Origin of the sequence: Microvirga lenta (assembly GCF_020532555.1) — a bacterium.
GTDB lineage: Bacteria > Pseudomonadota > Alphaproteobacteria > Rhizobiales > Beijerinckiaceae > Microvirga > Microvirga lenta.
The window spans coordinates 217,222-271,349 of sequence record NZ_JAJBBR010000001.1 but is presented as its reverse complement, the minus strand read 5'-3'; the positions used below and the strand labels follow the sequence as shown (position 1 = coordinate 271,349).

At 66.4% G+C, this 54,128-nt stretch carries 59 protein-coding genes (2 of these 59 only partly in view); 34 read left to right on the top strand and 25 right to left on the bottom strand.

Translation table 11 applies throughout. The features are described from left to right. Positions 1-880, bottom strand: the 5' portion of a protein-coding gene (mbfA, locus tag LGR44_RS01475; protein WP_226736464.1) for an iron exporter MbfA. Its footprint begins 92 nt before the window's first position; the window shows 880 of its 972 coding nt (coding positions 1-880); it begins with the start codon at positions 878-880; its stop codon lies beyond the left edge, outside the window. 321 nt (positions 881-1,201) lie between these two features. On the opposite strand from mbfA, the gene LGR44_RS01470 reads away from it, so the two are divergent. Together LGR44_RS01470 and LGR44_RS01465 are read left to right on the top strand one after the other, a co-directional pair. Then, complete coding sequence (locus LGR44_RS01470) at positions 1,202-1,684, top strand: NUDIX domain-containing protein (protein WP_226736462.1); 483 nt, start codon at positions 1,202-1,204, stop codon at positions 1,682-1,684. A 151-nt stretch (positions 1,685-1,835) separates the two neighbouring features. Further along, positions 1,836-2,345, top strand: a complete 510-nt coding sequence (locus LGR44_RS01465; RefSeq protein WP_226736460.1) for a GNAT family N-acetyltransferase — start codon at positions 1,836-1,838, stop codon at positions 2,343-2,345. A 2-nt stretch (positions 2,346-2,347) separates the two neighbouring features. Here the strand turns inward: LGR44_RS01465 and LGR44_RS01460 are convergent, their stop codons facing one another. From LGR44_RS01460 to LGR44_RS01445, 4 genes are read right to left on the bottom strand one after another with little or no spacing between them, the layout of a single operon-like run. Further along, positions 2,348-4,420, bottom strand: coding sequence for a hypothetical protein (locus LGR44_RS01460; RefSeq protein ID WP_226736458.1), 2,073 nt, complete (start codon positions 4,418-4,420; stop codon positions 2,348-2,350). Positions 4,421-4,435: 15 nt separating this feature from the next. Beyond that, on the bottom strand, positions 4,436-7,240 hold the full coding sequence (locus LGR44_RS01455) for a DUF4159 domain-containing protein (protein WP_226736456.1): 2,805 nt from the start codon (positions 7,238-7,240) through the stop codon (positions 4,436-4,438). Positions 7,241-7,243: 3 nt separating this feature from the next. Further along, positions 7,244-8,170, bottom strand: a complete 927-nt coding sequence (locus LGR44_RS01450) for a DUF58 domain-containing protein (RefSeq protein ID WP_226736454.1) — start codon at positions 8,168-8,170, stop codon at positions 7,244-7,246. A gap of 11 nt (positions 8,171-8,181) precedes the next feature. Further along, positions 8,182-9,198, bottom strand: a complete 1,017-nt coding sequence (locus LGR44_RS01445; protein ID WP_226736452.1) for an AAA family ATPase — start codon at positions 9,196-9,198, stop codon at positions 8,182-8,184. Between the two features lie 200 nt (positions 9,199-9,398). Between LGR44_RS01445 and LGR44_RS01440 the strand changes: the two genes are divergently transcribed. The 4 genes from LGR44_RS01440 to LGR44_RS01425 are packed head-to-tail and all read left to right on the top strand — an operon-like array spanning position 9,399 to position 12,146. Then, on the top strand, positions 9,399-9,998 hold the full coding sequence (locus tag LGR44_RS01440) for a DUF1285 domain-containing protein (protein WP_226736450.1): 600 nt from the start codon (positions 9,399-9,401) through the stop codon (positions 9,996-9,998). Next, a complete protein-coding gene (locus tag LGR44_RS01435; protein WP_226736448.1) occupies positions 9,998-10,636 on the top strand; it encodes a CoA pyrophosphatase in 639 nt (212 codons plus the stop codon). Before LGR44_RS01440 ends, LGR44_RS01435 begins: the two co-directional genes overlap by 1 nt. Further along, complete coding sequence (locus LGR44_RS01430; protein ID WP_226736446.1) at positions 10,633-10,890, top strand: DUF6111 family protein; 258 nt, start codon at positions 10,633-10,635, stop codon at positions 10,888-10,890. Before LGR44_RS01435 ends, LGR44_RS01430 begins: the two co-directional genes overlap by 4 nt. After that, the gene (locus LGR44_RS01425) at positions 10,887-12,146 is read left to right on the top strand and encodes a CCA tRNA nucleotidyltransferase (RefSeq protein ID WP_226736444.1); all 1,260 of its coding nucleotides are present in this window, start codon (positions 10,887-10,889) and stop codon (positions 12,144-12,146) included. The genes LGR44_RS01430 and LGR44_RS01425 overlap by 4 nt, the downstream gene beginning before the upstream one ends. A 3-nt stretch (positions 12,147-12,149) precedes the next feature. Here the strand turns inward: LGR44_RS01425 and hemF are convergent, their stop codons facing one another. Next, a complete protein-coding gene (gene hemF / locus LGR44_RS01420; RefSeq protein ID WP_226736442.1) occupies positions 12,150-13,046 on the bottom strand; it encodes an oxygen-dependent coproporphyrinogen oxidase in 897 nt (298 codons plus the stop codon). Then, positions 13,043-13,537 (bottom strand): tRNA (cytidine(34)-2'-O)-methyltransferase, encoded by a 495-nt coding sequence (locus tag LGR44_RS01415; RefSeq protein ID WP_226736440.1) that lies wholly within the window; start codon positions 13,535-13,537, stop codon positions 13,043-13,045. The genes hemF and LGR44_RS01415 overlap by 4 nt, the downstream gene beginning before the upstream one ends. Before the next feature lie 97 nt (positions 13,538-13,634). On the opposite strand from LGR44_RS01415, the gene LGR44_RS01410 reads away from it, so the two are divergent. From LGR44_RS01410 to LGR44_RS01380, 7 genes are all read left to right on the top strand, one after another. Next, the gene (locus LGR44_RS01410; RefSeq protein ID WP_226736438.1) at positions 13,635-15,482 is read left to right on the top strand and encodes an ABC transporter ATP-binding protein; all 1,848 of its coding nucleotides are present in this window, start codon (positions 13,635-13,637) and stop codon (positions 15,480-15,482) included. A 187-nt stretch (positions 15,483-15,669) separates the two neighbouring features. Continuing rightward, positions 15,670-16,236, top strand: a complete 567-nt coding sequence (gene petA / locus LGR44_RS01405; RefSeq protein WP_377033288.1) for a ubiquinol-cytochrome c reductase iron-sulfur subunit — start codon at positions 15,670-15,672, stop codon at positions 16,234-16,236. A gap of 36 nt (positions 16,237-16,272) precedes the next feature. Further along, complete coding sequence (locus LGR44_RS01400) at positions 16,273-17,553, top strand: cytochrome b (RefSeq protein ID WP_226736434.1); 1,281 nt, start codon at positions 16,273-16,275, stop codon at positions 17,551-17,553. A gap of 23 nt (positions 17,554-17,576) precedes the next feature. After that, positions 17,577-18,461, top strand: a complete 885-nt coding sequence (locus LGR44_RS01395) for a cytochrome c1 (protein WP_226736432.1) — start codon at positions 17,577-17,579, stop codon at positions 18,459-18,461. Between the two features lie 101 nt (positions 18,462-18,562). Continuing rightward, on the top strand, positions 18,563-19,177 hold the full coding sequence (locus LGR44_RS01390) for an enolase-like domain-containing protein (RefSeq protein WP_226736431.1): 615 nt from the start codon (positions 18,563-18,565) through the stop codon (positions 19,175-19,177). Positions 19,178-19,244: 67 nt separating this feature from the next. Further along, positions 19,245-20,120, top strand: a complete 876-nt coding sequence (locus LGR44_RS01385; RefSeq protein ID WP_226736429.1) for an S-methyl-5'-thioadenosine phosphorylase — start codon at positions 19,245-19,247, stop codon at positions 20,118-20,120. Between the two features lie 65 nt (positions 20,121-20,185). Continuing rightward, positions 20,186-20,731 carry an adenine phosphoribosyltransferase gene (locus LGR44_RS01380; protein ID WP_226736427.1) on the top strand — a complete coding sequence of 182 codons (546 nt, stop codon included), beginning with the start codon at positions 20,186-20,188 and terminating at the stop codon, positions 20,729-20,731. Positions 20,732-20,756: 25 nt separating this feature from the next. Here the strand turns inward: LGR44_RS01380 and LGR44_RS01375 are convergent, their stop codons facing one another. The 3 genes from LGR44_RS01375 to nfi form a co-directional block, all read right to left on the bottom strand. Then, positions 20,757-21,785 carry a LysR family transcriptional regulator gene (locus LGR44_RS01375; protein ID WP_226736425.1) on the bottom strand — a complete coding sequence of 343 codons (1,029 nt, stop codon included), beginning with the start codon at positions 21,783-21,785 and terminating at the stop codon, positions 20,757-20,759. 174 nt (positions 21,786-21,959) lie between these two features. Next, on the bottom strand, positions 21,960-22,979 hold the full coding sequence (locus LGR44_RS01370) for a MaoC family dehydratase (RefSeq protein ID WP_226736423.1): 1,020 nt from the start codon (positions 22,977-22,979) through the stop codon (positions 21,960-21,962). A gap of 47 nt (positions 22,980-23,026) precedes the next feature. Then, entirely contained in the window at positions 23,027-23,695 is a 669-nt protein-coding gene (gene nfi / locus LGR44_RS01365; RefSeq protein ID WP_226736421.1) for a deoxyribonuclease V, read from the bottom strand. Positions 23,696-23,892: 197 nt separating this feature from the next. On the opposite strand from nfi, the gene LGR44_RS01360 reads away from it, so the two are divergent. Then, positions 23,893-25,113 (top strand): hypothetical protein, encoded by a 1,221-nt coding sequence (locus tag LGR44_RS01360; RefSeq protein ID WP_226736418.1) that lies wholly within the window; start codon positions 23,893-23,895, stop codon positions 25,111-25,113. An 81-nt stretch (positions 25,114-25,194) separates the two neighbouring features. Further along, complete coding sequence (locus LGR44_RS01355; protein WP_226736415.1) at positions 25,195-25,632, top strand: group III truncated hemoglobin; 438 nt, start codon at positions 25,195-25,197, stop codon at positions 25,630-25,632. An 18-nt stretch (positions 25,633-25,650) separates the two neighbouring features. On the opposite strand, the gene LGR44_RS01350 is transcribed toward LGR44_RS01355, so the two are convergent. The 7 genes from LGR44_RS01350 to LGR44_RS01320 form a co-directional block, all read right to left on the bottom strand. After that, a complete protein-coding gene (locus LGR44_RS01350; RefSeq protein WP_226736413.1) occupies positions 25,651-25,824 on the bottom strand; it encodes a hypothetical protein in 174 nt (57 codons plus the stop codon). Positions 25,825-25,897: 73 nt separating this feature from the next. Beyond that, positions 25,898-26,995, bottom strand: a complete 1,098-nt coding sequence (ychF, locus tag LGR44_RS01345) for a redox-regulated ATPase YchF (RefSeq protein ID WP_226736411.1) — start codon at positions 26,993-26,995, stop codon at positions 25,898-25,900. Positions 26,996-27,020: 25 nt separating this feature from the next. Beyond that, a complete protein-coding gene (gene pth, locus LGR44_RS01340) occupies positions 27,021-27,653 on the bottom strand; it encodes an aminoacyl-tRNA hydrolase (RefSeq protein ID WP_226736408.1) in 633 nt (210 codons plus the stop codon). A gap of 98 nt (positions 27,654-27,751) precedes the next feature. Next, a complete protein-coding gene (locus tag LGR44_RS01335; RefSeq protein ID WP_226736406.1) occupies positions 27,752-28,369 on the bottom strand; it encodes a 50S ribosomal protein L25/general stress protein Ctc in 618 nt (205 codons plus the stop codon). Positions 28,370-28,571: 202 nt separating this feature from the next. After that, positions 28,572-29,504, bottom strand: a complete 933-nt coding sequence (locus tag LGR44_RS01330) for a ribose-phosphate pyrophosphokinase (RefSeq protein WP_226736404.1) — start codon at positions 29,502-29,504, stop codon at positions 28,572-28,574. Positions 29,505-29,658: 154 nt separating this feature from the next. Continuing rightward, the gene (locus tag LGR44_RS01325) at positions 29,659-30,171 is read right to left on the bottom strand and encodes a hypothetical protein (RefSeq protein WP_226736402.1); all 513 of its coding nucleotides are present in this window, start codon (positions 30,169-30,171) and stop codon (positions 29,659-29,661) included. 73 nt (positions 30,172-30,244) lie between these two features. Further along, positions 30,245-31,402 (bottom strand): benzoate/H(+) symporter BenE family transporter, encoded by a 1,158-nt coding sequence (locus LGR44_RS01320; protein ID WP_226736400.1) that lies wholly within the window; start codon positions 31,400-31,402, stop codon positions 30,245-30,247. 167 nt (positions 31,403-31,569) lie between these two features. Between LGR44_RS01320 and LGR44_RS01315 the strand changes: the two genes are divergently transcribed. The 12 genes from LGR44_RS01315 (at position 31,570) to LGR44_RS01260 (ending at position 42,142) form a co-directional block, all read left to right on the top strand. After that, positions 31,570-33,459 (top strand): calcium-binding protein, encoded by a 1,890-nt coding sequence (locus LGR44_RS01315; RefSeq protein ID WP_226736398.1) that lies wholly within the window; start codon positions 31,570-31,572, stop codon positions 33,457-33,459. 115 nt (positions 33,460-33,574) lie between these two features. After that, positions 33,575-35,587: an excinuclease ABC subunit UvrC gene (uvrC, locus tag LGR44_RS01310; protein ID WP_226736396.1), complete on the top strand. Its 2,013-nt coding sequence runs from the start codon at positions 33,575-33,577 to the stop codon at positions 35,585-35,587. Between the two features lie 134 nt (positions 35,588-35,721). Then, positions 35,722-36,336 (top strand): CDP-diacylglycerol--glycerol-3-phosphate 3-phosphatidyltransferase, encoded by a 615-nt coding sequence (pgsA, locus tag LGR44_RS01305; RefSeq protein ID WP_226736393.1) that lies wholly within the window; start codon positions 35,722-35,724, stop codon positions 36,334-36,336. 4 nt (positions 36,337-36,340) lie between these two features. After that, positions 36,341-36,592: a molybdopterin converting factor subunit 1 gene (moaD, locus tag LGR44_RS01300; protein WP_226736391.1), complete on the top strand. Its 252-nt coding sequence runs from the start codon at positions 36,341-36,343 to the stop codon at positions 36,590-36,592. 25 nt (positions 36,593-36,617) lie between these two features. Further along, a complete protein-coding gene (locus LGR44_RS01295; protein ID WP_226736389.1) occupies positions 36,618-37,073 on the top strand; it encodes a molybdenum cofactor biosynthesis protein MoaE in 456 nt (151 codons plus the stop codon). A 66-nt stretch (positions 37,074-37,139) separates the two neighbouring features. Further along, complete coding sequence (locus tag LGR44_RS01290) at positions 37,140-37,394, top strand: hypothetical protein (protein ID WP_226736387.1); 255 nt, start codon at positions 37,140-37,142, stop codon at positions 37,392-37,394. 559 nt (positions 37,395-37,953) lie between these two features. Then, complete coding sequence (locus tag LGR44_RS01285; protein ID WP_226736385.1) at positions 37,954-38,430, top strand: MgtC/SapB family protein; 477 nt, start codon at positions 37,954-37,956, stop codon at positions 38,428-38,430. 122 nt (positions 38,431-38,552) lie between these two features. Continuing rightward, on the top strand, positions 38,553-39,434 hold the full coding sequence (locus LGR44_RS01280) for an extensin-like domain-containing protein (protein WP_226736383.1): 882 nt from the start codon (positions 38,553-38,555) through the stop codon (positions 39,432-39,434). Between the two features lie 82 nt (positions 39,435-39,516). Further along, a complete protein-coding gene (locus LGR44_RS01275) occupies positions 39,517-39,948 on the top strand; it encodes a hypothetical protein (RefSeq protein WP_377033346.1) in 432 nt (143 codons plus the stop codon). Continuing rightward, complete coding sequence (locus LGR44_RS01270) at positions 39,945-40,613, top strand: ribonuclease T2 (protein WP_226736379.1); 669 nt, start codon at positions 39,945-39,947, stop codon at positions 40,611-40,613. The genes LGR44_RS01275 and LGR44_RS01270 overlap by 4 nt, the downstream gene beginning before the upstream one ends. Before the next feature lie 10 nt (positions 40,614-40,623). Next, the gene (locus tag LGR44_RS01265; RefSeq protein ID WP_226736377.1) at positions 40,624-41,472 is read left to right on the top strand and encodes a 23S rRNA (adenine(2030)-N(6))-methyltransferase RlmJ; all 849 of its coding nucleotides are present in this window, start codon (positions 40,624-40,626) and stop codon (positions 41,470-41,472) included. A 64-nt stretch (positions 41,473-41,536) separates the two neighbouring features. Further along, complete coding sequence (locus LGR44_RS01260) at positions 41,537-42,142, top strand: glutathione S-transferase family protein (RefSeq protein ID WP_226736374.1); 606 nt, start codon at positions 41,537-41,539, stop codon at positions 42,140-42,142. A gap of 58 nt (positions 42,143-42,200) precedes the next feature. On the opposite strand, the gene LGR44_RS01255 is transcribed toward LGR44_RS01260, so the two are convergent. Then, positions 42,201-43,022 carry an outer membrane protein gene (locus tag LGR44_RS01255; protein WP_226736372.1) on the bottom strand — a complete coding sequence of 274 codons (822 nt, stop codon included), beginning with the start codon at positions 43,020-43,022 and terminating at the stop codon, positions 42,201-42,203. Between the two features lie 296 nt (positions 43,023-43,318). Here LGR44_RS01255 and LGR44_RS01250 point away from each other — a divergent pair, with 296 nt between their 5' ends. Further along, positions 43,319-44,074: an SDR family oxidoreductase gene (locus LGR44_RS01250; RefSeq protein WP_226736370.1), complete on the top strand. Its 756-nt coding sequence runs from the start codon at positions 43,319-43,321 to the stop codon at positions 44,072-44,074. On the opposite strand, the gene pgeF is transcribed toward LGR44_RS01250, so the two are convergent. The 3 genes from pgeF to lgt are packed head-to-tail and all read right to left on the bottom strand — an operon-like array spanning position 44,064 to position 46,784. Next, the gene (gene pgeF, locus LGR44_RS01245) at positions 44,064-44,831 is read right to left on the bottom strand and encodes a peptidoglycan editing factor PgeF (protein ID WP_226736368.1); all 768 of its coding nucleotides are present in this window, start codon (positions 44,829-44,831) and stop codon (positions 44,064-44,066) included. The genes LGR44_RS01250 and pgeF overlap by 11 nt on opposite strands. Before the next feature lie 10 nt (positions 44,832-44,841). After that, positions 44,842-45,921: a class I SAM-dependent methyltransferase gene (locus LGR44_RS01240; RefSeq protein ID WP_319004795.1), complete on the bottom strand. Its 1,080-nt coding sequence runs from the start codon at positions 45,919-45,921 to the stop codon at positions 44,842-44,844. Further along, positions 45,918-46,784 (bottom strand): prolipoprotein diacylglyceryl transferase, encoded by an 867-nt coding sequence (lgt, locus tag LGR44_RS01235; RefSeq protein WP_264196269.1) that lies wholly within the window; start codon positions 46,782-46,784, stop codon positions 45,918-45,920. The genes LGR44_RS01240 and lgt overlap by 4 nt, the downstream gene beginning before the upstream one ends. A 136-nt stretch (positions 46,785-46,920) precedes the next feature. On the opposite strand from lgt, the gene LGR44_RS01230 reads away from it, so the two are divergent. The 5 genes from LGR44_RS01230 to LGR44_RS01210 all read left to right on the top strand — a co-directional run bounded on the left by LGR44_RS01230 (position 46,921) and on the right by LGR44_RS01210 (position 49,992). After that, a complete protein-coding gene (locus LGR44_RS01230) occupies positions 46,921-47,199 on the top strand; it encodes an accessory factor UbiK family protein (RefSeq protein WP_226736366.1) in 279 nt (92 codons plus the stop codon). A 243-nt stretch (positions 47,200-47,442) separates the two neighbouring features. Beyond that, positions 47,443-47,943 carry a type III secretion system chaperone family protein gene (locus LGR44_RS01225; RefSeq protein WP_226736364.1) on the top strand — a complete coding sequence of 167 codons (501 nt, stop codon included), beginning with the start codon at positions 47,443-47,445 and terminating at the stop codon, positions 47,941-47,943. A 71-nt stretch (positions 47,944-48,014) separates the two neighbouring features. Beyond that, the gene (gene proC / locus LGR44_RS01220) at positions 48,015-48,845 is read left to right on the top strand and encodes a pyrroline-5-carboxylate reductase (RefSeq protein WP_226736362.1); all 831 of its coding nucleotides are present in this window, start codon (positions 48,015-48,017) and stop codon (positions 48,843-48,845) included. A gap of 64 nt (positions 48,846-48,909) precedes the next feature. Next, positions 48,910-49,611 carry a TetR/AcrR family transcriptional regulator gene (locus LGR44_RS01215; RefSeq protein ID WP_226736360.1) on the top strand — a complete coding sequence of 234 codons (702 nt, stop codon included), beginning with the start codon at positions 48,910-48,912 and terminating at the stop codon, positions 49,609-49,611. Between the two features lie 21 nt (positions 49,612-49,632). Further along, positions 49,633-49,992, top strand: coding sequence for a tRNA-binding protein (locus LGR44_RS01210; RefSeq protein WP_226737079.1), 360 nt, complete (start codon positions 49,633-49,635; stop codon positions 49,990-49,992). Here LGR44_RS01210 and LGR44_RS01205 read toward each other — a convergent pair whose 3' ends face one another. The 3 genes from LGR44_RS01205 to LGR44_RS01195 are packed head-to-tail and all read right to left on the bottom strand — an operon-like array spanning position 49,993 to position 52,620. After that, positions 49,993-51,351, bottom strand: coding sequence for an ATP-binding protein (locus LGR44_RS01205; RefSeq protein ID WP_226736358.1), 1,359 nt, complete (start codon positions 51,349-51,351; stop codon positions 49,993-49,995). After that, complete coding sequence (locus tag LGR44_RS01200) at positions 51,348-52,067, bottom strand: response regulator (protein WP_226736356.1); 720 nt, start codon at positions 52,065-52,067, stop codon at positions 51,348-51,350. Before LGR44_RS01200 ends, LGR44_RS01205 begins: the two co-directional genes overlap by 4 nt. Before the next feature lie 34 nt (positions 52,068-52,101). After that, positions 52,102-52,620, bottom strand: coding sequence for a MarR family winged helix-turn-helix transcriptional regulator (locus LGR44_RS01195; protein WP_404809896.1), 519 nt, complete (start codon positions 52,618-52,620; stop codon positions 52,102-52,104). Positions 52,621-52,780: 160 nt separating this feature from the next. On the opposite strand from LGR44_RS01195, the gene LGR44_RS01190 reads away from it, so the two are divergent. Next, the gene (locus LGR44_RS01190; protein WP_226736353.1) at positions 52,781-53,671 is read left to right on the top strand and encodes a branched-chain amino acid aminotransferase; all 891 of its coding nucleotides are present in this window, start codon (positions 52,781-52,783) and stop codon (positions 53,669-53,671) included. Between the two features lie 24 nt (positions 53,672-53,695). Here LGR44_RS01190 and LGR44_RS01185 read toward each other — a convergent pair whose 3' ends face one another. Next, positions 53,696-54,128, bottom strand: the 3' portion of a protein-coding gene (locus LGR44_RS01185) for a Y-family DNA polymerase (protein ID WP_226736351.1). The gene runs 818 nt beyond the window's last position; 433 of the gene's 1,251 nt are visible here — the last part of the coding sequence; its start codon lies beyond the right edge, outside the window; it ends in the stop codon at positions 53,696-53,698.

The window sequence follows — 54,128 nt, the reverse complement described above, 5'->3', positions numbered from 1 at the left end:
ATTTCGTGCGGATCCACGAGATTGCGACGAGTTCCGCCGCCACGACGACGGCCGCGATGCTCGTCGCCAGCAGGAACGCATTCGGCCAGGAATCGGGCACGAGATAGGGCAGGGTGTGGCCGATGCCGCCGGCCGCGGTCATGAAGCCGCAGACGAGCCCCCGCAGCCACGGCGAACCTCGTCCGGTGATCTGGCCGTCGTCGGAGAGCGCTTCGGTCAGGCCCATGCTGATTCCCGCTCCGACGGATGCGGCGAGGCCGACCAGGAAGGTCTCCTTGTTGTTCTGCGTGGCGAAGGCTGCGGCGAAGAGCGGCGCGAGAGTCGAAACGGACCCGTCGATCAGGCCCGCCAGCCCCGGCTGCACGTATTGCAGCACGAAGAGCCGTTTGCGGGCGGCCTCTTCCGCCGCCTCTGCATTCTCGGTGAGGTGGGCCTCATGAAGCTGGCTCGCCTTGCGCTCGTGGCCGCGCTCGACCTCGGCCAGGCGGGTGAAGAGTTCGCGCACGCCCACATCGAGGGTCTGCCCGGCAGCCGTCTCGTAGAATCGGGCGGCCTGGAGCTCCATGAGCTCCGCCTCCCGGCGCATCTTTGCGAGGTCGAGATGAGGGCTCCACCACACGGTGCGGCGCTTCAGGAAGCCGCGCACATCCTCCCGTCGGATCGGGGGCAGGTGCTCGCCGAAGCGGGAGCGATAGAAGCCGTAGAGAGAGTTGCGGTGGTCCCGCTCCTCCTCCGCCATGGCGTCGAAGACGCTGGCGGAGGCAGGGAAGTCGGAGCGAAGACGATCTGCGAAACTCTGATAGATTCGCGAGTCCTCCTCTTCGCTGGCAATTGCGAGGGCGACGACCTCGCGCTCCGTCAGCTCGGAAAGGGCCTTCATGGAGACCTCCTGTTTAGAATTATTCTAAACAGATGATCGTCCTACAGCCAAGTCCCTGGAAGGGGGCGTCAGTACTGGGCGCCGGGGATCAGGGTCGAATAGATCGAGCGATCCTCCAGGCTCAGAGCCGGAGACCACGTGAAGCGGGAGGAGCGATTGAGAAGAGAGAGGACGAGGGAGAGAAACATTGGAACACCTTTTGTTGGCGCAGTCTTAGTCCTGCGCATCGCGCGGGTCACGCGCCAATTCGGCGCGACAGCCATGCAAATATTGCGGGGCTCCGTTCAGATTTCTGTAATCTTGTTGTGATTCGCTGGTCCAATGTCCGAATCCCACAAACCGAGCCGGTTCCAGCGTGTTCTCCAATGGGGATTGCACAGTTACTGGCGCGTCTCGCGCGGCCTGACCCTCGGCGTGCGCGGTGCCGTGCTCGACTCGCAAGGCAGGGTGTTTCTCATTCGGCATACCTATGTCGCGGGATGGCACCTGCCCGGCGGCGGCGTCGAGACGGGCGAGACGCCGCTCCAGGCGTTGAAGCGCGAGCTGCATGAGGAAGCCCGCATCGACATTGCTGCGCCCCCGCAGCTCTTCGGCGTGTTCTTCAATGCCCGCGTGTCCCGGCGCGACCACGTCCTGGTCTACGTGATCCGGGACTTTACGGTGGTCGAGCCCAAGCAGCCGGACCGGGAGATTGCGGAGGCGGGATTCTTTCCGCTCGACGCGCTGCCCGAAGGCACGACGGCCGCGACGCGCCGCCGCCTGGCCGAGATCGTCTCGGGCGAGCCTCTGGCGGAGACATGGTGAGAACCGTTTGCGCAGCGTCGCCGACGCTGCTATGGCCAAGAACCTCCAGGGACAACCCATCCTCATGACACCGATCCGGATCCAGCGACGACGACAGGGCTGACTTCCGTCACGCCGCCACTGTCCTCACCGCCATCTTCCGGGTCCGTCCATGACCGAACTCTCCCTGATCATCCGCTCCGAGCAACCGATCGACGCCGAGGCCATCGAGCGCCTGCACGAGCGCGCCTTCGGGCCCGGGCGTTTCGCCCGCACGGCCTCGCGCCTGCGCGAAGGGGCGCCGCACCTGCTCGACCTCTCCTTCACGGCCCTGGTCGGAACCCTCCTCGTCGGCTCCGTCCGCATGACGCCGGTCCTCGCCGGACAGGAGCGGGCCCTGATGCTCGGGCCCCTGACGGTGGAGCCGGCCTTCGAAAGCAGGGGAATCGGCGCCGCGCTCATGAAGCGCTCTCTTCAGGCGGCGAAGGAGAGGGGGCACACCCTGGTGCTTCTGGTCGGGGACGAGCCCTACTATGCCCGCTTCGGGTTCAAGCGCGTCCCGCCTCGTCACCTCCAGCTTCCCGGCCCGGTCAATCCCGACCGGTTCCTTGCCCTGGAACTGGAGGAGGGGGCTCTGTCCCGCGCCGCCGGACTGGTGGCTCCGCTGCCCGCGACCTCCTGATCTCAGGCCCGGCGGCGGCCCTCGGTGAGCCACGCCGCCAGGGTCGCTCCGATGAGGAGCACGAGTCCGAGGAAGCCGAGCGCCACGGGGAAGACCGACACGCCTCGAACGATGGCGCTTTCGCTCGGTCTGATCCCGATCCAGTCTCCGCCGGAGAAGCGCGAGCCCGAGCGCACCGCGAGGATGCGGGGCACGGTGATACCCTGATCGCCTGCCATGGCCACGCGCCGGACCGACCCGCCCGTGGCGTCCGTGATGGGCTGCAGCGCCTCCACGTTGCTGAACACGTCGGTCAGCTCGCGCGGATTGGCGGGCCCGACGCTGACGAAGGCGATGAGATCGCCGGAGCGGACGGTGTGAAGTCCGAGCTCGCGGCCTTCCACCTGTGCCGTAAAGAGGCCCGGCCGCGATTCCGTGAGATCGATGCTGGTCTCCGCACCGCTCGGCGCGGTCAGGGTCACGGGATCCGCGCGCTCGCTCATGGTCTGCCGCTCGATATGGATCTCGCGGCCGGTGACGCTCGCACGCAGGGCCTCCTCTTCGAGGGCGGGCTCCTTCATCAGCCAGTGGGAGAGGCGGCGCAGCAGGTCGAGGTGAGGACCGCCGTCGTTGTAGCCGCGCGCCCAGAGCCAGGCATGGTCGGACAGGAGCAGGGCGACCCGGCCCTTCTCCTCCCGGCGCAGAACCAGGAGTGGAAGGTCGTCGGCGCCCGACATCACGGTCGAGCCGGACTGGACCTGAGAGCCGACGATGCGCAGCCATTCTCCCCAGGCGGGCGGGCTCGTCTCCGAGCCGGGCAGGTCCCGGGTCACGGGGTGCCGCTGGCCGGTCGTCGTGATGCTGGCCTTGTACGGCTCCTCGACGATGCGTCCGTCCGGGGTGCCGGGAATGATCGGAGCAAGGCGCGTCTGGGCGAGGCTGCCGTAGCTGGCGAATTCCGGGCCCGCCGCGACGAGAACCGCGCCGCCCTCGCGCACGTAGCGCACGATGTTCTCGAAATAGCTCGACGGCAGGACGCTCTGGTTGGCGTAGCGATCGAAGATGATCAGGTCGAAATCCTGGATCTTCTGCTGGAACAGCTCCCGCGTCGGGAAGGCGATGAGGGACAGCTCGTTGATCGGCGTTCCGTCCTGCTTCTCCGGGGGGCGCAGGATCGTGAAGTGGACCAGATCCACGTTGGCGTCGGACTTGAGAAGGTTGCGCCAGGTCCGCTCGCCGGCATGGGGTTCGCCCGAGACCAGGAGCACCCGGAGCTTCTCGCGAATGCCCTCGATGGGCACCACGGCACGGTTGTTGGCCTGGGTCAGCTCGCCGGGGAGGCCCTCGACCTCGAGCTCGACCACATTCGTGCCGCCATGCTCGATGAGCGCCTGGATGGAAAAGGGCGTATCGGCCCGCACCTGCTGGCGCGTCAGGACCTGCCCGTCGCGCCGCACGGTCACGAAGGCGGAGCCGGTGCCGCCTCGCTCCATCACCTGGGCGCGGATCGTCTGCTCCTTGCCGACGATGCCGAAGCGGGGAGCTTCGAGAAGCTTGATCTGCCGGTCGCGCTCGTCGGGCCGCCCCGTGATGAGGGCATGAAGCGGAGCCTTGAAGCCGAGCGCGTCGATAGAGGGAGGGATGTCGTGGACGACGCCGTCGGTGACGAAGATCACCCCCGCCAGACGGTCCGGCGGCACGTCGGCCAGGCCGTTGGAGAGAGCCGCGAAGAGGCGGGTGCCATCGTCGCCGCCGCCGTCATCGGCCTCGATATAGCGCGGCTCCACGTCGGCGACCGAGCCGAAGCGGCGCTCCAGTTCCGCCCGAACCTGATCCGTCATCTCGCGTCGGTCGCCGAGGGTCTGGGAGGTGGAGCGGTCGATGACCACCGCGACGATGTCCTTCACCTTCTCCCGCTCCTCCTGCACGAGGGCAGGGTTGGCGAGGGCGAGAAGGATCATGCCGAGAGCGATGGCCCTCAGGATCGCGACGGGACCCCGCGACAGCACGGCGACGAGCGCCAGCAATGCGGCGACCGCGCCCACGGCCCAGAGGGCATAGGTGGGAATGAGGGGAGAAAAGCTGATCGAGAGCAATGATTTCTCCTCGACCTACTGTCCAAGGCGTTCGAGCAGCGCCGGAACGTGGACCTGGTCGGCTTTGTAATTGCCGGTAAGCGCGTACATGACGATGTTGACGCCGCCGCGATACGCCATTTCCCGCTGGCGCGGGTCGCTTCCGACGACGGGATAGAGCGCCTCGCCGCGCGGACCGACGGCCCAGGCCGCGGCTAGGTCGTTGGATGTGATGATGATCGGCGAGACCCCGTCGCCGGATCGTGCCGGGCGGGTGCTCTCGTCCTCCGTCTCGGGCGGCAGCGCCTCGACCCATGTCTGGCCCGTGGCGTAGCGGCCCATGAAGTTGTCCAGGATGTAGAACGTCTTCGTCAGCACGTGATCGGCCGGCACGGGCTCCAGTTCCGGTATGTCGAGGGTGGCCAGCATCCGGCGCAGATGCTGCCCTTCGGGGCTCGTGGCGCCGCTGGAGGGGGCGGTAAAGGCGTCGCGCGTGTCGAAGATCACCGTGCCGCCGCCCTTCATGAAGGCATCGATGCGGCGGATGGCGGCCTCCGAGGGAATGGGCCTGCTGGCGACGATCGGCCAGTAGATCAGGGGATAGAAGGCGATCTCGTCCCGTGCCGGATCGATGCCGATCGGTTCGCCCGGCTGCAGGGCCGTGCGCTGGGCGAGGACCTGGGTCAGACCGGCCAGGCCGGCCCGGCTCGTCTCGTCCACCTGGGCATCGCCGGTAATCACATAGGCGAGCCTCGTCACGAGGGCCGCATCCGTGTTGGCGCGCACGGGCGGCCTCTGCTCCTGCGCCTCCACATTGGCGGCCGGGCCGGTGATCAGAAGCGCCGCCAGAACGAGCGCGGCTCCCGCGCCGGCGCGGCGCATCCGGCCGGTGAGGTTCGCAAGATGCCCGCCGAGCCAGAGCGAGGCGAGGGTGTCGATGAGCAGCAGGACCAGGGCGAGGGTGAAGAGCGGGGCGCGCAGGTCGATGGTCTGAGCGCCGACCAGCCCTGCCATGCGCGCATTGAGAGGGGCGTAGTTCAGCGGCGCCAGCCGGTCGCCGGCCACCAGGGCATTGACCGCGAGGCTCGAATCCACGGGGCCGTAGAAGCCCGGCGGATGCTCCGCCGTGGCTCTTTCGGCATAGTCCCGCGTCACCACCGCGCGGGCATTCGCCGGCGGCGACGTGAAGGTGCCGTAGCCGTCCAGGGTGAGGCGTGGCGCCACGGTCTGGTTCTCCGCGTTGCGGGCTTCCGCCCCGACATCGTTCGGCGCACCGGCCAGGGCGGTGATCCGGCGCAGCATGTCCACGAACAGGCCCGACAGAGGCAGGTTGGACCAGGTGGTGTCGCCGGTCACGTGGAAGAGGACCACGAGACCGTCCCCTTTCCTGTCCGCGGTCACGATGGGCGTGCCGTCGGCCAGAGAGGCCCAGGTCCTGCTGGCGAGATCGCCATCGGGCTCGGCGAGGATCTGGCGGCGGACGCCGATCTCGTCCGGCACGGCCAGGCCGAAGAACGGGCTTTCGCGCGTGAAGGGGGCGAAAGTCTTCGGCGTGTCCCAGGAGAGCGTGCCGCCGAGGTTGCGGCCGCCCCGGCGCAGGCGCACGGGAACGAGATCGTCGTTGCCCGCCGCAAGGCGGGAGCCCGCGAAGCGGAGAAGCAATCCGCCGTTCTCCACGAATTCGGTCACCCTGCCCAAGGTCTCGCGGTCGAGGCCGCCCACATCGGCCAGGACGAGAACCGAGACCTGTTCGTCGATGAGCTGGGACACCGCATCGGCCACGGCGCCGCGGCCGTGCCGGATCTCGCTGTACGGCGAGAGCGCCCGCTCGATGTAGTAGAGGGGCGACAGGAGCGGCTGCGCCTGGTCGGAGGTCCCGCCGAAGACGAGGCCGACCCGGCGGCGCTTGCCGCGCTCGTCGACGAGGCTGACCGCTCCGGCGGAGCCCTCTCCGAGCACCTCGATCCGCGCGATGGCGTTGCGGATCTCCGTCGGCACGTCGAAAGCGGCGGTCGTTTCGGTCGCGTTGCCTTCGAAGCTGAAGCGGGCATCGGCGAGGGGCAGGTTCTTCAGGTCCAGGGCCCGCACGATGCCGGCATCGCGCCCGTTCGGCTCGGCCCGGATGATGCGGGTCGTGAGCTGGCCGCCGGTGTTCTCGACTCCCGCGAGGGCGAGGGCGGAAGCCCGCTCAGCCTTCACCACCGTGATCCGCCGGTCTTCCGCCATCTGAGCCAAGCCTTCGATGAAGCCTTGTCCGTCAACGCCCGCGACCCCGTCGCTGATCCAAACGATTTCCGCGTCCGGGGACGCTTCCAGATAGCGCCGGATCGGTTCGAGATGGGGCTGGCGGTTCGGCAGGTGGGGCAGCGGCTGGAAGGAGCGCAGACGCTCCAGGGCGGCCGCCGGGCTCGTCGGCTCGATGGCGACGGGTTCGCCCGCCGCCGCGACGAGAGCCACGGTCCGGCCCTCGCGCCCGGCCGCCTCGATCCGCTCGGAGGCGAGGTTCATCCGCTCCCGCCAGTCGTGCGCGGCGGCAAAGCCGTTGTCGAGGACGAGCAGGAGCGGCGCGCGGCTGCTGTCGGCCGCCATCGGGTTCCAGATCGGTCCCGCGGCGGCGATGATGAGAAAGGCCGCGAGGGCGAGACGCAGCAGCAGGAGCCACCAGGGCGTCCGCGCGGGCGTCTCGCGCTCGGGGCGCAGGTCGGCGAGGATCTTCAGCGGCGGGAAATCGACCCGCTTGGGCTGCGGCGGGGTGATGCGCAGCAGCAGCCAGATGGCCGGCAGGGCCGCCAGCGCCGTCAGGACGAGGGGGACCGTGAAGGTGAGGGGTAGTCCCAGCATGAACTAGCGCCCTCCCATGGTGGCGCCGCGGGATGCGGATACGAGGGTCAGAATGCGCAGGGCGGCTTCGCTCGCTGGGCGGTCGGTCCGATGGATGGTCACGGTCCAGCCCCGGCGGCGGGCCATCTCCTCGAGTTCCGCCCGGTGGCGGGCGATGCGCTCCCGATAGGCGCGGCCCCAGGAAACGGCGTCGCCGATCCGCAGGGACACGCCGTCCTCCAGATCGTGCAGGATGGCCTGGCCCTGGAACGGGAAGGTCTCCTCCACGGGATCGACGACCATCACCAGATGCCCGCGTGCGCCCCGGCTGGAAATGCCTTCGACCACGGTCGCGATCTCGCGCGGAGGCGAAAGGAAGTCGCTGATCAGGACGGCCTCGTGAAGCGGCGCGATCGGTGCCTGCGGCGGCAGATCATCTTCAAGCGCGGTGCGGTCCGCGACCATGGTCTGCGCCATCACTTCCGTGATGCGGCGCGAGGCGCGAGGCGCCATCAGGCCGAGCATCCCCGCCCGTTCGCCGGCCTCGACGAAGCAGTTCGCCAGGGCGAGGCCGAGCACGATGCCGCGCTCGATCTTGGACGCCTGGGCGAGGTCCGACGAGAAGCCCATGGAGGCCGAGCGGTCGATCCAGAACCAGATGGTCTGGGCTGTTTCCCATTCCCGCTCGCGCACGTAGAGCCGGTCGTCGCGTCCGGAGCGGCGCCAGTCGATCCGGTGCGCGGCCTCCCCGGCCACGAAGGGCCGGAACTGCCAGAAGCTCTCTCCCACGCCCGCGCGGCGGCGGCCGTGGACGCCGTGCGACAGGCTGGCGGCGACGCGCCGCGCCTCCAGGACGAGGCGCGGCATCCGCTGCGCCAGGGTGAGGGCGTTTTCCGTCTCGGTGCGGCCGGGAAGGCGCGCGTCTTCGGAAAGGACCCGGACACGGGCCATGATGGGAATCCTCAGCCTGCCAGCCGCGCCGTGAGGCGGCCGATGACGCTCTTGATGGTCTCGCCGTCCGCGCGGGCGGAGAAGGTGAGGGCCATGCGGTGCTTGAGCACCGACTCGGCGAGGGCCACCACGTCGGCAACGGACGGCGCCACGCGCCCCTGGATCAGCGCCCTGGCGCGGACCGCCAGCATCAGCGACTGGCTGGCGCGCGGCCCCGGACCCCACAGAAGCTTGTCGGTCACGCCCTCCACGGTCTCACCTTCGGGACGGGCGGAGCGAACCAGATCGAGAATGGCCTCGACGACGCTCTCGCCCACGGGCAGGCGGCGCACGAGGCGCTGCGCGTTCATGAGGGCCTCTGCGTCCATGACGGCGACGGGCCTGTGCTCCTCGGCGCTGGTCGTCTCGATCAGGATGCGCCGCTCGGCGCCGCGGTCCGGGTAGCCGACGTCGATCTGCAGGAGGAAACGGTCGAGCTGAGCTTCGGGCAGGGGATAGGTGCCTTCCTGCTCGATGGGGTTCTGGGTCGCCAGCACGTGGAAGGGGCGCGGCAGGTCATGCCGCTCGCCGCCGACGGAGACATGGTATTCCTGCATGGCCTGAAGCAGGGCGGACTGGGTGCGCGGGCTTGCGCGGTTGATCTCGTCCGCCATGAGGAGCTGGGTGAAGACGGGTCCCTTCACGAACCGGAACGAGCGGCGCCGGTCGGCGCCCTCGTCGAGGATTTCGGATCCGAGAATGTCGGAGGGCATCAGGTCCGGCGTGAACTGGACGCGCCGCGCATCGAGGCCGAGGACGGTGCCGAGGGTTTCCACGAGCTTCGTCTTGGCGAGGCCGGGCACGCCCACGAGCAGGCCGTGTCCGCCCGCCAGAAGGGTGATCAGCGTCAGGTCGACCACGTCCTCCTGCCCGAAGATGACCGTATGAATGGCATCCCGGGCACGTCCGACGGTCTCAAGCGTCGTCTCCGCATTTCGAATGATCGCGTCGTCCAGAGCGGTGGGCGCTTGAGCGATGCTGGCCGTCATGAGGTTATCTCCACTCAATAGCATCCGCCCCCGCGGCTAGTGTGCCTTCGGTCGACATCCATATGCAAGCGGGTCGATGCGACGCAGCTTGAGGGAGTGGCGAGCTGGACGGTGTGTTTCGTGACACTATGCTCTAGGAAGTAGCGAATGACGGCCGTTCGTCGATCCTCGAAAACCTTTTTATTGTTCACGCTTATGTCATGACCGATCCCTCAGCCCCTCCTCCAGGAAGCGCCCTGGCCCGCCTCGTCGAGGCGCTCGGTCCCGATGCCGGCCGCAAGGGGCCTCCCCCGGTCGAGCGCTGGAACCCGGCCTATTGCGGCGAGATCGACATGCGCATCGCCGCCGACGGCACCTGGTTCTACATGGGCACCCCCATCAACCGCCCGGCTCTCGTGCGGCTGTTCTCGACCGTGCTCCGCAAGGATCCGGAGCGCTACGTCCTCGTCACCCCGGTGGAGCGGGTGGGGATCGTGGTGGAGGACGTGCCGTTCCTGGCGGTGGAAATGGCGGTCGAAGGGGAGGGGCGCGGCCGGCAGATCGCCTTCCGCACCAACGTGGACGACGTGGTGCAGGCGGGGCCCGATCACCCCCTGCGTTTCGAGCGGGATGCGGGCGGCGGCGTCAGGCCCTACGTGCTGATCCGAGGCGATCTGTGGGCGCGGGCGACGCGGGCGCTCGCCCTGGACCTGATCGCCCTGGGAGAGGAGGAGACGCGGGACGGCGAGGCGCTCTTCGGCGTGCACGTGAAGGACGCGTTCTTTCCCATCGCGCCCGCCTCCGAACTGAGCGCCTCCTGATGGCGGCCACGGAGCTCGATGCGGCGGATTTCCTCAGCCTGGCGGCCGAGCGCCTGCGGCCGGAGCCGCCCGACGCGACGGACGCGCTCGCCAATCCGAGGGGCGACCACTCGCTCGACGGCATTCCCCTGGTCCATCCTCTGAACCCCAAGGCGGCGGCCGTGCTCGTCCCTGTGGTGATGCGCCAGGAGCCGACGCTGCTGTTCACGGAAAGGGCCGCCAATCTGCGCCAGCACTCGGGACAGATCGCCTTTCCCGGGGGGCGTGTCGACCCGACGGACGCTTCCGTCGCAGCCGCGGCCTATCGCGAGGCCCAGGAGGAAATCGGCCTCGAGAGCCGCTTCATCGCTCCGCTGGGTTTCCTCGACCCCTATCTCTCCACCACGAACTATCTCGTCATGCCTCTCGTCGCGAAGGTGACGCCGTCCTACCGGCTCAGCCTCAATCCGCACGAGGTGGCCGATACCTTCGAGGTGCCTCTGGGCTTCCTGATGAATCCCGCCCATCACGAGCTCCATGCCCGGGAGTGGCAGGGGCGCCAGCGCCGCTACTATGCAATTCCCTACGAGGGGCGCTACATCTGGGGGGTAACGGCGGGGATCATCCGCAATCTGTACGAAAGGCTCTATACTTCATGACGCGAGCGATTCTTCAGGAACTGGTGCTGTTTCTCCTGCCTTTCGTCGCTTATGCCGTCTATCTCATGATCCGCCGCCGCAATCCGCTGGTATGGTCCTCCTGGAGCGACCAGTCGGTGTGGCTCATCATCGCCGGCTTGACCTTCGTGGTGATCTCCCTTTTCTCGGCAGGTCTGTTCGCCGATCGGCAGACGGGCGCCTATGTGCCGAGCCATGTCGAGAACGGGCGCATCGTTCCGGGGCAGTTCAAGTGATCCCATCGCTCCATCAGGATGCCCTGAAAGACCTTCTTCGGCGGGCCCCGCTGCGCCGCCTTCTCGAAGCCTTCAACACCGGCGAGGAGGAAACGCGCATCGTCGGCGGCGCCGTGCGCAACGCGCTTCTGGGGCGTCCCGTCACGGAAGTGGACTGCGCCACGACGGCGACGCCCGACCTCATGGCGAAGCTCGCCGCAGCGGCCGGCTTCAAGCCGGTGCCGACGGGGATCGAACACGGCACGATCACGGTGATCGTCGAGGGCGAGCCCTTCGAGGTGACGACCCTGCGGGAGGATGTGGAAACGGACGGGCGCCACGCGGTCGTTCGCTTCGGTCGCGATTTCGAGACCGACGCGAAGCGGCGGGACTTCACCATCAACGCCCTGTCGCTCGGCCTCGACGGGCGTCTGCACGATTATACGAACGGCGCCGCCGACCTCGCCGCCCGGCGCGTGCGCTTCATCGGCGATGCGCACAAGCGTATCCGCGAGGACTACCTGCGCATCCTGCGCTTCTTCCGCTTCCATGCGGAATACGCCCAGGGCGAGCCGGATGCGGAGGGGCTTGCGGCATCAGGGGCCGAGAGGCAGGGGCTGACGATCCTCTCCCGCGAGAGGATCAGGCACGAACTCATGAAGCTGCTGGCGGCGCGCCGGGCCGAGGACACGGTCCGCGTCCTCGCCGATCACGGCTTCCTGACCTGGATCCTGGCGGGAGTTGCGGAGTTCGGGCGCTTCGGCAGGATCGCGGCGACCGATGACGGCGGGCCGGTCTCCATCTGGCGCCTGGCGGCCCTGGCGGTCCTGACGGAGGAGGATGCCGACCGGCTGCGGGAGCGGCTGCGCCTTTCCAACGAGGAGCATCGCAGGCTCGCGAGCTACGGCAGACTCGTCGCCCTGCTGAAGACGAGGCCCCTGCCGCTGGACGCCGCGGCCATCCGCCGCCTCGTCGCGGAACATGGGACTGAGACCGTCGCGCCTGTGCTGATCGCGACCGCGGGGGAGCCCCTGCCCGTCGTGCAGCGGGATGCCTGGGAGGCGCTGAAGAGCTTCCGCAGCGGAGCCGAGCCGGTGCCGGTCTTTCCGCTGCGGGGTGCCGATCTCGTCGCGGGCGGCATCGAGAAGGGGCCGAGGGTGGGCGAACTGATGTCGCAAGCCCGCCAGGCGTGGCTGGCGGAGGGCTGCAGGACGGATGGGGCCTACGCCAAGGACCTGCTCCGGCGGATCCTGGAGCAGGCCGAGGCCCAGGGCTGAGCGTTACGGCCAGCGCACGGTCGGCGGCATGGACGAGAGGATCGACTCGATGTTGCCGCCGGTCTTCAGGCCGAAGATCGTGCCCCGGTCGTAGAGCAGGTTGAACTCCACGTAGCGTCCGCGCCGCACCTGCTGCTCGACCCTGTCGGCTTCCGTCCAGGGGGTGCCCGCGTTGCGCCGGACGATCTCCGGATAGATCTTCAGGAAGGCCTCGCCCACCTCCCGGGTGAAGGCGAGATCCGCGTCCGCGTCGCCGGTCCAGTGATAATCGTAGAAGATGCCGCCGATGCCGCGGGGCTCGTTGCGGTGCTTCAGGAAGAAGTACTCGTCGCACCAGGCCTTGTATTTCGCGTAATCCGCGGCCGGGCCGTGCCGGTCGCAGGCCTCCTTGAACGCTGCGTGGAAGGCCAGGGTGTCGGGATCGTCCTGGGTGCGGCGCCGGTCCAGGACGGGCGTGAGATCCGCGCCGCCGCCGAACCACGGCTTCGTGGTCACGACGAAGCGGGTGTTCATGTGTACGGTCGGCACGTTGGGGTTCCAGGGATGGGCGATGAGGGAGATGCCGGACGCCCAGAAGCGCGGGTCCTGGTCCGAGCCGGGGATTTGGCCGCGGAATTCCGGCGCGAACTCGCCGTGCACGGTCGAGACATGCACGCCCACCTTCTCGAAGACGCGCCCGCGCATCATCGACATGACGCCCCCGCCGCCGGGATTGCCGTTATGGTCCCTGCGCTCCCAGGGCTTGCGCTCGAAGCGCCCGGGCTCCGACGCCTCCGGCGGGAGGGGCGCCGACACCTCGTCCTCCAGCGCCTCGAAGGCGGCGCAGATCCGGTCCCGCAGGGACACGAACCAGGCGGGGGCTTCGGTTTGAAGGTGCTCGATGGCGGCTTTGTCGGTCATGTGGGGTCGCTTCGGTTGTCTGGAATGGCGGGATGGGGAAACGAATGGGTCTGACGCAAGGCTTCCCCGAGGATCATGGCGGCGGTGACGGCGACGTTCAGCGAGCGCAGGCCCGGCTGCATGGGAATCACGACCCGGGCATCGGCCGCGCCGTGCACCTCGTCGGGGACGCCGGCGGATTCCCGTCCGACGAGAATGATGTCTCCGGGCTCGTAGGCAAGGGCGGTATAGGGCACGGCGCCTTTCGTCGTGGCAAGGATCAGCCGGCCCCCGGCCTCCCGACGCCAGGCCTCGAAGGTCCGCCACGAGATGTGGCGCGTGATCGCGGCGCGCTCGAGATAATCCATGCCGGAGCGGCGCAGGTTCCGGTCCGACACGTCGAACCCGGCCGGCTCGATGATCTCGACCGGCACGCCGAGGCAGGCGGCCAGGCGCACCATGGTGCCGGTGTTCTGCGCGATGTCGGGCTGGTAGATGGCAAGGCGGGGCATGGAAGCGTCATCGGGGCAGGGCGCCCTCACGTCAAGTGAACGCTTCGCCGGCCGTCGTGTTAAAGCAAGGGCCGGGAGTCAGGAATCGGGGATCGGGATGTTTCACTGGTTTGAAAAGCAGATCGATCCTTTCGCCCCGTTCGACGAGAGCAGGACGCCTCCGAACACGGTCGGCCGGTTCGCCTGGTCCTACCTGAAGCCTGTCCGCTTCTGGTTCGTCCTGCTCTTCGTGATCGCCCTGCTCGTCGGGCTGTTCGAGGCGTCTCTCTATCTTTTGATCGGCTGGCTGGTCGACCTCCTGACCCGGTCGAGCCCCGAGCGGATCTGGTCCGACCACGGAAACACCCTCCTGCTGGTGGGCGCCGCGATCCTCCTGGTGAGGCCCGTCCTGCATTTCGTGCACGGCCTGGTGTCGAACCAGATCATCGTGCCGCAGACCACCAACATGATCCGCTGGCGGACCCACGTCTACACGCTCGGCCACGCCCTGGGCTATTTCCAGGCTGACTTCGCCGGACGGCTCTCCAACCGGATCATGCAGGCGGGCGGGGCGATCCGGTCCATCGCGGTCACGGTTCTCGACACCCTGCTCTACGTGGCGATCTTCGCCTTGACGGCTCTCGGTGTGTTTTCGAGCGTGAGCCCGTGGCTCGCCCTTCCCATGGGGCTCTGGATCCTCGGCTACATGGCTCTGCTGTATTATTTCGTGCCCCGCGCGAAAGTCCGCTCCCTGGCCGTGGCCAATACCCGCTCGGCCCTCGTGGGGCGGGTGGTCGACAGCTACACCAATATCCTTACCGTCAAGCTCTTCGCCCGCGCGGCGGAAGAGCGCTCGGCCGTCAGCGAGGCCCTGGCCTCCAACACCAAGGCCTTCCTCGATTCCCTGCGCCTCAACACGGGCGTGGCAGGCATTCTCGCCTTCATGAACAGCGCGCTGCTCGTGGCGACCGGGGGGCTGGCGGTTTCCCTCTGGAGCCGGGGGCTCATGACCAGCGGCGAGACGGCGGCCGGGCTTGCCCTCGTCATGCGCATCCTCGCCATGTCGGGCTGGGTCATGCACACGGTCCGCGATGTCTTCGAGAATATCGGGGTCGTTCAGGAGAGCATGGAGACCATCGCCCGCCCCCACGGCATCGTGGATGCGCCGGACGCGCCGCAGCTCGAAGTGACGCAGGGGGAGGTGCGCTTCGACCACGTGTCGTTCCATTACGGCCGGGAGGACGGGGTCATCGAGGACCTGAGCCTCACGATCCGCGCCGGGGAGAAGGTCGGCCTCGTGGGCACGAGCGGCGCCGGCAAGACCACGATCACCTCGCTCCTCCTGCGCCTCCACGATCTGGAGAGCGGGCGGATCCTGATCGACGGGCAGGACATCGCCCGGGTCAGACAGGATTCCCTGCGGGCCTCCATCGCCATGGTGACCCAGGACACCTCCCTGCTGCACCGGTCGATCCGCGACAACATCGCCTATGGCCGGCCCGATGCCCGGGAGCGGGAGATCGAGCAGGCGGCGCGGCTGGCCCATGCCCACGACTTCATCATGGAGCTGGAGGACCACCGGGGCCGGCGCGGATACGACGCCCATGTGGGCGAGCGGGGCGTGAAGCTCTCCGGCGGGCAGCGCCAGCGCATCGCCATCGCTCGGGTGATCCTGAAGGATGCCCCCATTCTCGTGCTGGACGAGGCCACCTCGGCCCTGGATTCCGAGGTGGAGGGCGCCATCCAGGAATCGCTCTCGACCCTCATGGCGGGCAAGACGGTCATCGCCATCGCCCACCGGCTGTCCACCATCGCGGCCCTGGACCGGCTCATCGTCATCGACCAGGGGCGCATCGTGGAGGAGGGCAGCCACGCGGAGCTCCTGCGGCGCGGCGGACTCTATGCACGGCTCTGGCGGCGCCAGTCCGGAGGCTTCCTCGGAGCCGAGAAAACGGCGGCAAACTGATCCCTTCAGGCTGGAACATCTCCAATCCGGCTATGGACAGGCGGGCTTGGCCGTGCCAAAGAGCCTGCGCGCGGCGACGCCCAGTCGCATTGCGCGCGCGTTGGCGCATATGCTTGTTCAATTCAAAGCATCGCGCCGGTGTCCGGGTTGCCGGCATCAGAGACGCGCGGTTCTCGTTTTTTGACGAATGCTGGAGAGCCAAGTGGCCGAGACCACCACTCACGTTGCTGAGCCGACACGACGCGATTTCCTTTTCATCGCAACGGGCGCAGCTGCTGCCGTCGGCGGCGCAACCCTGGTATGGCCTTTCATCCAGTCCCTGGCGCCCGATGCGGCGACGGTGGCTGCCGGCGCGCCGGTCGAGGTCGACCTGTCCCCCATCGCGGCCGGGCAGATCGTCAAGGTCTTCTGGCGCGGCAAGCTCATCTTCGTCCGGAACCGGACGCCTGAGGAGATCAAGGCCGCGGAGGACGTGAACCTCGCCTCTCTGCGCGATCCGCAGCCCGACTCGGCCCGCGTGAAGCCCGATCATGCCCAGTGGCTGGTCGTGTACGGCAACTGCACCCATCTCGGCTGCGTGCCTCTCGGCAACCAGGGCGAATACAACGGCTGGTTCTGCCCGTGCCATGGCTCGGTCTTCGACACCTCCGGCCGCGTCCGCGGCGGCCCGGCGCCGATCAACCTGCCGATCCCGCCCTACGCTTTCGTGAGCGATACGAAGATCATCATCGGTCAAGAAGAAGCTACGGCGTAACCTTTACGCGACGGTCACTGCGATCAGGCGATATCCATGAGTCAGTATTCCACAACCTACGTCCCCAAGAGCTCCTTCGGTAAATGGTTCGAAAGCCGTCTGCCGATCGCCAGCCTCGTCCACTCGTCCTTCATCGCGTTCCCGGTGCCGCGGAACCTGACGTATTTCTGGACGTTCGGCGCGATCCTGGTGTTCATGCTCGTCGCGCAGATCGTGACCGGCGTCTTCCTGGCGATGTACTACACGCCGAATGCCGCGTTGGCGTTCCAGTCCGTCGAGCACATCATGCGCGACGTGAACTACGGCTGGCTGATCCGCTATCTGCACGCCAACGGCGCCTCGATGTTCTTCGTGGCCGTCTACATCCACATCTTCCGTAACTTCTATTACGGGTCCTACAAGGCGCCGCGCGAGGTCCTCTACATCCTCGGCGTCATCATCTTCATCCTGATGATGGCCACGGCCTTCATGGGCTATGTGCTTCCCTGGGGGCAGATGAGCTTCTGGGGCGCCACCGTCATCACCAACCTCTTCTCGGCGCTCCCGGTCGTGGGCGAGACCATCGTGAGCTTCCTCTGGGGCGGCTACTCGGTAGGCAACCCGACCTTGAACCGCTTCTTCTCCCTGCACTACCTGCTGCCCTTCATGATCTTCGGCGTGGTCATCCTCCACGTCTGGGCGCTGCACGTGCCGGGCCAGAACAACCCGACCGGCATTCCGATCAAGTCGGGCAAGGACGCGGTTCCCTTCACGCCTTACGCGACGATCAAGGACATCTTCGCCGTCGTCGTGTTCATGATCTTCTTCGCGTACTGGGTGTTCTACATCCCGAACTACCTCGGCCACGCGGACAACTACATCCCGGCCAATCCGGCCGTGACTCCGGCCCACATCGTGCCCGAATGGTACTTCCTGCCGTTCTACGCGATCCTGCGCGCCATTCCGGACAAGCTCGGCGGCGTCATCGCGATGTTCTCGGCCATTCTGGTGTGGTTCCTGATGCCGTGGCTCGATACGTCGAAGGTTCGCTCGACCGCCTACCGTCCGCTCTACAAGCAGTTCTTCTGGGTCTTCGTCGCCGTCTGCATCCTGCTCGGCTGGCTGGGCGCGAAGCCTGCGGAGGGCTGGTACGTGATCGTGTCGCAGATCGCCACCGCCTACTACTTCATCCACTTCCTGGTCATCCTGCCGGTGCTCGGCTTCGTGGAGCGTCCGCTGCCGCTGCCGAACTCGATCCTCGAATCCGTGATGGGCGTGCAGAAGGGTGGCGCGGGCATGCCGGCCGGCGCCAATGCCGAGCCGCAGTCCAAGGGCTGATGCGAGCGTTGAGGAACAATATCATGATGAAGCGTACCCTTCTCATCGCCGCTGCCCTTCTCGGCCTCTCGGCACCCGCCTATGCCGCCGGCGAGACCCCGGTCCCGCCGCAGCTGAGCTGGTCGTTCCAGGGCCCCTTCGGCACCTTCGACCGGGCCCAGCTCCAGCGCGGCTTCAAGGTCTACCGGGAGGTCTGCGCCTCCTGCCACGGCCTGAGCTACGTCGCCTTCCGCAACCTGTCGCAGCCCGGCGGTCCGGAATTCTCCGAGGCCCAGGTCCGTGCCCTGGCGGCGGAGTACCAGATCCAGGACGGCCCGAACGAGGCCGGCGACATGTTCGAGCGTCCCGGTCGCCCGGCCGACCGCTTCCCGAGCCCGTTCCCGAACGAGAATGCGGCCGCGGCGGCAAACGGCGGCAAGGCTCCGCCGGATCTGTCCCTGATGCCGAAGGCGCGCACCTACGAGCGCGGGTTCCCGTGGTTCATCACCGACGTGTTCCGCCAGTATTCGGAGAACGGCGCCGACTACCTCGTCGCCCTGCTCAACGGCTACACGGAACCGCCGGCCGGTTTCCAGGTGCCGGAGGGTGGCCACTACAACGCATATTTCCCCGGCCATATCATCGCCATGCCCAAGCCGGTCAGCGACGGCCAGGTCGAGTATCCGAAAGATGCCAATGGCCAGCCGCAGGCGCCCGAGACGGTGGACCAGTACGCCCGCGACCTCACGGCGTTCCTGATGTGGACGGCCGAACCGCACCTCGAGGCCCGCAAGCGCCTCGGCTTCCAGGTGATGCTGTTCCTCATCGTCCTGTCGGTCCTGCTCTACTTCACCAAGAAGAAGATCTGGGCCCGGGTCGGCGGCGAGGTCGAGGGTCACGCGACCCCGCCCATGACGCACAATCCGTAAAAGTCCAAAGGCCCCGGAAACCGGGGCCTTTTCTTTTCGGGGCCTTCGCGGCAAGACGCATGGAGCGGGACCCGCGTCCCGGGTTGAGCAGCGGAGCGCACTTGAATCCTCTCCTTCCGATCGTCGATACCCTGTACGGGAAGCCGTGCCTCGCCATCCACGTGCAGCCGCAGCTCGCGCCCGATGCGCAGGAGAAGCTCCATGCTCTCCAGCAGGCGGCCATCGCCCATTGGCCCCGTGCCTTCCACGAGGCGCCGCCCCACGCATTCCACGTCACCGTCTATCCCCTCGTGCCGACGACCGACGGCTTCGACAAGGAGGCCTATTGGAGCACGATCGCCGAGCCTGCCCGCCGGCTCGTCGAGGAGCTCGGCTCCGGCGCCGGTCCGCTCGTGCTGGATTTCTTCGAGCTCAAGGTCATGCCGGTCGGCGTCATCGCCGTAGCCAGAGAGGAAAGCGGCTTGATCGGGCGCATCCGGGACAGGATCCTCGCGACGCTTCCGCCGCCTCCCGGGCACGAGCACCGGCACTACGACCTCGTCCACACCACTCTTGCCCGGTTCTCCGATCCGAGTCCCGTACCCGCCGCGGTGGTGCAGCGGATCGAGGCGGTGCCGGTTGCCCTCCCGGTTCGGATCGAGCGCCTCAAGATCTTCCGCGAGACGCTCTTTCCCTGCCTGGTCGGCGAAGAACTCGCGTCGGTTTCGCTTGGCTGACCGGGCTGCTATCTCTTCCCCGGTCCGGGAGCCGAGTCGGCTCCGCGGCGGCGACATCTGAGGTCACATGACGAAAGCAGTGCTGGGCATCATCGGCGGTTCGGGCGTCTACGATCTGCCGGGGCTGGAGGATGTGCGCGAGGAGCGCATCGCGTCTCCGTGGGGCGAGCCTTCGGACGCGCTGCGGATCGGGCGGATCGGCTCGACCGAGGTGGTGTTCCTGGCCCGACACGGGCGCGGCCACCGGTATTCGCCCTCCGACATCAATTACCGGGCCAATATCGATGCGATGAAGCGGGCCGGCGTGACCGACCTGATCTCCGTCTCGGCCTGCGGCTCCTTCAAGGTCGAGTACTATCCGGGTTTCTTCGTGCTCGTGGACCAGTTCGTGGACCGTACCTTCCGGCGCGAAAGCTCCTTCTTCGGCAAGGGCTGCGTCACCCATGTGCCCATGGCCCATCCGGTCGGCCCGGGCCTGCAGCAGCGGATCGCCGACGCGGCGGTCGCGGAGGACATCCCCTTCAGCCTCGGAGGGACCTATGTCTGCATCGAGGGGCCGCAATTCTCCACCTATGCCGAGTCGCTCACCTACCAGAGCCACGGCTACGACGTGATCGGCATGACCGCCATGCCGGAGGCCAAGCTCGCCCGCGAGGCCGAAATCACCTACGCGACCATCGCCATGGTCACCGACTACGATTGCTGGCACCCGGAGCACGACGACGTGGACGTGGCCGCCGTCGTTGCCGTCGCCCAGCAGAACGCCAAGAGAGTGGCCGGGCTCATTGCCCGCGTCGCCCGGGATTTTCCGCTCGAGCGCTACCCCTGTCCCCACCGCTCGGACCGCGCCCTCGACGGCGCGATCATGACGGCGCCGTCCGCTCGCGATCCCGAGCTTCTGAAGAAGCTCGATGCGGTGGCGGGCCGTATTCTGAAAGCCTGAGGCCGAGAGTGGCGCGCCAGCCGCCCTGCCGATAGGATAAGCCTTCCTAGAACCCGAGTTTATCGATGGACCAGCGTCTCCTCACCGATCTGAAAGCGGCAATCCGCTCGATCCCGGACTACCCGAAGCCCGGCATCGTCTTTCGCGACATCACGACCCTGCTGGGAGACGCGCGGGCCTTCCGGCGTTCGGTGGACGAGCTCGTTCATCCCTTCGCGGGCGGAAGGGTGGACAAGGTCGCGGGAATCGAGGCGCGCGGCTTCATCCTCGGGGGCGCGGTGGCCCATCAGCTCTCGGCGGGCTTCGTGCCGATCCGCAAGAAGGGCAAGCTGCCCCACGAGACCGTTCGGATCGCCTATTCGCTGGAATACGGCGTCGACGAGATGGAGATCCACACGGACGCCATCGGCCAGGAGGAGCGCGTCATCCTGGTGGACGACCTCATCGCCACCGGCGGCACCGCCGTTGCGGCGAGCCAGCTCCTGCGCCAGATGGGCGCCAACATCGTGGCCGCCTGCTTCATCATCGACCTGCCCGATCTGGGCGGCGCCCAGAAGCTGCGCGACCTCGGCGTCGAGGTGCGCAGCCTCGTGAGCTTCGAGGGACATTGATCCAGGGCGGCCGTAGAGGTCGCTGTCACCTTGCTCTCTGAAGGTCGTCGAGGCGCCAAGGAGACGAGCCAAAGCGCGCGACCATAAAGTCGATGAAGGCCCTCACGCGCGGAAGCCGCTGTCGAAGCGCTGGAAAGACAAGGGATACCGGTACGGGCTCGGACTGGTGAACTTCGGTCAGGATCGGCACGAGCCTGCCTTCCCTGATCGCATTCGCCACCACGAGATCCGCAAGCCGGATGATCCCAAGACCGGCAACGCCTAGTGCAAGAACGCCTTCTGCATTGTCGACATTGAGCGGTCCGCGGGTCTCGACGATCTCGATCCCGTCCTGTCGCCGGAAAGGCCACAGCGACAGATGGGGTGATGATGCTACATTGATGCATGAATGGTGCGCCAGATCGGTCGGTTCGAGAGGCGCTCCATGCTGCGCAAGGTAAGCCGGCGAGGCGCAGATCACTCTGCGGATCTCTGCGATACGACGAAAGCCCAACCTTTCGTCTTTGACGGCTCCTATGCGGACGGCGACGTCGACACCCTCCGCGATCACATCGATGACATGGTCCGAGAGGGTGAGATCGAGCCGGATATCGGGAAAGGAGGCATGGAAGTCGGGGAGAGCCGCTGCCAGCTGATGAACGACGAAGGCGATGCTCGCATTCACGCGTAGACGACCCTGAGGACGGCCGCGACCCTCCACAACGGCCGCTTCTGCCTTATCGAGGTCGTCGAGAATGCGCCGCAAGCTTTCCGCGTAAGCTGCCCCTTCCGGAGTCGGGGCGATGCGTCTCGTCGTGCGCTCGAGAAGGCGAACACTGAGGCGCTGTTCCAATCGTGTGACCGCTTTCGAGACTGCCGACGGAGTGAGGCCAAGTGCTTTCGCCGCGGCACTGAAGCCACCGTGGTCCAGGATGGACACAAAGAGCGACATGTCGCCGAGAGGTATGATTTGTGCTTCCTCTTCACGAAAGAAGTTCCGGGGAGCCCGATTATCTCTTTCTGCGGAAACAATACAACCATGGGGTCGCCATTCCTTTCCTGAGGAAGCAGCCATGTCCCCATTCCCAGATGGATTTTCCAGTTATGCCGAAGCCCGGCGTCTCGCGGAAATGGAGCGCACCCTCGCTTTGCAGGACTTGGCAAGAGGCATGAAGCGCCGCATTCGGGCTTTGACGATTAGGCTCGGTCTCCCCCGTAAGGTCGGGACCGTGGAGAAAGTCCTGGAGCCTTAAGCTGGCCGCCGCTCCCAGAACACCGCGCCGTCGAAGGAGAAGACCTCCTCTCCGTGCTGGTTCACGCCCGTGTTGTGATGGGTGGCGATGCCCCAGCCGGGGCGCGAGGCGGAGGCGCGGGCGCCCGTGAAGGTGGACCGATAGGTGATCGTGTCGTCCGCATATACGGGCTTGAGCCATTTCAGGTTCGTGAAGCCCGGGGAGGGGCCCAGTCGGGCGGGGCGCTCGCCCCTCGCGAGGGCATCGGCGCGCACGCGCTCCCGATGGCCGATCATCAGCTTCATCCAGATGGCGGCCGTGTGCCAGCCCGAGGCGCACAGATCGCCGAACAGGCTGTCCTTCGCGGCGACGGGATCCACATGGAAGCGTTGCGGATCGAACTGCCTTGCGAAGCGGATGATCTCCTCCGAGCCGAAGGTGTAGGTGCCCAGCTCGACCGTGTCGCCTGCGACGATGTCCTCGAGATAGGGGTTGGCCGTGATGGGGAGCGCCTCGATGGCAGGCGCGGAATCCGGAAGGGACGATGCCGCCGCCGCGAGCGCGCTGCGCCCGGCGCCGGGGGCCGGTTCCGCGTCCCTCCGCCCGAACATGATCCAGTTGCCCTGGGTCATGACCGTCTCGTCGTTCTGGTTCATGAGCTCGAACCGGAACCGGACGAGGCCGATGGACGGCCGGCTCTTCGAGGGGCGGCTCTCCTCGACATTCATGCGCGAGCGCAGGGTATCGCCGGGCCGGACCGGCTTCAGCCATTTCAGCTCGTCGATGCCGGGCGAGCCCATGGAGGTGGAATCGAGGATCCTCCCATCCGCCAGGAGGCGCATGTTGATGCAGGCGGTGTGCCAGCCCGAGCCGATCAGCGTGCCGACGAAGCTGTCCCGGGCGGCGATCTCGTCCACGTGGAAGGGCTGCGGGTCGTATTCCCGCGCGAAGGCCAGGATATCCTCCTTCGAAACCGTGACGGGGCCGAGAACCTCGGTGGTGCCGGGAACGAAATCTTCGAAAGCAAAGTGGGGCATCGGACTTGAATCTGAGGCGAGAAGGCAGGGCGAGGGGCCGTTCGTTCTCAGGGTTCGAACTGCCCAGCCGCGTTGTGCGCCAAGCGGATCGGCTCGGGCAAGCGATATTTCGGCGAGCAGCGCAGGACCAGCTCCGCCGCGGTGGGAATGTCCGCCATATGTCCGGGCGAGATGAACATGGGGTTCTTGGCGCTGCGGGTGCGCAGCGCCACGCCGATGGTCTGCCCCTTGTCGATGAGGGGCGCGGCGGCGCCCTTGTCCTCGGCCAGGTCCTTGTAGCGCCCGCACAGGAGGGTCTTGCCGCAGCCGATGGTGGGCCGCTGCAGCCACAGGCCCATATGGCTCGCGATGCCGATGCGCCGGGGATGGGCGATCCCCATGCCGTCGAAGAGAAACACGTCCGGCTCGGCCTCGAGCTTGTCGAACGCCTCCTCCAGCACCGGGCCCTCCCGGAAGCTCAGGAGCCCGGGAATATAGGGAAACGGGGTTTGACGCCGGGCAAGGACGGTTTCGACCGGCAGGAAGCCGGGATAGGTCACCACGACAACCGCGGCCTGGGACTGCTCGTCCTTCACGCTTACATCGACCCCCGCCACCAGCCGGACCGAATCGAGATCGATGGGCTGCGTGGAGTCCACCTCGGCGGCCATTTCCTTCTGGAGGGCGATGGCCTGCGAGGGGGAGAGGTCCCAGGGATGGCGGCGGTGGAGACGCATGACGTGAAGCTCAACGCCTCAGGCGGAGGAACGATCCGGCCACGGTCTGGCTTCGAGGCATCGCGAGGCCGCCGCACCAGCTAAGCCGTGGCGGGCTAAGGAAATTCCCTTAGGGGGAAGGTCTGAATTTTCTCCCCGTGCCGATGGGCCTATACCCGTCGCCGTCAGACGAAAGTCGTAAGAGTCACGAGGATATCATGCAAACCGTGCTCGCCATGAGCGGCTCCGAGCCGCGTGAGCCAAGAACAACCAACGTCCGCTTCGGACGCATTGCCGCCGGTCTCGCGGCCCTCGGCGCCGGCGCTGCCTGGTCGCTGCCGGCTCAGGCGCATGTGAAGTGGTTCGCCCCCTACATCGTCGATGCCGCCCCGCAGCCGATCGGCGCGACCCTGACGAATCTGTGGTTCTGGACCGGCATCGGCCTGGTGCTGGCCTTCTTCCTGGCCACCCTCGCGGTCGAGCGCAAGGCGGTCGGCCAGGCCGTCCTGAGCGGTCTCGATCGGGTCAGCGCTCCCCTCTGGAGCCGCTCGGACGATTTCATGCGGGCGTCCATCGGTGCCTTCTTCGTCGCGATCTTCGCGGTCGGCGGCATCTATCTCACCCCTGACCTCAAGACGGATTCCGAGCTCATTTCGTGGGCCCAGCTTCTGATCGCGGCCTGCGTGTTCTCGCGCCGGACCATGCCCGTCGCGGCCGCCGGCATCATCACGCTCTGGATCGTCGCGCTCCGGGAGTACGATTTCTTCCACCTGCTCGACTATCTCGCCCTCGGCGTCGGCGTCGCCGCCTATCTGGTGCTCGCTTCCGTGGACGATCCGAAATGGCGCGAGCGCCGCTTCCTGGCCCTGCGCTGGGGCATCGCGATCGCCCTCATGTGGTCGAGCCTGGAGAAGTTCGCCTATCCGAACTGGTTCTACCCCCTCGTCGAGGAGAAGCCCTTCCTGACCTTCGGCATGCCCCGCGACGTGTTCATCCCCATGGCGGGCGTGTCGGAATTCACCCTGGGCTTCGGCCTGCTCTGGACCCCGCTGGTGCGTCGCCTCTCGGCCGTGGCCCTGCTCGTGATCTTCTTCACGGCGGTCTACCCCTTCGGACGCATCGACCTCGTCGGCCATGCCCTCATCATGGCGGCCCTTTTCCTGGTGGCGGCCGATCCGACCCGGGGCGTAAAGGTTCCGGCCCTCGTGAAGCTGCCGCGCACCTTGCCGAGAATGGGCAGCTTCGCTTCCGTTCCCGCCGGTCTCGCGGTCGCCCTCATCGTGCTCGTCTCCGGCTATTGGGGCCTGCACGGAGCCTTCTACGGGGCGGAATATGGGATCGAGCGGCCTGCGGAAATGACCACCCATTCCCACAGCAAGGAACATCCGCATGGGCCGCAGGCAACGGTGCCCCAACAGGGATTGGCGCCCCACCACTAAGGGCGCCTGGCAAACATCAACATAGAAAAAGGGGACGGGAGCGCAGGCTTCCGTCTCTTCATGTCGGAAAGGAGAGGGGCATTGGCCTATTCAGCGACAAACCGGAGCATTTCGATCATCGCGCCGGCCCGGGGCGTCACGGAGGCGCTGATCCGTCGCCTCGTCGAGACATTCTATGGGCGGGTCCTGCAGGATCCTGATCTGGGGCCGATCTTCAAACAGGCCCTGTCCCATCGCTGGGACGAGCATCTGGGGATCATGGTCGATTTCTGGTCCTCGATCGCGCTCCGCACCGGGCGGTATCACGGCAAGCCCCATGTGGCCCATGCCGCCTTCGATCTCACGCCGGACCTGTTCGGGCGCTGGCTCGAGCTGTTCGAGGCGACCGCGCGGGATGTCTGCGAGCCGGACGTGGCGGCGTTCTTCATCGACCGGGCGCAGCGGATCGCCGAAAGCCTGCAGATCGGCCTGGGCATCGGCCCAAAGGCTCTGAATCTCGCCCCGGCGGGAAGGTCGTGAGGCTGGGCCGCGCGACGGCTACCGCTCCCACCATTCCAGGTCGGAATCGCCCTTGGCGAACAGCGAATAGACGCTGCCGATCAGAAACGCGAAGGCGACGAGCGCTGCGAGGATGAGTTCCGCGCTCCCCAATCCGGGGGAGACGAGGGCTGTGCCGAGGGTGCCGGCGATGTCTTCGAAGGAATCCTGCATGGATCAGTTCTCCATGCAGGATTGATGCACCATCCCGACTGAACGCACGGCCAAGCCGTCGTTCAGCAATCCGTCAGTTTGCGAAGCGGAAATGCAGCACGTCGCCGTCCTGCACGGTGTATTCCTTGCCTTCCAGCCGCAGCTTGCCCGCGTCGCGGGCGCCCGCCTCGCCCTTCAGGGAGACGTAGTCCGGATAGGCGATGGTCTCGGCGCGGATGAAGCCCTTCTCGAAATCCGTATGGATGACGCCGGCCGCCTGCGGGGCGCGGGTGCCCCTGGTGATGGTCCAGGCGCGGGCCTCCTTCGGGCCGACCGTGAAGTAGGTGATGAGGCCGAGAAGCTCGTAACCGGCGCGGATCACGCGGTTGAGGCCCGGTTCGGCAAGGCCGATGGCGTCGAGGTAGTCCTTCTGCTCGGCGGCGTCGAGAACGGCGATCTCGCTCTCGATCTTGGCCGAGACGACCACCGCCTTCGCGCCTTCTTCCTTGGCGCGCTGGAAGACCTTGGCCGAGAACTCGTTGCCCTGGTCGGCCGAGGCCTCCTCGACGTTGCACACGTAGAGGACGGGCTTGGAGGAGAGGAGGCCCAGCATCTGGAACAGGCGCTCTTCCTCGGGCTTGCGCTCGACCATGCGGGCGGGCTTGCCCTCGCGCAGCAGCACGAGGGAGCGATTGACGAGGTCGAGGGTCTCCTTCGCCTCCTTGTCGTTGCCCTTGGCCTTCTTTTCGAGGGCGGTGACGCGCTTCTCCAGGCTGTCGAGGTCGGCCAGCATCAGCTCGGTCTCGATGGTCTCGATATCGGCGATGGGGTCGATCTTGCCCTCGACATGGGTGATGTCCGTGTCCTCGAAGCAGCGAACCACATGGGCGATGGCATCCACCTCGCGGATATTGGCCAGGAACTGGTTGCCGAGCCCCTCGCCCTTGGACGCGCCGCGCACCAGGCCGGCGATGTCCACGAAGGTGAGGCGGGTCGGGATGATCTGGGCCGATCCGGCGATCCCGGCCAGCGCATCCAGCCGGTTGTCCGGCACCGCTACGTCGCCCACGTTCGGCTCGATGGTGCAGAACGGATAGTTCGCCGCCTGCGCGGCCGCCGTCTGGGTCAGTGCGTTGAAGAGGGTGGACTTGCCCACGTTCGGCAGGCCGACGATGCCCATCTTGAAGCCCATGGCCTCACTCCTTGCATGGCCGGCTTCAGCCGGCGTTACTGTTGCTTTGGCCGGCCTTCTCGCCGGGCCGTTTCACGTCCGTCCAGCCCTTCGCCTCCATGGCGAGGTGGACCTTGTTCTGGAAGCTCCCGTCCTCGCCCTTGGCGAGAAGCGAGGCGTTGTCGGCGAGGATGCGGCACAGGTCGTCGACCCAGGCCTCCTCGGACTTGGCAAAATCTCCGAGCACATGGCTCTGGACCAGGGGCTTGTGGCCCGGATGGCCGATGCCGAGGCGTACGCGGCGGTAATCGTTGCCGCAATGGGCCGTGATCGAGCGCAGGCCGTTATGGCCCGCATTGCCGCCGCCGACCTTCACCCGCACCTTGGCGGGGGCTAAGTCGAGCTCGTCGTAGAAAACCGTCACGTCGGAGAGCGGGATCTTGAAGAAGCGCTGCGCTTCCGCCACCGCCCGTCCGGATTCGTTCATATAGGTCTGCGGCTTGAGGAGCAGGACCTTTTCGGAGCCGATGGTCGCCTCGGCCGTCTCGCCCTGGAAGCGCCGCCGCCAGGGACCGGCATTGTGGGCGCGTGCGATCTCGTCCACTGCCATGAACCCGATATTGTGGCGGTTCTTGGCGTAGCGGGGGCCGGGATTTCCGAGGCCGACGAAGAGGCGCATGACAGGGGGAACTCGCTGGCTCTCTCATGAGAAACGCTCCGGCCTTGCGGTCGGAGCGTCGAAGCCGATCAATGGGCTTGACGCCCGGTGGAGCCCGATCAGGCGGTGGCCGCAGCCTCGCCCTCGGCCGAAGCCTCTGCGTCTTCCTTCATGCCCGTGGGGGCCACGACGGTGACGAGGGTCAGGTTCTCGGCGGAGGTCGCCTTGGCGCCGTTCGGCAGCTTGATGTCCTCGAGGTGGATCGACGAACCGATGTCGAGACCCTCGACCGAAGCCTCGATGTAGTCGGGGATCGCGTCGGACGGGACGAGGAGTTCCACCGAGTGCTCGACGATCTGGAGCGTGCCGCCGCGCTTCACGCCCGGGCACTTCTCCTGGCCGACCACGTGCACCGGAACCACGACCTTGATCGCCTGGCCCTCGGAGAGGCGCAGGAAGTCGATGTGGAGCGGGAAGTCCTTGACCGGATCGAGCTGGTAGTCGCGCGGGATCGCGCGGGTCTTCTTGCCGTCCACGTCGATCTCGAAGATCGTGGTGAGGAAGTGACCGGCGAAGATCAGCTGCTTGGTCTGGTTGAAGTCGAGGGCGATCGTCTGGGCCGGCTGGCCTGCGCCGTAGATGACGGCGGGAACTTGGCCTTGGCGACGAACGGCCCGGGCGGCCCCCTTGCCGGCCCGGTCGCGCGCCACGGCCTTGATTTGCTTGATATCGCTCATGGTCGTGGTCCTTTGAAATACGTTTGTAAAAACCGATGGCCGCCAAGGTCCTGAAACCGTTGGGCGGCCATGAGGCTCGCGCCCGTGCCTCCAAGGGTGTCGAGCGGGCGCGAGGCGGCTTATAGAGAAGGAGAGCGGGAAATGCAACAAAAGCTGTTGCATTGGGCTTCCCCGCCGGTTTCGGCGGCGGGGAGGAGGGTCCTCAGTCGAACAGGCTGGAGACCGAGCTTTCCGTCGCCGTGCGGCCGATGGCTTCGCCCATGAGCGAGGCGATGCTGATGACCCGGATGTTGTGAGCCACCTTCACGGCCTCGGTCGGCATGATCGAGTCGGTGATGACGAGCTCCTTGAGCTTGGAACCGGCGATGCGGGCCACCGCGCCGCCGGAGAGCACCCCGTGGGTGATGTAGGCGTAGACCTCCTTAGCGCCGTTCGCCAGGAGGGCTTCGGCCGCGTTCACCAGGGTGCCGCCCGAATCCACGATATCGTCGACAAGGATGCAGGACCGGCCTTCCACGTCGCCGATGATGTTCATCACCTCCGACTCGCCCGGGCGCTCGCGGCGCTTGTCCACGATGGCGAGCTGGGCGTCGATGCGTTTGGCGAGGGCGCGGGCGCGCACCACGCCGCCCACGTCAGGCGACACCACCATGCGGTTGCCGCCGTCGAGCCGCTCCTTGATGTCGCGGGCGAGGATGGGCGCGGAGAAGAGGTTGTCGGTCGGGATGTCGAAGAAGCCCTGGATCTGGCCGGCATGGAGATCCAGCGTCAGCACGCGGTCGACGCCCGCATGGGTGATGAGGTTGGCCACCAGCTTGGCCGAGATCGGCGCGCGCGATGCGGACTTCCGATCCTGCCGGGCATAGCCGAAATAGGGGATCACCGCCGTGATGCGGCGGGCCGAGGCCCGGCGCAGCGCATCGGTGATGATGAGCAGTTCCATCAGGTGGTCGTTCGTGGGGAACGAGGTCGACTGGATGATGAACACATCCTCGCCGCGCACGTTCTCCTGGATTTCGACGAACACCTCCATGTCCGCAAAGCGCTTCACCTGGGCTTTGGCGAGCGGAACGTTGAGGTAGGCGGAGATGGCCTCCGCCAGCGGACGATTGGAATTTCCCGCGACGAGCTTCATGAAAGCAACTTTGGCTCTTCTAGTGTGACCCATGGAGCCCGCCGCGTGACGTTGTTGCCCTTGCGCGGCAAGGCGCATGGGTCTTAGCAGCGATAGGAAACCGTCACAATACTTGTGGCGCGGCGGATGTGCTGCTTTTTCAGTCTCGTCCCAGTCACTGTGCCGCGACCGCCGGCTCGTCGGCGGAGGCATCGGCGGTCTGGAACGGCTCCTCTTCCTTGGACGCGCTCAGGAATTCGGCGATCTCGTCCATGCTGGCGCCGGCGAGCTTGGCGAGGGTCTCCTTGTCGAGGTCGGTCAGGGAGCCCGAGGAGACCTGCGCCGGGCTCGAGCCCGCCAGGCGCTTGGCGCGGCGCTTCTGGGAATCGAACACGTCCCAGACATAGGCGACCTTGGTTTCGCCCCCGGTCGTTTCCGTGGAGAGATAGCCCCGCACCCGGTAGCGGGCATCCGCGCTCGCCCCCACGAGTTCGACCTTGCGGTCGGACGCGGCGGTGTTGAGCTCGTCGATGAGGGCCGTGCGCACGGGAGGCGGGGCGCCGTCGATGCTCTCGAGGGCGATCGGCACGCCTTCCGGCGATCCGCTGAAGGACGCCCCCTGGCATGCACCCAGGGAGACGGCCATCAGCGCGGCGGCGAACCACCCCGCGTGCTGTGTCCAAGCCATGAAGCCCCCATCCTCGCGTTGTTCAATTCTTCGTGTAACGATGTTTTAAGCTTAACGGGAGGTTTCGTCCAGATCAGCTCCGCCTGATGCGCAGGATCGCGGCGTCGAGGGCAAGGGCGACGAGCCCCGCCCCCAGGCCCCAGAAGGCGGAGCCGATGCCGAAGAGGGTGAGGCCGGAGGCCGTGACGGCCAGCGTCAGAACGGCGGGAAAGCGCTTGCCCTCGTCGGAGAGGGCCGATCCGAGCGCGCCCGCGAAGGCGCCCATCAGCGCAAGGCCGGCCACGGTCTTGATCAGCTCCGGCGGAAGCGCCGCGATGAGGCCGATCAGGGCGGCGCTGAAGGCGGCGAAGATCAGGTAGCTGAGGGAGTAGAACGGCCCGACGAGCCAGCGCTTGGCCGGATCGGGGTGGGTGTCCGGGCCGGTGCAGATCGCCGCCGAGATCGCCGCGAGGTTGCTCGTATGCGCGCCGAAGAAGGCGCTGACCACGGACGCGAGGCCGGTGACGGCCAGGATCGGGCGCGAGGGCGGCGTGTAGCCCGAGGCGCGCAGGACGGCGAAGCCGGGCAGGTTCTGCGACGCCATGGTAACGAGAAAGAGCGGCACCCCGAGGCCGATCAGGACCGCGGGCTCCCAGGCGGGAGCGATGAAGGTCAGGGACGACAGGGATAGGTCCGAGGGCAGGGGCTGCGCGAGCCCGCCGCCGAAGGCGATGGCGAGCCCGACGAAGAGCACGGCCAGAACCGCCATTGCCGGATTCACGAGCCGCACCAGCAGGAAGACGCCCACGAGCGGCAGGACCAGGCCCGGCGCTCCCTGGGCGCTCACGAAGACCGCGGTGACGAACTGGATCAGGACCCCCGCCAGCATCGCAGCGGCGATGGAGGAGGGAATGCGCTCGATCAGGCGGCCGAACGGCTTGACCGAGGCGGCGAGAACGATGAGGCCGCCCGCCAGCAGGAAGGCCCCGACGGCGGCATGGATGGAGATGCCGCTGGAGGCGCCGATCAGCGCCGCGCCAGGGGTGGACCAGGCGGTGACGACGGGAATGCGGTAGCGCACGCTCAAGAACCCGCTCGTGGCCGCCATGCTCAGGCACAACGCCGCCACCCAGGACGAGGTCTGCGCCGCATCGGCCCCCACCGCATCGGCGGCGGCGATGATGAGCGCGATCGTGCTGCCGAACCCGACCAGGGCCGCGACGACGGCGGATGTGATGATCGACAGGCGCATGATGTGGGGCTCCGGATGGGGGAGGAGCTTGGCGGTCTAAGCTGAAGTTGGGGATTGGTCTAGGATCCGGTCAGGGAAGGGCGGTTATGGTTTGCGGAAACTTGGGCATGGACAGGAGTAATGGGAGGAAATAACACGCTATATAGTATCAAATTACGGAGGGGCCTATGCCTTTGAATCCTGTTTCCTTTGAGTGGACCAACAGCAGCATTTCCCCCACGCAAGTCACAGCCTTGAGCAATGGGACGTTCCTGAGGCTTTCGAAGAGCAACGAGGGAAAGTCGCTGTATGGCCAGCTCCTGGATACAGACGGTTCTTTGATTGGAGGGGCTTTCCTCATCAAATCTGTTGAGGCCGGGTATGTTGGCGGGACTGCTGTAGCCTTGGCCAATGGCCGGTTTGCGGTTTCGATGACTCACGGTACGGATAGCGAGGAGGCTTTCGAAAGTGCGGCCCAGATCTTCAATGCCGACGGGACCCCTGGAGGCGCCGCAATCGACGTTGCGAGTAATTCTTACCTTGAAGACATGACAGGCCTAGCCGACGGCGGCTATGCCGTAGCATACCTTGAACTCGGCACTGGCTTAAAGAGCAGAGCCTTCGATAGCAATGGTACTGCTGGTTCCGCGGTCACCATGGTCACCAATTCGGATTGCGAAGTTGCGGGCTTGAAGGGCGGCGGTTACGTTTTGGTTTGGTCGCCGTCCGCGAACGCAACTGAGTCTCGTATCGACGCCCTTCTGCGCAAATCAAACGGTCAAGATGTCCAGATAAGCGTGACCGACCCTGGCAGCGTCGGCCAAGCAAAAGTGGTGGCCCTTGCGAACGGCAATTTCGTAGTCGCTTGGCGGGATGGGCTTGGCGATGGCAATGCCCTCAAGGCTCGCATCTATAGCCCGGAAGGGGGCGCCATAGGTGAAGCAATCACTCTCTACCAGGCTGCAAATGTCGCGAGTGGGGATTTAGATATTAAGCCGTTACTCGACGGAGGATTTGCACTTTCCTTTACTGCGGGTAGTGTGGGCGGAGAAGACTCCGATATCTATCTTGCAACCTACTCTGCCAGCGGCGCCGTTGTTTCAGCGCCTGAAATGATCAATGACGATACGAACGGCCTTAACGAAGGTCTTTCATCGATCCTAACCCTCAACGATGGACGCTACCTGGTCAAGTGGAGCCTCCCTGAAGGGCAGGTTCATTATCAAGCCTATGATCCGCGGACCTCGGGGGTCATCCTGTCGGGAGATAATGCAGACGATCACTATAGCGGGACCCAGTGGGGCGATACTCTCAATGGCGCAAGCGGTCGCGACCGCTTGCTTGGCAATGGTGGCGACGATCTCATCACGGGCGGTGCTGGCGACGACCTCCTCGATGGCGGGGCGGGCGATCAGGATATAGCCGTCTTCAGCGGCAGGCGCGCAGACTACACCATCTCCAAAAACCAGGACCGCTCGTTCACTGTTCTGGATAAACGTGCCAACGGGGATGGGCGGGATACCGTCTCCGGGGTCGAAACATTCCAGTTCTCCGACAGCACGGGGCCGGTCGTTGTCGATGCTCCAGGAGGTGGTGACGCTCCAGGAGGTGGTGACGCTCCAGGAGGCCCGCTGTTGCCGGACAACCTGGTCCTGGTCGGCACCAAGAAGGCCGACAGGCTCAGTGGCGGTGCCGGGCACGACAAGCTGTACGGCAAGTCCGGCAAGGACGTTCTCATGGGCGGAGCGGGCAAGGACGTGTTCGTGTTCGACACCAAGCCGAGCAAGAAGAACCTCGACAAGATCACCGACTTCTCCGTGGCCGACGACACGATCTGGCTCGACAACAAGGTGTTCAAGAAGCTGGGCAAGAAGGGCAGCGAGAGCAAACCGGCCAAGCTGAACAAGAAGTTCTTCAGCCTGGAGAAGGCCAAGGGCAAGGACGACTACCTCGTCTACAGCAAGAAGAAGGGCATCCTGTATTACGATGCCGACGGATCGGGCGCCGGCAAGGCGGTCGAGATCGCTAAGCTGTCCAAGAAGCTCAAGCTCACCGCAAACGACTTCTTCGTCGTCTGACCGCCTGTGATATCAGGGCGGGCGGGGGCGCTTGCGCCCGCTCGTCAGGCGCGAACAGAGCGGGTTTTCGCCTCAGGCTCTTCCCCATGGAATCGCGAGACCTTAAATCTCGCTTATGAATCGCAACACCTATAACGACGTCCCTCCGGAGATCCTGACCGACGAGGAGGATGACTCCGTCTCCGTCGAGAGCGGTTCCGATGTGGAGTTCGACCTCGAGGCCAATCCGGGGTCGGTCCAGCGTGGGACGGAGGTCATCCGGCGGTTCTGGACCACCCTGCCCAACGCGCCGGGCGTCTATCGCATGTTCGATGCCAAGGGCGACGTCCTCTATGTGGGCAAGGCCAAGAGCCTGAAGGCCCGCGTGGGCTCCTATGCGCGCGGGCAGGCCCATTCCAACCGCATCGCCCGGATGATCGGCGAGACCTCCTCCATGGAGTTCGTCACCACGGCGACGGAGACCGAGGCGCTGCTGCTGGAGGCCAACCTCATCAAGCAGCTCAAGCCCCGCTACAACGTGCTGATGCGGGACGACAAGTCTCTGCCTTACATCCTGCTGACGGCCGATCACGAGGCGCCGCAACTCGTCAAGCATCGCGGGTCGCGCAAGCGCAAGGGGGATTATTACGGCCCCTTCGCCAGCGTGTGGGCGGTCAACCGCACCATCAACGCCCTGCAGCGCGCGTTCCTGCTGCGCTCCTGCAACGACAGCTATTACGAGAACCGCACGCGTCCGTGCCTGCTTTACCAAATCAAGCGCTGCTCCGGCCCCTGCACCAAGGAGATCCCTCTCGACGAATACGCCAACCTCGCGGCGGAGGCGCGCGCCTTCCTGTCCGGCAAGTCCAATGCCGTGAAGGCGCGCATCACGGAAGAGATGCAGCAGGCGGCGGAGGAGCTGGAATTCGAGCGCGCCGCGCGCTGCCGCGACAGGCTCGCCGCGCTCTCGGCGATCCAGGGCGTGCAGGGCATCAACACCCAGTCGGTGGAGGAGGCGGACGTGTTCGCCCTCGATGAGCAGGCCGGGCAGTTCTGCGTCGAGGTCTTCTTCTTCCGCAACTGGCAGAACTGGGGCAACCGCGCGTATTTCCCGAAGGCGGACAAGTCCATATCGCCGGAGGAGGTCCTCACCTCCTTCCTGGCCCAGTTCTACGACGACAAGCCCGCTCCCCGCACCATCCTGCTGTCGCACGAGATCGAGGACGCGGAGCTGATGGCCGCGGCCCTCTCCACCCGGGCGGAAGCGAAGGTGGAGATCCATGCGCCCCAGCGCGGCGAGCGGCGTCAGCTGATCGAATACGCCCTGCGCAACGCCAAGGAGGCCCTGGGCCGGCGCCTCGCCGACACGGCCTCGCAACAGAAGCTTCTCGTCTCCCTGGGCCAGGCCTTCGGCATGAGCCGGGCGCCGCGGCGCGTGGAGGTCTACGACAATTCCCACATCATGGGCACCAACGCGGTCGGGGCCATGATCGTGGCCGGTCCGAACGGCTTCATGAAGCAGCACTACCGCACCTTCAACATGAAGTCGGAGGACCTGAAGCCCGGGGACGATTACGGTATGATGCGCGAGATGCTGCAGCGCCGCTTCGCACGGCTGGTCAAGGAGGAGCCGCGGATGCCCGATGCGCCGGACGCGGAGGCGGGCCGGGGAAACGACGACAGCTTCCCCGCCTGGCCGGACCTTGTCCTGATCGACGGCGGCAAGGGACAGCTGGAGGCCGCCCGCCAGGCCCTGGCGGAGGTGGGCGTGAGCGAGCAGGACGTGGCGCTCGTCGGCATCGCCAAGGGGCGGGACCGCGACGCCGGGCGCGAGACCTTCTTCAAGCCGGGCGAGGCGCCGTTCAAGATGCCGCCGCGCGATCCCGCGCTCTATTTCGTGCAGCGCCTGCGCGACGAGGCGCACCGCTTCGCCATCGGGGCGCACCGCGCCAAGCGCAAGCGCGAGCTCGTGAAGAACCCCCTCGATGAGATCCCCGGCATCGGCCCGACCCGCAAGCGGGCGCTCCTGCACCATTTCGGGACCGTCAAGGCCATCCAGCGCGCCGCGCTCGAGGATCTCATGAAGACCCCCGGGGTGAATGCCGCCACGGCCAGGGCGGTGTTCGACTTCTTCCACGACCGGGGGTGAGGAGTGCGCTCGTCCTCACGTTTCCGTCTCCCGCAGTGTCCACAACAAAGTTGCGTTGCTCCGGTTGCCGGGCCCTCGACGTCCCCCAAGTACAAGGAAGTCGGCCTGGTCAGGTTGACGGACCATCCCTCGGCATGTTTCCTGCCGAACTTATGAGCACCGCTCCCACCATGCGCCGGTCCAAGGCTTTCAATCTCGCGAATCTGCTGACCTACGGTCGGCTTGCGGCGGTTCCTGCCGTGGTGGCGCTGCTGTTCTGGCCCGAGGACCACTGGTCCCGCTGGTTCGCGCTCATCGTCTTCGCGGTTGCCGGCATCACCGACTACCTCGACGGTTACGTTGCGCGAACCTATGCGCAGCAATCCGCCCTGGGCCGCATGCTCGACCCCATTGCGGACAAGCTCTTGGTCGCGGCCTGTCTCCTGATGCTCGTGGCAGACGGGACGATCCACGGCTGGGCTCTGTGGGCGGCCATCGTCATCCTGTGCCGCGAGATCCTGGTCTCGGGCCTTCGCGAGTTCCTGGCCGAATTGAAGGTGGGCGTGCCCGTCAGCCGGGTGGCCAAGTGGAAGACCACGCTCCAGCTTCTCGCCGTCGGCTTTCTCATCGCCGGTCCTGCCGGAGAGGCGGTGATGCCGGGAACGATGCTGATCGGCATCGTCCTCCTGTGGGCGTCCGCGATCCTGACGATCTATACCGGGTGGGACTATCTCAAGACCGGCATTCATCACATGATCGACGAGGGCTGACGCCATGAAGCTCGTCTACTTCGCCTGGGTGCGCGAACGGGTCGGCAAGCCGGACGAGGACGTGGAGCTTCCCCAGGGGGTCGCGACCGTTGCCGATCTCGTGCGGTGGCTGAGGTCCCGCGGCGAGGAATACGAGCACGCCTTCGAGAACGAGGCCGTCATCCGAGCCGCCGTCGACCACGTTCACGTCAAGCCCGAGACCGTCATTGCTGGGGCGCGCGAGGTCGCCTTCTTTCCGCCGATGACCGGGGGCTGAGCCCCAGAGAGGGAGCCCGTGATCCGTGATCGTTTCCATCAGGATACAGGCCGAGAGCTTCGACGTGGCCGCTGAGACGGCCGCCCTCACGGACGGGCGTGCGGATATCGGGGCGGTCGTGGCCTTCACGGGCCTGTGCCGGGACGAGGGAGGGCGCCTGTCGGCCCTGGAGCTCGAACATTATCCCGGCATGGCCGAGGCCGAGATCGGCCGCATCGCCGTCCAGGCGGCGGAACGCTGGCCGCTCCACGGGCTCACGGTCATCCACAGGTTCGGCAAGATCCGCCCCGGGGACGAGATCGTCCTGGTCCTCACCGCCTCCTCGCACCGCCGGGCGGCCTTCGAGGCCGCGGAGTTCCTGATGGACTACCTCAAGACCCAGGCGCCGTTCTGGAAGCGCGAGCACCTCAAGGACGGGACGGCCGGCACATGGGTGGAGGCGAAAGGGATGGACGACGAGGCCGCCGAGCGGTGGGGCTGATCCCTGCTTGACCTCGGACAGTGACAGGAGGAGCATCCTTGCCGGAATGACGGACGGAGATGCAGCATGCGTGGCGTCATTGTCTTTCTCGGCCTGACGATCGCGGCGCCTGCCGGCGCCATGGACGAAGCCAGGATCCACCGGGCGCAGGGCCCGGCGCACAATCCGCTCGACTGCTACTGCCGCGCCCAGGGGCGCATCTTCGCGCCCGGCGAGCAGGTCTGCCTCAGGACAGCCGATGGGCCGAGGCTGGCTCAGTGCCGGATGGAGATCAACGTCATGTCCTGGAGCTTCACGGAAACGCCCTGTCCGGAAACATGAAAGCTGCCGTGGGATCACGACAGCTTCGAGGATTTGAGTTCTGTATGGGGATGGGGCCGTCTGCGGCCCGCGAAAAAGGCCGTTCAGAAAGCGCCGACGACAATGGCGCAGATGAAGCTCAATGAAACGCAGGCTGCGGCGATATTCAGCCCGTACATCCAGTCCAGATTCGACGTCAGGTTCATGGCAATCCCCTGTCTGAATAGAGAGGACGCTAACAAAACGAACCCGACCTGGAAAGGCCGACTCGGCCAGAGCACGCAGCCGGGGCGACGGTCGAAATGGTTAACGATCTGTTAACCTCTTGTCCTGGCAGCGAAGAAATCGTCGGGTCCCGAGGCGAAAATTTTTTCGCGGTCGGCCGGAAGGTAGCCCCTCTTTCAGGAAAGAGCCCGGTCCGCGAGGCCGGACGGAGGCAGGGGCTCCGCCATGATTCGGCGTGGGGCCTTGCCGGAACACGCCCCGCTGCACCAGGATTTCCTTTCGCGCCTACGCATCGTGCGAAGGCGGATCCGTTCGGAGTGCCAGGGCGGCGGGACTCCTCGCCGGGAAAGGTTTCATGGTTGAAGTTCTCGACGTGTTCGGCACGTTCAAGGTCCTGCCCCATTTCATCGCCCTTGCCGTGGCCTATGCCCTCGCATTTCCCGTCGGCTGGGACCGCGAGAAGGAGGAGCGCAGCGCAGGGCTCAGAACCTTTCCTCTCGTGGCGGTCGCGAGCTGCGGCTTCATCCAGGCGACCGAGCAGTTCACCCAGGGCGATGCCGATGCCATGGCCCGCATCATCGAAGGGCTCATCACCGGCATGGGCTTCATCGGCGGCGGAGCGATCCTGCGCCTCAAGGACTCGGTCAAAGGCACCGCTACCGCGGCAAGCCTGTGGGCAACGGGGGCGGTCGGCGTCTCCGTGGGGCTGGGAGCCTACGACGTGGCCGTCGTCGTCTCGGCCATGACCTTCCTGACGCTTCGCCTGCTCAAGCCGCTGAAACAGCAGGCAAACGCTCTGGAGGACGAGGAGCCGAGACGGCGCTCCTCCTGAAGGAGTCATCCCGGCCGTTGACGGGATGTTTACGCACGGCCGGCTAGTCTGCCGCCATGCGTCATGGGTTAGTTGCGTTTTTCGCCCTATCGCTTGTCGGACTTGGGCTCACGGGGTGCGGGTTGTTCCGTTTCGAACAGCGCGAGCCCTGGCGTGCGCAGGCCGAGGAAGCGTGCCTGTCTCAGCGGATGGTTCAGCCTTCCGCCTATATGGCCCTGTCGTCGAAGATCGACGGCCCCGGCGTCTGCGGAATGGATTACCCGTTCAAGGTTTCGGCCTTCACCAACGGCTCCGTGGGGCTGAAGTCGAAGGTGACGCTGGCCTGTCCGATCATCCCCCGCATCGATGCGTGGCTGGACGAGATCGTGAAGCCGGCCGCCATGATGTATTTCGGCATTCCGCTCGCCGACCTGAAGGCGGGCTCCTATTCCTGCCGTCCGCGCAACAACCAGCGGGGCGCGAAATATTCCGAACATGCCTTCGGCAATGCCCTCGACGTGATGGGCTTCGCCCTTGCCGACGGGCGGGAGGTCACGGTGGTGAAGGGCTGGAAGGGAAGCCCGGCCGAGCAGGAGTTCCTGCGCGAGGTCTTCGTCGGGGCCTGCCGCTATTTCACGACCGTTCTCGGCCCGGGCTCGGATGCCTTCCACTACGATCACCTGCACATCGACCTCGCCCGCCACGATCCCAAGGGCCAGCGGCGCATCTGCAAACCGATCCTCAAATTCGAGCCGCGAATCGATCCCGAACAGAGCCGGCAGGTCTATCAGGCCGCGGCGCCATCCGACCTGGCTCCCATCGACATGGAGCAGGACGTGCCGCAGGAGGGATACTCCGCCGCCTCGCCCATTCCCGGAGGATATTCCGCGGATCTGCCGCCGTCCGGGGCCGGATATCCCAGGGCGCCGATGCAACAGGCTCCGGCCCAGACCTATGCGCCGCCGGGCTATGCGAGACCGCAGGCGGGCCAGCCGCTCGCCCTGACCGGCTCGGGAATCTATTAAACCCGCAAGCGGAGCCTTGACCTTGTCGCGCGCCGCCCACATGGTCGAGAATGAGGTCAACGGATCTGTTGGAGCATGGACGATGAAGTGGCTGGCGGCTTTCCTAACCTGCGCGCTGTTGAGCGCGCCCGCGCTGGCTCGTGAGGTAACGCCTGCCGAGCGGCGCGATCACCCTTTCTATGCCAGCCTACCGGCGTGCAGCGACCCTTCGGTGCTTCAGGACATTTCGTCGACCTTCGCGACCCGCGAGCGCCGGTTCTGGAATTCCAGCCTGTCGATCGTCGGTTTCGAGCGGGTGCAGCAGGTCGCCTGGCGCCCCTGGGGGCTGGACTACATTCCGCGCCGGTTCTGCTCCGGGACCGTGATCGTGTCCGACGGCTATAAGCGGCGCATCAACTACTCGATCGGCGAGCAGCTCGGGTTCATCGGCATCGGCTGGGGCACCGACTTTTGCGTCGACGGCCTCGACCGTCACTACGCCTACGCGCCGCACTGCAAGCAGGCCATGCCTTGATCCGTCGCCGGTGCCTGGCCCTGGCAGGCGCCTTGTGGCTCGCAGTGCTTCCCGCCACGGCGCAGCCGGTCCGGGAGGTGAGGGGCGCCCCGGCGGGCGCCTTCGACTTCTACGTCCTCGCCCTGTCCTGGTCGCCCGGTTTCTGCGAAACCAGCGGCAGCGCCGGCAAGCGCCGGCAATGCGACGAGGGAAGCGGCCTCGGCTTCGTGGTCCATGGCCTGTGGCCGCAGAACGAGCAGGGGTATCCGAGCTTCTGTGAGCCCGGCGGGCGCTTCGCTCCTCGCGCGGCGGTCGAGGAGGCGAGCGGGCTTTTCCCTGACGACAACCTGGCCCGCTACCAGTGGCGCAAGCACGGGACCTGCACCGGGGAAAGCCCGAGCGGCTACTTCCGGGCGGTGCGGCGTGCACGGGAGCTCGTGCGGATCCCCGACAGTTTCAGCAATGTGACGTCTGGCGCCAAGGTCATGCCGGTGGAGGTCGAGCGGGCCTTTGCCGCAGCCAATCCCAACCTGCGCCCGGATATGATCGCGGTGTCGTGCGGCCGGCGCGTCCTTCAGGAGGTCCGGATCTGCCTCGACCGCGACCTGCGCGGCTTCCGCACCTGTCCCGAGGTCGACCGAAGCGGCTGCCGCGCCGGCGAGGTTACGATCCCGCCGGTCCGATAAGGCACGGGTTATGAATTACCGTCACGCATTCCACGCCGGCAATTTCGCCGACGTCATGAAACACGCTCTCCTGGTGCGGATCCTCGCCTATCTCCAGCGCAAGGAGACGCCCCTGCGCGTCGTCGACACCCATGCGGGGATCGGGCTCTACGATCTCGCGGGCGACGAGGCCGGCCGCACGGGGGAGTGGGTCGACGGAATCGGCAGGCTCGACGATCCCTTCTCCGCCGACGTGGAGGAGGTGCTGGAGCCCTACCGCAAGGTGGTGGCCGACGTGCGGGCGCGGCATGGCGAGACCGCGTATCCCGGTTCGCCCGCCATCGTCCGCGAGCTCCTGCGGCGGCAGGATCGCGGGGTCTTCGTGGAGCTTCACCCGGCGGATCACGCGGTTCTGAGCGAGGCCTTCAACGCGGTCGCGAATCTGAAGGTGATGCATCTCGACGGCTGGACCGCGCTGCACGCGCTCATCCCGCCGAAGGAGAAGCGCGGGCTCGTGCTGATCGATCCGCCCTACGAAAAGCCGAACGAGCTGGAGCGCCTGGGCACGGAACTGCTGACGGCTCTCAGGAAGTGGCCGACCGGAGTCTATGCCGGCTGGTATCCGATCAAGGCGCTGGAGCCCGTGGATGCGGTGGCCGCACGGCTCCACGCGGAAAGCCCGCGTCCGGGCCTTCGCCTCGAACTGCTCGTGGACGATCCGGCCGATCCGACCCGCCTGAACGGCAGCGGCCTCTTCGTGCTCAATCCTCCCTGGGCCCTGCAGAAGGAGGCGGAAGTTCTTCTGCCGGCTCTCGCCGAGCGCCTGTCCCGGGGGCGCTACGGCGGCTATCGCTGCGAGAACTTCGGACCGGCGGCATAAATCCGTTGCTGCCCGAGCGCCGAGCGGTCATGAAGGCATCCGTTCCTTTGGCAGGATGTCTCGCATGCTCACTCTTCGCACCTCTCCCGCATCTCCCTTCGGCCGCAAGGTCAAGATCGCGGCGTCGCTCGTCGGATTGTCGGATCGTATCGAAGCCGTCGAGGCCGACACGACCAACCCGGACGACACGCTGCGCCAGCAGAACCCCCTGGGAAAAATCCCGACGCTCGTCCTGGAGAACGGGGAGACCCTCTACGACTCGCGCGTGATCGTGGAATATATCGACCATCTTGCCGGCGGCGGGCGGATCCTGCCGACCGGTTGGGAGAGGTTCGTCGCCCTGCGCCAGCAGGCTCTCGCCGACGGAATCATGGATGCGGCGCTGCTGCAGGTCTATGAGGGCCGCTGGCGGTCCGACGACAAGCGCGAGCCGAAATGGGTCGAGCATCAGATCGGCAAGGTCCAGCGCGGCCTCGACTATGCGGAGGAACACTTCTCGACCCCCTCCGCGAACCTTCATATCGGCCATATCGCCCTGGCCTGCGCCCTCGGCTATCTCGACCTGCGCATGGGCGGAAGCTGGCGGCAGACCTATCCCAGGCTGGTCGCCTGGCTGGCGGATTTCGAGGCGCGCGTTCCGGCCTTCAGTAAGACGAAGATGCCGGCGTAAGGCACAACAAAAAGGCCCGGGTTTCCCCGGGCCTTTCCGTTTGCCGAAACGGCAGGTCTTAGTAGGTGCCGAACTTGAAGTTCAGCTTGGCGCGCGCCACGAAGAAGTCGGCGTCGTCGTCGTTGTCGGCGCCCGGCACGAACACCGCCGTGCGGTCGGCGCCCGCGGCCGGAACGTAGCTGCCGACGAAGGTGCCGTTGTTGTCGCCGTTCAGGTTGACCCACAGACCTTCGATGCCTGCCGTCAGGTTGTTGGTGAAGGCATATTCCATGCCCGCGCCGAGCACCCAGCCGGTACGCACGTCGTTGTTGCCGTTGTTGTTGAAGAAGATGCCGTTGAACTCATCGTTGGTGTCGCCGCCGCCGTAAGCGAAACCGCCGGTGGCGTAGATGAGAGCGCGGTCGAAGGCCACACCGAGACGGGCGCGGACCGTGCCGAACCAGTCGATGCCGCCAGCCGTGCCGGCCGCGACGAAGCTCGGCGGGAAGGTGCCCGGGAAGGTGGCCAGGCCACGGTCAGCACCGAGATCGGCCCACTGCAGGTCGGCCTCGACACCGGCCACGAAGGAGCCGAACTGATAGTTGTAGCCGATCTGGCCGCCGCCGACGAAGCCGTCGCCGCTCTCGTCGCCGAACGCGACGACGCCGCTGGCGCCGGCGAAGGGCGCCGCGAAGGTGCCGGCAGGCACGAAGACGGAGTTCTGGTTGTTATCCTGCCAGCCATAGCCGGCGTTCACGCCCACGTAGAAGCCGGTCCAGGTGAAGATCGGAACAGCTGCAACGATCGGAGCCGGAGGAGCCGTCCGGACGGGCAGATCCGCAGCCGAGGCAACGCCGGCAAAGCCGAAAAGGGCAACACTGGCGAGAAGAAGTTTCTTCATAATTACATTCCTATCGATGTCCTGGCCTACACGACCCTGGAGAACCCGGGGCCGAGTCAGACAACACGTCTGTTATAGAGCGAGAGCCGCATGAGGGCTGTGACATGACAACCACAGCGCGCGAAGGCACTATGGCAGCATTGTGGCGGTTGATTGCGTGCTATTCCCCTTTGGCATCGCTTGCGACTCCAAACGCCCAGCTCGATTTTTTGTTCGACGGCCAAAATCGAAAATGTTCTTTTCGGGGCACCCGTTGTGCTTTCGACACACACCCTAACCGGCCCTTAAGGAAAGCCATGATGCAGACTGCGCTCGTGACCGGAGCGGCACGGAGGATCGGCCATCGCATCGTCGAGCGGCTCGCCCGGGAGGGCTACGCCGTCGCCATCCATTGCAACCGCTCGGCCCGGGAGGCCGAGGATCTCGCCGCGCGGATCCGGTCCGATGGCGGCTCGGCCGCCGTCGTGCGGGCGGATCTGGCGGATTCCGTGGCCGTCGGCCGGCTGGTGGACGATGCCGCGCGGGCGCTGGGACCCCTGACCCTCCTCGTCAACAACGCCTCCGAGTTCGAGCCCGACGAGGTCGGAAGCCTCACCCATGCCCGATGGGACCGGCACTTCGCCGTGAACCTGCGAGCCCCGGCCTTCCTGGCGCAGGACTTCGCCCGCCAGCTGCCCGCCGACCGGGACGGCTGCATCGTCAATATCGTGGACCAGCGCGTCTGGAAGCCGACGCCGCAATTCTTCTCTTACACCCTGACCAAGGCCGCCCTCTTCACGGCAACGCAGACGATGGCGCAGGCGCTGGCGCCGCGGATCCGCGTCAATGCCGTCGGCCCGGGGCCGACGCTGGCGAACGAGCGGCAGGAGGATGAGGACTTCGCGAAGCAGAGCCGGGCGGTGCTCCTCGGGCGCGGAAGCGCGCCGGACGAGATCGCCGACGCGGTTCTCTACCTGGCGCGCGCCCGCAGCGTGACCGGCCAGATGATCGCCGTCGACGGCGGACAGCACCTGGCCTGGGAGACGCCGGACGTGGCCGGCATCAGGGAGTGAAGGCGATGGCCGAGATCAGCCGCCCGTAATCGGGCTCGCCGCGATGGGTCGTGCGGCGATAGCTGAAGAAGCGCTCCTCGTCGGAATAGGTGCACAGGCCGAGATTGGCGAACTCGCCGATCCCCGCGAGTTCGAGGCGCATGCCGATATAGCCGGGAAGATCGAACATGGCATGGTTCTCCCGCTCGCTCGGCACGAAGAAGCGTTCGTTCTCCGCGTCGAGGCCGGTGAGCGTGGAGACGAATTCCGGGCCGACCTCGTAGGCCGCCTGGCTGATGGTGGGGCCGAGCACGGCGACGATCTTCTCGCGCCGGGCGCCGAGCCGCTCCATCGCCTCGATGGTGGATTCCAGCACGCCCGAGGAGGCGCCGCGCCAGCCCGCATGGGCCGCGCCGATGACGCCCACATGCGGATCGGCGAACAGCACCGGGCCGCAATCGGCCGTGGTAATGCCGAGAGCCAGTCCGGGGATCGAGGTCGCCATGCCGTCGGCCCGCGGCCGCTCGCCGGTCCAGGGGCCCTCGACGATCACCGCATCGGCCGAATGCACCTGATAGACGCTGATCAGCGCCTCGGGGGCGAGACCCAGTTCGCCCGTCATGCGGCGGCGGTTCTCCGCCACCCTTGCCGGATCGTCGGACGAGCCCAGACCACCGTTCAGCGATGCATAGATGCCCTCCGACACGCCGCCGCGGCGGGTGAAGAAGGCATGATGAAGATTGGGATAAGCAGCGAGTTCAGGAGCTTCGATGAACATGGCTTCCGGTTCATGCCGAGAGGGGGGAGCGGGCGGGCAGCCCGGGCAGGGCTTCAAGGTCATTATGGGCTAGCGCCAAAACTTTAAAGAGCTCCCCCATGCCTTTGGGGCCGCGCTCCGTCAGGCGCGCAAGGGCGCGGTCGATGTCGGCCGCCTGCGCGGGCGTCGCCTTCTGCCTCAGCCCCGCCGCCCGCGCCTCGATGCCGAGGGCCAGCAGGAAGTCGGCCTGCGTGACCGGACCGTGGATCCGCACCTTCTCGTCCGATGCGCCCTGGGCGATGCGCTGAAAATCCACATGGGTCGTCAGGTCGGCCTCGCCGGGCTCTGCGAGAGGGTCGGCATAGGCGTGATCCTTCACCGCCTGCAGCGTGTCGCCGAAGGCGGGGCCCTCGTAGCCGTAATCGACGATCAGGGCCGCGCCTCCGTCCTGGGCCAGGCGGCGAGAGAGCGCCTTCGCGACCTCCATCGAGGCCGCCGGCCATTCGAGCACGTCGCCGAGGCGCAAGGGGCGCCCCAGCTCCTTTTCGGGCTCGGCGCGAAGGCCGAAGATCAGCCGATCCTCCTCCAGGCCGACGAGGCGCTCGCACCAGCCGCGTTCGGTGGCCATGAACTGGCGCACGGGAAGGGCATCGAAGAACTCGTTGGCGACGAGAAGGACGGGGCCGGGAGGCACCTCCTCGAAACGGTCATGCCACTCGATCCGGAAGCCCGATGTCTGCAGGGCTGCATGCTGGCGCTCCCGCAGGGCAGGGCTCGTCTCGACGAGATGGACGGAGACCGCGGAGCGGAAGTCGGGCAGGAGCCGCGATGCGCGCAGCAGGTCGCCCATGAGGGTGCCGCGCCCGGGGCCGAGCTCGACCAGGCGGCAGGAGACCGGGCGGCCCATGCCGTGCCAGACCTCCAGCATCCACAGGCCGATCAGCTCCCCGAACATCTGGCTGATCTCGGGGGCCGTCGTGAAGTCGCCCGCCGCGCCGAGCGGATCGCGACCGGCATAGTAGTGCCGGATGCAGAGGTCCATGTAGCGCTCGACCGTGATCGGCCCTTCGAGGGCGATCAGCTCGCGCAGACGGTCCGCCAGCGGCTTCACGCCGGCTCCGGCGTGGCGGTGGGGCGCGTGTACCCGCGCGCCGCGAACCAGATGAAGGCTGCACCGACGAGCGCCATGGGAACCGAGAGCAGCATGCCCATGGTGATGCCGCCGCCGAGCGCCTGCACGGAGGATCCGAACAGGAATCCGAGCTGCTCGTCCGGCTCGCGGAAGAACTCGCAGACGATGCGGGCGACCGCGTAGCCGAGCACGAAGATGCCCCCGAGGAGCCCGGGGCGGCGGAAGCCGAAGCGGCGCACGGCCCACATCATGACGAGGAAGAGCACCAATCCTTCACCGAACGCCTCGTAGAGCTGGCTCGGGTGGCGCGGCACCGGGCCCGCATGGGGAAAGACCACCGCATAGGGAAAATCAGGCGCCGGGCGGCCCCACAGCTCGCCGTTGATGAAGTTGGCGATGCGCCCGAAGAACAGGCCGATGGGGGTCACGATGGCGGCGAGATCGAGCATCGCCAGGGGATTCAGGCTGCGGGCGCGGGAGAACAGAACGATCGCCAGGACCGCGCCCGCGAACCCGCCATGGAACGACATGCCCCCGCGCCAGACGGCGAGGATCTCGAGCGGATGGGCCAGATAGTTGCCCAGATTGTAGAACAGCACGTAGCCGATACGCCCGCCGAGCACGACGCCGAGGGCGACCCAGACGATCAGATCGTCGATGTCCACGGGCTGGGGCTGGCGCAGGGGACCCCAGTACGCGCTGCGGGCCGCCAGCCGCTTGGCGTAGAACCAGCCGCCCAGGAGGCCCGCCACATAGGCCAGCGCATACCAGCGGATCGCAATGGGACCGATGCTGATGGCGACGGGATCGATGATGGGGAAGGAAAGGGCAGAAAGGGCCATCGGCACGCCTTGATCGAACACGCTGCCATTGGACCCGCAGAACCCGGATCGTCAACCCTGTTGCAGTTTCGCGCGAATGCGCCCATGTGTGAACCACCGAGGCCCCGGCCTGCCCTGAATGATCGCGGACCCCATCATGACCCAGTCTTCCAACCGGATTTTCGACGAACTCGCCCGCTTCGCCACCGATGCGGCCGGCGCCGCCCAGGGGGTCCGGCGGGAGGTCGAGACCATCGTGAAGGGGCAGATGGAGCGCTTCATCAAGGACATGGACGTGGCCACCCGCGAAGAGGTGGACGTCCTGCGCGACATGGTCGCCGCCGCCCGCGAGGAGAACGAGCGTCTGGAGGCCCGCATCAAGGCCCTCGAGGCGAAGCTGGACCAGTCGGGCGCCACGCCTCCGACCACGGCCTGACGCAACTCGATTGCATTACTCCTTCAGGTGAAACCGCCTGTTGTGGACAGGTCATACCGACGCATTGTGGCCCGGGCCAAAATCTAAGACTGTCGATTCATGAGCTGATTCGTGGTTGGGGCGGACGAGGCTGCTGAATACCGAACGTATTCGGCAGGATAGAATCTGACTTATCCCTGAATCTACGTAATGCTATTGCCTGAATATGTTTCAGTATTCAGTGTCCAAGCCCTTTGGATCGATATGTCGCAACTTCACTTCGAAATTGATCGCATGGAACACCCGCTCGACGTGGTCGAGCGGCTCGCGTCCCTGCGTCAGTGGATCTTCGATCGGGCGGCGACGGACGAGATGTCCGTCTCCGTGTCGGGGCAATGGGCCGATTATCACGTCGCTTTCACCTGGATTGAGGACGTGGAGGCGCTCCATGTCGCCTGCGCCTTCGACCTGAAGGTTCCGGAGCGGCGCCGGCAGGAGGTTCTTCAGCTCATCTCCCGCATCAACGAGCAGCTCTGGGTCGGGCATTTCGATCTCTGGAGCTCCGAGAACGTGGTGATGTTCCGCCATGCCCTGCTTCTGGCAGGCGGCGCCGATCCGACCCATGGCCAATGCGAGACCATGCTGCGGGTTGCGGTGGAGGCGTGCGAGCGCTACTTCCAGGCCTTCCAATTCGTGATCTGGGCCGGCAAGTCGGCCCGCGAGGCCCTCGACAGCGTGCTGTTCGAAACCGAAGGCGAGGCCTGATCCGAGCCTCGACAGGGCCGGGCGGAGGTGGATAGAGTGCGGCCTCCGCCATCATCCCCGCCAGGTTCTCCATGCCCATCGATGCTCACCATCTGCCCTCGTCCCTCGTTCTCGTCGGTGCGGGAAAAATGGGCGGCTCCATGCTGGAGGGATGGCTTTCCGTCGGCATGAAGCCCGCCGGCGTCACCGTCATCGATCCGCGACCTTCCGAGGAGATGACGCGCCTGTGCGCCGACAGGGGCCTTGCGCTCAATCCCGCGAATCCGCCTTCGGCGCCCGATGTGCTGGTGCTCGCGATCAAGCCGCAGATGCTGGACGAGGCCGCGCCTGGCCTGAACGGCCTTGTGGGATCTCACACCCTCATCGTGTCGATTCTCGCCGGGAAGACCATGGGCGATCTGCGCAGCCGCATGCCGGCGGCAAGGGCGGTCGTGCGCGCCATGCCGAACCTGCCGGCCAGCATCGGGCGCGGCGCGACCGGCGCTGCCGCGAGCTCCGACGTGACCGAGGCGCAACGCCTGATGGCCGATGCGCTGCTGCGGAGCAACGGCATCGTCGAGTGGCTGGACACCGAGGATCTGATCGACGCGGTGACGGCGGTTTCGGGCTCCGGACCGGCCTACGTCTTCCACCTCGTCGAGTGCCTTGCCGAAGCGGGCGCCGCGGCCGGCCTGCCGCCCGAACTCGCGCAGCGCCTTGCGCGGGCCACCGTGACGGGCGCGGGCGAATTGCTGTTCCAAAGCGATCTGCCGCCTGCGACCCTGCGCCAGAACGTGACGTCGCCCGGCGGCACCACGGCGGCGGCCCTGGAGGTTCTCATGGCCGATCCGGGCGGCCTCAAGGCGCTCATGCGCGAGGCCGTGGCTGCGGCAAAGCGGCGTGCGGAGGAGCTGTCCGGCTGACGGTGGATGTCAACGGCGCGACGAGCGCCTAGATACTCCCCAGACCCGTTTTCAGGAGGATGCCATGCCGGCGGAAGCTTCAACCAACAAGCGACAGGCGATCATCGACGCCCTCATGGATCTCGCCGCGAAGCGGTCCTGGAACGACATCGAGCTCAACGACATCGCGCAGGCGGCCGATGTCTCCCTGGCGGAATTCCGTGATCTGTTCCCGTCCAAGGGCGCGGTGCTGGGAGCGCTCTCCCGCCAGATCGACAAGCAGGTCTTAGAGGGAACGACGGACGATCTCGCCGGCGAGCCGGCGCGGGAGCGGATCTTCGACGTGATGATGCGCCGCTTCGATGCGCTGGCGCCCTACAAGGAGGCGCTGCGCCGGATCTCCCGCGACCTGCGCTACGATCCGGCCTCCCTGGCTGCGCTCAACCAGGTTTCCCTCAACTCCCAGCGCTTCATGCTGGCGGCGGCGGGCATCTCGACGGAAGGTCCGCTCGGAGCCCTGAAGCTGCAGGGCGCCGTGCTCGTCTATGCCAACACCATGCGCACGTGGCTGGACGACGACGATCCGACCCTCGCACGGACCATGGCGCGCCTCGACAGGGAGCTGCGCCGGGGCGAGCGCGTGCTGGAGCAGGCCGAGGATGTCCGCCGTCTCACGGCGCCGCTGCGGGCCATCGGCCGCGCGCTGCTGGAAGGGCGCAGATCGTCCCGGCGCGAGCGCAGGCGTCCCGAGGACGGGGATGTGGACAACCCCGCAGCCGCCATCTGAGCTGCGGGAGGAGGGGGCATGATGGATCAAGCGAATTCGGTATCGGGCCAGATCGCGTTCGGCGATTTCCTGAAGGTGGATATCCGCGTCGGCAGGATCGTGGCCGCCGAGGCCTTTCCGCAGGCGAGGAAGCCGGCCTTCAAGCTCACCATCGATTTCGGGCCCGATATCGGCATCAAGCGCTCGTCGGCCCAGATCACGGTCAATCACAAGCTCGAGGAGCTCGTGGGGCAGCAGGTTCTGGCCGTGGTGAATTTCCCGCCCCGCCAGATCGGCCCCTTCATGTCCGAAGTCCTCACCCTCGGCGTGCCGGACGAGAAGGGCGAGGTCATGCTCGTCCGCCCCGACCGCGACGTGCCGCTGGGCGGGCGCCTCTATTGATCAGGCGGGCAGCCGCACGGTTGCCCGCAATCCGCCGAGGGGGCTGTCGCTGAGGCTGATGTCGCCCCCATGGGAGCGGGCGATGTCGCGGGCGATGGCAAGGCCCAGGCCCGAGCCGCCTTCGTCCTGGTTGCGGGCTTCGTCCAGGCGCACGAAGGGCTTGAACACCTCCTCGCGCATCTCGGCCGGAATGCCGGGCCCGTCGTCGTCCACGTGCAGCACGAGCCAGCGGGTCTCGTGATTGGCCGAAATCTCCACCTTGTCCCCGTGCCGCGCCGCATTGGCCACGAGGTTGAAGAGGAGGCGTCGGAACGCATCGGGACGGACCGTGATGATCGGATCGCCGACGATGTCGAGGGAGATCCCGTGCCCCTGCCGCTCGGCGTCGGACTGGAGCTCCTGCAGCAGCACGCGCAGGTCGGTCTCGACCGCCTGCTCGCCGGCATCGCCGCGGGCGAAGGCAAGATAGCCTTCGAGCATCCGGCTCATCTCGTCCACGTCCCGCTTGAGGTCTTCGACCTCGGGCGTCTGGTCGAGGAACACCAGCGAAAGCTTGAAGCGGGTGAGGATGGTGCGCAGGTCGTGACTCACGCCGTTCAGCATGGTCGTGCGCTGCTCCATGCTGCGCTCGATGCGCCGCTTCATTTCCAGGAAGGCATGGCCCGCCTGACGCACCTCGCGCGCGCCGCGTGGGCGGAACTCGATCTCGCGCCCCTTGCCCAGCGCCTCGGCGGCCTCGGAGAGGCGCAGGATCGGCCTGATCTGGTTGCGCAGGAACAGGATCGCGATGCCGAGCAGGACGAAGGACGACCCGCCCATCCAGACCAGGAAGATGTGGGAGTTCGAGGCATAGGCCTGGCTGCGCCGCGCCAGAATCCTCATCACGTTGTTCTGGTCGAGCTTGATGCGGATCTCCACGTAGCTCGACCGCCCGACCGTATCGATCCAGTAAGGGCGGTCGACTTGGCGGCGCAACTCCTCGGAGAGCGTCTCGTCGAGAATGGAGAAGAAGGGTTTCGGCCCGGGCAGCGGCAGGTCCGTGTCGTGGAGAATGTCCACGTCGAGCTGCAGGCGCTCCGCGGCGATGCGCGACAGGGTCGTCGCATCCCGGTCCTGCGGGTAGCTCTCGTAGATGTCGATCAGCGCGGCGATGTCGGCGGTGACGGCCGAGGACAGGCGCCGCGTCACAAGCTGCCAGTGCCGCTCCATGAAGGTGTAGGCCACGATGGACTGCAGCAGCACGACCGGCGCGATGATGATGATGAGCGAGCGGGCATAGAGGCCCTTCGGCAGGTATCTGCCGAGCCAGCGTCCCGCCCAGTCGAGAGGCGAGTGCTTCAGGGCCGCGCTGAACTTCATCGATCGACGACGAGGCGATAGCCGACGCCGCGCACGGTCTGCAGGAAGAGGGGATTGGCCGGATCGGTCTCGATCTTGCGGCGCAGCCGGTTGATCTGGACGTCGACGGTGCGCTCGTTAGCGGCGGCGCCGCTGCCGGCAAGCTCCTCGCGGGGCACGTGGTCGCCGGCCCGCGTGCCCAGGATGGTCAGGATCTCCCGCTCGCGCTCGGTGATCCGGATGACGTCGTCCTCGCGCCGCAGCTCTCCGCGGTCGAAACGGAAGGAGAAGGGGCCGAAATAGATGGTCTCGGGCGCCTCGCCGTTGCCGTTCCCGGCCGTCGGCACGGCGCGCTTGAGAATGTTGCCCAGGCGAAGCAGCAGCTCGCGCGGCTCGAAGGGCTTGGGCAGGTAGTCGTCCGCGCCGATTTCGAGCCCCGTCACGCGGTCGGACGTGTCGGCGCGGGCGGTCAGCATCAGGATCGGGACCTGCGATGTCTGCCGGATGCTGCGGGCATAGTCGAAGCCGCTCTCGCCGGGCATCATCACATCGAGCACGAGGGCGTCGAAGAGGAGATTTTCCGATTTGGCCCGCGCCTCGGCGGCGCTCGCAGCCGTCGTCACCCGGTAGCCGGAACCGGTCAGGAAGCGGGCCAGAAGCTCGCGCAGGCGGCGGTCGTCGTCCACCACGAGGACGTGCGGGGCGTGGTCGGGAATGTCGATGCGTGTCGGTTCCATCGGCTTCGCGCTTCTATCGGACCTCCCCGCCTTATCAGCTTTTCTTCGCTCCGAATACGAGGCGGTCCACGTGAGCCCGGTCGTCGGGGTTGATGAGGCTCAGAAGATACCGGCTCACGTGCTCCTTCGTATCCGAATCCAGATCGGCCAGGGCCCGCATGATCCGGCGCGTCTGAAGCTTCGCGAGCTTCACGGCCAAATCGTGACCTTGTTCCGTAGCGTAAAGAAGGCGCTGGCGGCGGTCGGAGGTGCCCGTGCGGCTCTCGATGAAGTCCTTCTCGATCAGCTCCTTGAGAACCCGGTTGAGGCTCTGCTTGGTGATGCGCAGGATGTCGAGCAGCTCCGCGATCGTCAGTCCGGGATTGCGGTCGACGAAGTGCAGGACGCGGTGATGCGCCCGACCGAAGCCATATTCGTCCAGGATCCTGTCGGGATCGCTGACGAAGTCCCGATAGGCGAAGAAGAACAGCTCGATGAGGTCGTAAGCCGGCGACTCGGCCAGGATGTCCTTGCCGAGCTGCTGGGGTCGAAAAGCTGGGATCGCGTCAGGCACCGTCCTTATCCACTTTAAGTCAGCCTTGTTGACATATCTCAGGACGATTGTTACTCGTCAAGGCGCTTCTGTGAAATGAATGAAACTCAAATCTCGCGGAAGCGCATCGGAAATTTCACGACCCCGGTGAGCCACAAGGTCGGACTTTAAGGAGAAAACGATGTCCGCGACCCCTTTCGATCAACGTGACGGTTGGATCTGGTACGACGGGCAGATCGTACCCTGGAGCGAGGCGAAGCTCCATGTTCTCTCCCACGGACTCCACTACGCGTCCAGCGTCTTCGAGGGCGAGCGGGCCTATGGAGGCGAGATCTTCAAGTCGACCGAGCATTCGGAGCGCCTGAAGAAGTCGGCGGAAATCCTCGATTTCGAGATTCCGTATTCGGTCGCGGAAATCGATGCCGCCAAGCGCCTTGTCCTGGAAAAGAACGGCCAGAAGGATGCCTATCTTCGTCCCGTGGCGTGGCGCGGCTCCGAGATGATGGGCGTCGCGGCCCAAGCCAACAAGATCCACCTCGCCATCGCCAGCTGGGAATGGCCGAGCTACTTCGATCCGGCCCAGAAGATGAAGGGCATCCGCATCGACATGGCGGAGTACCGCCGCCCGGATCCGGCGACCGCGCCCTCGGCGGCCAAGGCGGCGGGCCTCTACATGATCTGCACCATCTCCAAGCACCGCGCGGAGCGCAGGGGCTATGCGGATGCGCTGATGCTCGACTGGGAAGGCCGCGTGGCCGAGTGCACCGGCGCCAACGTGTTCTTCATCCGCGACGGCATCATCCACACGCCGCTCGCCGACTGCTTCCTCGACGGCATCACCCGCCGCACGGTGATCGACCTGGCCAAGCGCCGCGGTTTCGAGGTGGCGGAGCGGCGGATCATGCCGGACGAGCTGCCGAGCTTCAACGAGTGCTTCATCACGGGAACCGCCGCCGAGGTGACACCCGTTTCCGAGATCGGCCCCCACACCTATCAGCCCGGCAACATGACCAAGACGCTGATGGAGGACTACATGGCCGAGGTCCAGCCCAAGACCGCCAAGGCGGCCTGACTCTCGTTCGCCCGGCGCGGGGGATCAGAAATCCTCCGCGTCGGGAATCCTGTTGAAGGCGATTTTCGCCCCCGCATAGCCGCCCGGAAGGGTGGTCCAGGGGCCCCAGTGCAGCAGGGTGCCCCGGTAATGGGCGTTGAGCCGGTCGGCCAGCAGGGACAGGTATTCGAGCCGTCGCTTGAGCTGCGCTTCCGGCGTGAAGGCGAAGAGGTCGTTTCCGATCTCGTTCAGAGGCACGAGGTCGTGCAGGGTGACGTGGATGCTGCGGCTCAGGCTCCGCGGCGGCAATTCCCGCTCCGCGAGATCGAACAGCTTGGCCAGACGCGCCAGCAGGGAGGGATCGTCCCAGGTCGGCTGGAAACGCTCCTCCGCATACCAGCCGGCGCTGCTCCGGTCGGTCAGCCACAGGGCGAGGGCTCGGGCGGCGAAGTCCGAGCGGCGCATGCGGCTCGCCGCC

What these genes read in the sequence shown, in the direction of transcription:
- LGR44_RS01430 (WP_226736446.1), top strand. Translation starts at nt 10,633, where the DNA reads ATGACGCGAGCGATTCTTCAGGAACTGGTGCTGTTTCTCCTGCCTTTC.
- LGR44_RS01205 (WP_226736358.1), bottom strand. Translation starts at nt 51,351, where the DNA reads ATGAAGTTCAGCGCGGCCCTGAAGCACTCGCCTCTCGACTGGGCGGGA.
- LGR44_RS01330 (WP_226736404.1), bottom strand. Translation starts at nt 29,504, where the DNA reads ATGAAGCTCGTCGCGGGAAATTCCAATCGTCCGCTGGCGGAGGCCATC.
- lgt (WP_264196269.1), bottom strand. Translation starts at nt 46,784, where the DNA reads ATGGCCCTTTCTGCCCTTTCCTTCCCCATCATCGATCCCGTCGCCATC.
- LGR44_RS01395 (WP_226736432.1), top strand. Translation starts at nt 17,577, where the DNA reads ATGATGAAGCGTACCCTTCTCATCGCCGCTGCCCTTCTCGGCCTCTCG.
- pgeF (WP_226736368.1), bottom strand. Translation starts at nt 44,831, where the DNA reads ATGTTCATCGAAGCTCCTGAACTCGCTGCTTATCCCAATCTTCATCAT.
- LGR44_RS01325 (WP_226736402.1), bottom strand. Translation starts at nt 30,171, where the DNA reads ATGGCTTGGACACAGCACGCGGGGTGGTTCGCCGCCGCGCTGATGGCC.
- pgsA (WP_226736393.1), top strand. Translation starts at nt 35,722, where the DNA reads ATGTTTCCTGCCGAACTTATGAGCACCGCTCCCACCATGCGCCGGTCC.
- ychF (WP_226736411.1), bottom strand. Translation starts at nt 26,995, where the DNA reads ATGGGCTTCAAGATGGGCATCGTCGGCCTGCCGAACGTGGGCAAGTCC.
- LGR44_RS01375 (WP_226736425.1), bottom strand. Translation starts at nt 21,785, where the DNA reads ATGGCTGCTTCCTCAGGAAAGGAATGGCGACCCCATGGTTGTATTGTT.
- nfi (WP_226736421.1), bottom strand. Translation starts at nt 23,695, where the DNA reads ATGCGTCTCCACCGCCGCCATCCCTGGGACCTCTCCCCCTCGCAGGCC.
- pth (WP_226736408.1), bottom strand. Translation starts at nt 27,653, where the DNA reads ATGCGCCTCTTCGTCGGCCTCGGAAATCCCGGCCCCCGCTACGCCAAG.
- LGR44_RS01440 (WP_226736450.1), top strand. Translation starts at nt 9,399, where the DNA reads ATGACCGATCCCTCAGCCCCTCCTCCAGGAAGCGCCCTGGCCCGCCTC.
- moaD (WP_226736391.1), top strand. Translation starts at nt 36,341, where the DNA reads ATGAAGCTCGTCTACTTCGCCTGGGTGCGCGAACGGGTCGGCAAGCCG.
- LGR44_RS01260 (WP_226736374.1), top strand. Translation starts at nt 41,537, where the DNA reads ATGCTCACTCTTCGCACCTCTCCCGCATCTCCCTTCGGCCGCAAGGTC.
- LGR44_RS01470 (WP_226736462.1), top strand. Translation starts at nt 1,202, where the DNA reads ATGTCCGAATCCCACAAACCGAGCCGGTTCCAGCGTGTTCTCCAATGG.
- LGR44_RS01230 (WP_226736366.1), top strand. Translation starts at nt 46,921, where the DNA reads ATGACCCAGTCTTCCAACCGGATTTTCGACGAACTCGCCCGCTTCGCC.
- LGR44_RS01410 (WP_226736438.1), top strand. Translation starts at nt 13,635, where the DNA reads ATGTTTCACTGGTTTGAAAAGCAGATCGATCCTTTCGCCCCGTTCGAC.
- LGR44_RS01190 (WP_226736353.1), top strand. Translation starts at nt 52,781, where the DNA reads ATGTCCGCGACCCCTTTCGATCAACGTGACGGTTGGATCTGGTACGAC.
- LGR44_RS01320 (WP_226736400.1), bottom strand. Translation starts at nt 31,402, where the DNA reads ATGCGCCTGTCGATCATCACATCCGCCGTCGTCGCGGCCCTGGTCGGG.
- LGR44_RS01255 (WP_226736372.1), bottom strand. Translation starts at nt 43,022, where the DNA reads ATGAAGAAACTTCTTCTCGCCAGTGTTGCCCTTTTCGGCTTTGCCGGC.
- LGR44_RS01455 (WP_226736456.1), bottom strand. Translation starts at nt 7,240, where the DNA reads ATGCTGGGACTACCCCTCACCTTCACGGTCCCCCTCGTCCTGACGGCG.
- LGR44_RS01210 (WP_226737079.1), top strand. Translation starts at nt 49,633, where the DNA reads ATGGATCAAGCGAATTCGGTATCGGGCCAGATCGCGTTCGGCGATTTC.
- LGR44_RS01380 (WP_226736427.1), top strand. Translation starts at nt 20,186, where the DNA reads ATGGACCAGCGTCTCCTCACCGATCTGAAAGCGGCAATCCGCTCGATC.
- LGR44_RS01275 (WP_377033346.1), top strand. Translation starts at nt 39,517, where the DNA reads ATGAAGTGGCTGGCGGCTTTCCTAACCTGCGCGCTGTTGAGCGCGCCC.
- LGR44_RS01265 (WP_226736377.1), top strand. Translation starts at nt 40,624, where the DNA reads ATGAATTACCGTCACGCATTCCACGCCGGCAATTTCGCCGACGTCATG.
- hemF (WP_226736442.1), bottom strand. Translation starts at nt 13,046, where the DNA reads ATGACCGACAAAGCCGCCATCGAGCACCTTCAAACCGAAGCCCCCGCC.
- petA (WP_377033288.1), top strand. Translation starts at nt 15,670, where the DNA reads ATGCTGGAGAGCCAAGTGGCCGAGACCACCACTCACGTTGCTGAGCCG.
- LGR44_RS01360 (WP_226736418.1), top strand. Translation starts at nt 23,893, where the DNA reads ATGCAAACCGTGCTCGCCATGAGCGGCTCCGAGCCGCGTGAGCCAAGA.
- LGR44_RS01350 (WP_226736413.1), bottom strand. Translation starts at nt 25,824, where the DNA reads ATGCAGGATTCCTTCGAAGACATCGCCGGCACCCTCGGCACAGCCCTC.
- LGR44_RS01370 (WP_226736423.1), bottom strand. Translation starts at nt 22,979, where the DNA reads ATGCCCCACTTTGCTTTCGAAGATTTCGTTCCCGGCACCACCGAGGTT.
- LGR44_RS01285 (WP_226736385.1), top strand. Translation starts at nt 37,954, where the DNA reads ATGGTTGAAGTTCTCGACGTGTTCGGCACGTTCAAGGTCCTGCCCCAT.
- uvrC (WP_226736396.1), top strand. Translation starts at nt 33,575, where the DNA reads ATGAATCGCAACACCTATAACGACGTCCCTCCGGAGATCCTGACCGAC.
- LGR44_RS01250 (WP_226736370.1), top strand. Translation starts at nt 43,319, where the DNA reads ATGATGCAGACTGCGCTCGTGACCGGAGCGGCACGGAGGATCGGCCAT.
- LGR44_RS01415 (WP_226736440.1), bottom strand. Translation starts at nt 13,537, where the DNA reads ATGCCCCGCCTTGCCATCTACCAGCCCGACATCGCGCAGAACACCGGC.
- LGR44_RS01335 (WP_226736406.1), bottom strand. Translation starts at nt 28,369, where the DNA reads ATGAGCGATATCAAGCAAATCAAGGCCGTGGCGCGCGACCGGGCCGGC.
- LGR44_RS01215 (WP_226736360.1), top strand. Translation starts at nt 48,910, where the DNA reads ATGCCGGCGGAAGCTTCAACCAACAAGCGACAGGCGATCATCGACGCC.
- proC (WP_226736362.1), top strand. Translation starts at nt 48,015, where the DNA reads ATGCCCATCGATGCTCACCATCTGCCCTCGTCCCTCGTTCTCGTCGGT.
- LGR44_RS01465 (WP_226736460.1), top strand. Translation starts at nt 1,836, where the DNA reads ATGACCGAACTCTCCCTGATCATCCGCTCCGAGCAACCGATCGACGCC.
- LGR44_RS01290 (WP_226736387.1), top strand. Translation starts at nt 37,140, where the DNA reads ATGCGTGGCGTCATTGTCTTTCTCGGCCTGACGATCGCGGCGCCTGCC.
- LGR44_RS01385 (WP_226736429.1), top strand. Translation starts at nt 19,245, where the DNA reads ATGACGAAAGCAGTGCTGGGCATCATCGGCGGTTCGGGCGTCTACGAT.
- LGR44_RS01400 (WP_226736434.1), top strand. Translation starts at nt 16,273, where the DNA reads ATGAGTCAGTATTCCACAACCTACGTCCCCAAGAGCTCCTTCGGTAAA.
- LGR44_RS01445 (WP_226736452.1), bottom strand. Translation starts at nt 9,198, where the DNA reads ATGACGGCCAGCATCGCTCAAGCGCCCACCGCTCTGGACGACGCGATC.
- LGR44_RS01200 (WP_226736356.1), bottom strand. Translation starts at nt 52,067, where the DNA reads ATGGAACCGACACGCATCGACATTCCCGACCACGCCCCGCACGTCCTC.
- LGR44_RS01435 (WP_226736448.1), top strand. Translation starts at nt 9,998, where the DNA reads ATGGCGGCCACGGAGCTCGATGCGGCGGATTTCCTCAGCCTGGCGGCC.
- LGR44_RS01225 (WP_226736364.1), top strand. Translation starts at nt 47,443, where the DNA reads ATGTCGCAACTTCACTTCGAAATTGATCGCATGGAACACCCGCTCGAC.
- LGR44_RS01315 (WP_226736398.1), top strand. Translation starts at nt 31,570, where the DNA reads ATGCCTTTGAATCCTGTTTCCTTTGAGTGGACCAACAGCAGCATTTCC.
- LGR44_RS01450 (WP_226736454.1), bottom strand. Translation starts at nt 8,170, where the DNA reads ATGGCCCGTGTCCGGGTCCTTTCCGAAGACGCGCGCCTTCCCGGCCGC.